48 protein-coding genes and 2 tRNA genes (1 of these 50 running past the window's edge) are annotated in these 57289 nt (G+C 72.6%); 23 read left to right on the top strand and 27 right to left on the bottom strand.

The window, feature by feature from the left end:
- The 4 genes from LNK82_RS18190 to LNK82_RS18175 all read right to left on the bottom strand — a co-directional run.
- Positions 1–990 carry the 5' portion of a cellulase family glycosylhydrolase gene (locus LNK82_RS18190; protein ID WP_230568189.1) on the bottom strand. 414 nt of this gene lie to the left of the window's left edge, so 990 of the gene's 1404 nt are visible here — the first part of the coding sequence; its start codon is at positions 988–990; its stop codon lies beyond the left edge, outside the window.
- A 164-nt stretch (positions 991–1154) separates the two neighbouring features.
- Positions 1155–1763, bottom strand: a complete 609-nt coding sequence (locus LNK82_RS18185) for a DJ-1/PfpI family protein (protein WP_230568188.1) — start codon at positions 1761–1763, stop codon at positions 1155–1157.
- Positions 1760–2416 carry a permease prefix domain 1-containing protein gene (locus LNK82_RS18180; RefSeq protein WP_230568187.1) on the bottom strand — a complete coding sequence of 219 codons (657 nt, stop codon included), beginning with the start codon at positions 2414–2416 and terminating at the stop codon, positions 1760–1762. The genes LNK82_RS18185 and LNK82_RS18180 overlap by 4 nt, the downstream gene beginning before the upstream one ends.
- A complete protein-coding gene (locus LNK82_RS18175; protein ID WP_230568186.1) occupies positions 2413–2754 on the bottom strand; it encodes a PadR family transcriptional regulator in 342 nt (113 codons plus the stop codon). The genes LNK82_RS18180 and LNK82_RS18175 overlap by 4 nt, the downstream gene beginning before the upstream one ends.
- A gap of 87 nt (positions 2755–2841) precedes the next feature.
- Between LNK82_RS18175 and LNK82_RS18170 the strand changes: the two genes are divergently transcribed.
- Both LNK82_RS18170 and LNK82_RS18165 read left to right on the top strand, forming a co-directional pair.
- Entirely contained in the window at positions 2842–3261 is a 420-nt protein-coding gene (locus LNK82_RS18170; RefSeq protein ID WP_230568185.1) for a hypothetical protein, read from the top strand.
- A 1-nt stretch (position 3262) separates the two neighbouring features.
- Entirely contained in the window at positions 3263–3532 is a 270-nt protein-coding gene (locus LNK82_RS18165) for a hypothetical protein (RefSeq protein WP_230568184.1), read from the top strand.
- 51 nt (positions 3533–3583) lie between these two features.
- On the opposite strand, the gene LNK82_RS18160 is transcribed toward LNK82_RS18165, so the two are convergent.
- Positions 3584–4978, bottom strand: coding sequence for an endo-1,4-beta-xylanase (locus LNK82_RS18160; RefSeq protein WP_230568183.1), 1395 nt, complete (start codon positions 4976–4978; stop codon positions 3584–3586).
- Positions 4979–5551: 573 nt separating this feature from the next.
- Positions 5552–6721 carry a 4-hydroxybenzoate 3-monooxygenase gene (locus LNK82_RS18155; RefSeq protein WP_230568182.1) on the bottom strand — a complete coding sequence of 390 codons (1170 nt, stop codon included), beginning with the start codon at positions 6719–6721 and terminating at the stop codon, positions 5552–5554.
- 123 nt (positions 6722–6844) lie between these two features.
- Here LNK82_RS18155 and LNK82_RS18150 point away from each other — a divergent pair, with 123 nt between their 5' ends.
- Positions 6845–7627, top strand: coding sequence for an IclR family transcriptional regulator (locus LNK82_RS18150; protein WP_230568181.1), 783 nt, complete (start codon positions 6845–6847; stop codon positions 7625–7627).
- A gap of 231 nt (positions 7628–7858) precedes the next feature.
- On the opposite strand, the gene LNK82_RS18145 is transcribed toward LNK82_RS18150, so the two are convergent.
- The 5 genes from LNK82_RS18145 to htpG all read right to left on the bottom strand — a co-directional run bounded on the left by LNK82_RS18145 (position 7859) and on the right by htpG (position 13641).
- On the bottom strand, positions 7859–9163 hold the full coding sequence (locus tag LNK82_RS18145; protein ID WP_230568180.1) for an MFS transporter: 1305 nt from the start codon (positions 9161–9163) through the stop codon (positions 7859–7861).
- Between the two features lie 13 nt (positions 9164–9176).
- The gene (locus LNK82_RS18140) at positions 9177–9635 is read right to left on the bottom strand and encodes a MaoC family dehydratase (protein ID WP_230568179.1); all 459 of its coding nucleotides are present in this window, start codon (positions 9633–9635) and stop codon (positions 9177–9179) included.
- Positions 9632–10525, bottom strand: a complete 894-nt coding sequence (locus LNK82_RS18135) for an amidohydrolase family protein (RefSeq protein ID WP_230568178.1) — start codon at positions 10523–10525, stop codon at positions 9632–9634. The genes LNK82_RS18140 and LNK82_RS18135 overlap by 4 nt, the downstream gene beginning before the upstream one ends.
- A gap of 1 nt (position 10526) precedes the next feature.
- The gene (locus LNK82_RS18130) at positions 10527–11438 is read right to left on the bottom strand and encodes an SDR family oxidoreductase (RefSeq protein ID WP_230568177.1); all 912 of its coding nucleotides are present in this window, start codon (positions 11436–11438) and stop codon (positions 10527–10529) included.
- A 382-nt stretch (positions 11439–11820) separates the two neighbouring features.
- On the bottom strand, positions 11821–13641 hold the full coding sequence (gene htpG, locus LNK82_RS18125; protein WP_230568337.1) for a molecular chaperone HtpG: 1821 nt from the start codon (positions 13639–13641) through the stop codon (positions 11821–11823).
- Positions 13642–13829: 188 nt separating this feature from the next.
- Here htpG and LNK82_RS18120 point away from each other — a divergent pair, with 188 nt between their 5' ends.
- The 3 genes from LNK82_RS18120 to LNK82_RS18110 are packed head-to-tail and all read left to right on the top strand — an operon-like array spanning position 13830 to position 18866.
- Positions 13830–15509 carry an RNA ligase family protein gene (locus LNK82_RS18120; RefSeq protein ID WP_230568176.1) on the top strand — a complete coding sequence of 560 codons (1680 nt, stop codon included), beginning with the start codon at positions 13830–13832 and terminating at the stop codon, positions 15507–15509.
- Entirely contained in the window at positions 15509–18244 is a 2736-nt protein-coding gene (locus tag LNK82_RS18115; RefSeq protein ID WP_230568175.1) for an RNA repair domain-containing protein, read from the top strand. Before LNK82_RS18120 ends, LNK82_RS18115 begins: the two co-directional genes overlap by 1 nt.
- A gap of 34 nt (positions 18245–18278) precedes the next feature.
- A complete protein-coding gene (locus LNK82_RS18110) occupies positions 18279–18866 on the top strand; it encodes a nitroreductase family protein (protein ID WP_230568174.1) in 588 nt (195 codons plus the stop codon).
- 51 nt (positions 18867–18917) lie between these two features.
- Here the strand turns inward: LNK82_RS18110 and LNK82_RS18105 are convergent, their stop codons facing one another.
- The 6 genes from LNK82_RS18105 to LNK82_RS18080 all read right to left on the bottom strand — a co-directional run bounded on the left by LNK82_RS18105 (position 18918) and on the right by LNK82_RS18080 (position 24552).
- Positions 18918–19346 (bottom strand): PPOX class F420-dependent oxidoreductase, encoded by a 429-nt coding sequence (locus LNK82_RS18105; RefSeq protein ID WP_230568173.1) that lies wholly within the window; start codon positions 19344–19346, stop codon positions 18918–18920.
- 67 nt (positions 19347–19413) lie between these two features.
- A tRNA-Leu gene (locus tag LNK82_RS18100) sits at positions 19414–19486 on the bottom strand.
- Positions 19487–19490: 4 nt separating this feature from the next.
- Positions 19491–19564, bottom strand: a tRNA-Leu gene (locus LNK82_RS18095).
- Positions 19565–19817: 253 nt separating this feature from the next.
- Positions 19818–21524, bottom strand: coding sequence for an ABC transporter permease subunit (locus LNK82_RS18090; RefSeq protein WP_230568172.1), 1707 nt, complete (start codon positions 21522–21524; stop codon positions 19818–19820).
- Complete coding sequence (locus tag LNK82_RS18085; protein WP_230568171.1) at positions 21521–22993, bottom strand: ABC transporter substrate-binding protein; 1473 nt, start codon at positions 22991–22993, stop codon at positions 21521–21523. The genes LNK82_RS18090 and LNK82_RS18085 overlap by 4 nt, the downstream gene beginning before the upstream one ends.
- Before the next feature lie 125 nt (positions 22994–23118).
- Positions 23119–24552 (bottom strand): carboxypeptidase regulatory-like domain-containing protein, encoded by a 1434-nt coding sequence (locus LNK82_RS18080; RefSeq protein ID WP_230568170.1) that lies wholly within the window; start codon positions 24550–24552, stop codon positions 23119–23121.
- A gap of 81 nt (positions 24553–24633) precedes the next feature.
- On the opposite strand from LNK82_RS18080, the gene LNK82_RS18075 reads away from it, so the two are divergent.
- Positions 24634–25290 (top strand): pentapeptide repeat-containing protein, encoded by a 657-nt coding sequence (locus LNK82_RS18075; RefSeq protein ID WP_230568169.1) that lies wholly within the window; start codon positions 24634–24636, stop codon positions 25288–25290.
- Between the two features lie 2 nt (positions 25291–25292).
- On the opposite strand, the gene LNK82_RS18070 is transcribed toward LNK82_RS18075, so the two are convergent.
- Together LNK82_RS18070 and LNK82_RS18065 are read right to left on the bottom strand one after the other, a co-directional pair.
- Positions 25293–27017, bottom strand: coding sequence for a sensor histidine kinase (locus LNK82_RS18070; RefSeq protein ID WP_230568168.1), 1725 nt, complete (start codon positions 27015–27017; stop codon positions 25293–25295).
- Entirely contained in the window at positions 27014–27679 is a 666-nt protein-coding gene (locus LNK82_RS18065; RefSeq protein WP_230568167.1) for a response regulator, read from the bottom strand. Before LNK82_RS18065 ends, LNK82_RS18070 begins: the two co-directional genes overlap by 4 nt.
- Positions 27680–27758: 79 nt before the next feature.
- Here LNK82_RS18065 and LNK82_RS18060 point away from each other — a divergent pair, with 79 nt between their 5' ends.
- Positions 27759–28559, top strand: a complete 801-nt coding sequence (locus LNK82_RS18060) for a DUF3152 domain-containing protein (RefSeq protein WP_230568166.1) — start codon at positions 27759–27761, stop codon at positions 28557–28559.
- 64 nt (positions 28560–28623) lie between these two features.
- Here the strand turns inward: LNK82_RS18060 and LNK82_RS18055 are convergent, their stop codons facing one another.
- The 3 genes from LNK82_RS18055 to LNK82_RS18045 all read right to left on the bottom strand — a co-directional run bounded on the left by LNK82_RS18055 (position 28624) and on the right by LNK82_RS18045 (position 31845).
- The gene (locus LNK82_RS18055; protein WP_230568165.1) at positions 28624–29991 is read right to left on the bottom strand and encodes a serine hydrolase domain-containing protein; all 1368 of its coding nucleotides are present in this window, start codon (positions 29989–29991) and stop codon (positions 28624–28626) included.
- 97 nt (positions 29992–30088) lie between these two features.
- Positions 30089–30664, bottom strand: a complete 576-nt coding sequence (locus LNK82_RS18050; RefSeq protein ID WP_230568164.1) for an LOG family protein — start codon at positions 30662–30664, stop codon at positions 30089–30091.
- A gap of 461 nt (positions 30665–31125) precedes the next feature.
- Complete coding sequence (locus tag LNK82_RS18045; protein WP_230568163.1) at positions 31126–31845, bottom strand: SDR family NAD(P)-dependent oxidoreductase; 720 nt, start codon at positions 31843–31845, stop codon at positions 31126–31128.
- Between the two features lie 241 nt (positions 31846–32086).
- Here LNK82_RS18045 and LNK82_RS18040 point away from each other — a divergent pair, with 241 nt between their 5' ends.
- Positions 32087–32611 (top strand): allene oxide cyclase barrel-like domain-containing protein, encoded by a 525-nt coding sequence (locus LNK82_RS18040; RefSeq protein WP_230568162.1) that lies wholly within the window; start codon positions 32087–32089, stop codon positions 32609–32611.
- Here LNK82_RS18040 and LNK82_RS18035 read toward each other — a convergent pair.
- Complete coding sequence (locus tag LNK82_RS18035; protein ID WP_230568161.1) at positions 32584–33849, bottom strand: RICIN domain-containing protein; 1266 nt, start codon at positions 33847–33849, stop codon at positions 32584–32586. The genes LNK82_RS18040 and LNK82_RS18035 overlap by 28 nt on opposite strands.
- 146 nt (positions 33850–33995) lie before the next feature.
- Between LNK82_RS18035 and LNK82_RS18030 the strand changes: the two genes are divergently transcribed.
- The 7 genes from LNK82_RS18030 to LNK82_RS18000 all read left to right on the top strand — a co-directional run bounded on the left by LNK82_RS18030 (position 33996) and on the right by LNK82_RS18000 (position 44050).
- Positions 33996–37223, top strand: coding sequence for a glycoside hydrolase family 3 C-terminal domain-containing protein (locus tag LNK82_RS18030; protein WP_230568160.1), 3228 nt, complete (start codon positions 33996–33998; stop codon positions 37221–37223).
- A gap of 343 nt (positions 37224–37566) precedes the next feature.
- Positions 37567–39663 carry a cellulase family glycosylhydrolase gene (locus LNK82_RS18025; RefSeq protein ID WP_230568159.1) on the top strand — a complete coding sequence of 699 codons (2097 nt, stop codon included), beginning with the start codon at positions 37567–37569 and terminating at the stop codon, positions 39661–39663.
- A gap of 107 nt (positions 39664–39770) precedes the next feature.
- Positions 39771–40094, top strand: a complete 324-nt coding sequence (locus tag LNK82_RS18020) for a hypothetical protein (RefSeq protein ID WP_230568158.1) — start codon at positions 39771–39773, stop codon at positions 40092–40094.
- A gap of 94 nt (positions 40095–40188) precedes the next feature.
- Positions 40189–41415 (top strand): cytochrome P450, encoded by a 1227-nt coding sequence (locus LNK82_RS18015; RefSeq protein ID WP_230568157.1) that lies wholly within the window; start codon positions 40189–40191, stop codon positions 41413–41415.
- A 103-nt stretch (positions 41416–41518) separates the two neighbouring features.
- Positions 41519–42991, top strand: a complete 1473-nt coding sequence (locus LNK82_RS18010) for a DHA2 family efflux MFS transporter permease subunit (protein ID WP_230568156.1) — start codon at positions 41519–41521, stop codon at positions 42989–42991.
- Entirely contained in the window at positions 42942–43352 is a 411-nt protein-coding gene (locus tag LNK82_RS18005) for an Imm10 family immunity protein (protein ID WP_230568155.1), read from the top strand. Before LNK82_RS18010 ends, LNK82_RS18005 begins: the two co-directional genes overlap by 50 nt.
- A gap of 131 nt (positions 43353–43483) precedes the next feature.
- The gene (locus LNK82_RS18000) at positions 43484–44050 is read left to right on the top strand and encodes a DinB family protein (RefSeq protein WP_230568154.1); all 567 of its coding nucleotides are present in this window, start codon (positions 43484–43486) and stop codon (positions 44048–44050) included.
- A gap of 4 nt (positions 44051–44054) precedes the next feature.
- Here the strand turns inward: LNK82_RS18000 and LNK82_RS17995 are convergent, their stop codons facing one another.
- A complete protein-coding gene (locus LNK82_RS17995) occupies positions 44055–46436 on the bottom strand; it encodes a glycoside hydrolase family 95 protein (RefSeq protein WP_230568153.1) in 2382 nt (793 codons plus the stop codon).
- Between the two features lie 173 nt (positions 46437–46609).
- On the opposite strand from LNK82_RS17995, the gene LNK82_RS47745 reads away from it, so the two are divergent.
- The 5 genes from LNK82_RS47745 to LNK82_RS17970 all read left to right on the top strand — a co-directional run bounded on the left by LNK82_RS47745 (position 46610) and on the right by LNK82_RS17970 (position 51634).
- On the top strand, positions 46610–47485 hold the full coding sequence (locus tag LNK82_RS47745) for a WD40 repeat domain-containing protein (protein WP_230568152.1): 876 nt from the start codon (positions 46610–46612) through the stop codon (positions 47483–47485).
- Positions 47486–47657: 172 nt separating this feature from the next.
- Positions 47658–48161, top strand: coding sequence for a 2Fe-2S iron-sulfur cluster-binding protein (locus tag LNK82_RS17985; RefSeq protein ID WP_230568151.1), 504 nt, complete (start codon positions 47658–47660; stop codon positions 48159–48161).
- Positions 48158–49147, top strand: coding sequence for an FAD binding domain-containing protein (locus LNK82_RS17980; RefSeq protein ID WP_230568150.1), 990 nt, complete (start codon positions 48158–48160; stop codon positions 49145–49147). The genes LNK82_RS17985 and LNK82_RS17980 overlap by 4 nt, the downstream gene beginning before the upstream one ends.
- Complete coding sequence (locus LNK82_RS17975) at positions 49144–51225, top strand: xanthine dehydrogenase family protein molybdopterin-binding subunit (RefSeq protein ID WP_230568149.1); 2082 nt, start codon at positions 49144–49146, stop codon at positions 51223–51225. The genes LNK82_RS17980 and LNK82_RS17975 overlap by 4 nt, the downstream gene beginning before the upstream one ends.
- 97 nt (positions 51226–51322) lie before the next feature.
- Entirely contained in the window at positions 51323–51634 is a 312-nt protein-coding gene (locus LNK82_RS17970) for a hypothetical protein (protein WP_230568148.1), read from the top strand.
- A gap of 23 nt (positions 51635–51657) precedes the next feature.
- Here LNK82_RS17970 and LNK82_RS17965 read toward each other — a convergent pair whose 3' ends face one another.
- Positions 51658–53355 carry a cholesterol oxidase substrate-binding domain-containing protein gene (locus LNK82_RS17965; RefSeq protein WP_230568147.1) on the bottom strand — a complete coding sequence of 566 codons (1698 nt, stop codon included), beginning with the start codon at positions 53353–53355 and terminating at the stop codon, positions 51658–51660.
- 155 nt (positions 53356–53510) lie between these two features.
- Between LNK82_RS17965 and LNK82_RS17960 the strand changes: the two genes are divergently transcribed.
- Positions 53511–54614: a serine hydrolase domain-containing protein gene (locus tag LNK82_RS17960; protein WP_230568146.1), complete on the top strand. Its 1104-nt coding sequence runs from the start codon at positions 53511–53513 to the stop codon at positions 54612–54614.
- Here LNK82_RS17960 and LNK82_RS17955 read toward each other — a convergent pair.
- Positions 54601–55800 carry a cytochrome P450 family protein gene (locus tag LNK82_RS17955; protein ID WP_230568145.1) on the bottom strand — a complete coding sequence of 400 codons (1200 nt, stop codon included), beginning with the start codon at positions 55798–55800 and terminating at the stop codon, positions 54601–54603. The genes LNK82_RS17960 and LNK82_RS17955 overlap by 14 nt on opposite strands.
- 120 nt (positions 55801–55920) lie before the next feature.
- Between LNK82_RS17955 and LNK82_RS17950 the strand changes: the two genes are divergently transcribed.
- Positions 55921–56544 (top strand): hypothetical protein, encoded by a 624-nt coding sequence (locus LNK82_RS17950; protein WP_230568144.1) that lies wholly within the window; start codon positions 55921–55923, stop codon positions 56542–56544.
- A gap of 13 nt (positions 56545–56557) precedes the next feature.
- On the opposite strand, the gene LNK82_RS17945 is transcribed toward LNK82_RS17950, so the two are convergent.
- Positions 56558–57193, bottom strand: coding sequence for an SMI1/KNR4 family protein (locus tag LNK82_RS17945; RefSeq protein ID WP_230568143.1), 636 nt, complete (start codon positions 57191–57193; stop codon positions 56558–56560).
- Between the last annotated feature and the right edge of the window lie 96 nt (positions 57194–57289).

Below are 57289 nucleotides of genomic sequence, written 5' to 3'. Positions count from 1 at the left end.
CGACCAGGCGCGCGTGCCGACGATGACGACGGCGTCCGGGTCGGCCGCGCGGATCACCGGGATGACCTGCTCGGCGTAGCTCTTGATCGACGCCCAGCTCACGCCGTTCGGCTCGTTCGCGATCTCGTAGATCACGTTCTTCTTGCTCGCGTTGCGCTGCGCGACGGCGGCGAAGAAGGTCTTGGCCCGATCCAGGTTGAAGTTCGGGTCACCGGGGGTGAGGATGTGGAAGTCGATCATCGCGTACATCCCGCGCGCCTCGGCCATGTCGACCAGGCTGTTGACGCGGCTGGTGAACCCGGACGGGTTGGTCTCGTAGCCCTGTTCCTGCACGTACATCGCGATCCGGAACAGGTCGGACTTCCAGTCGGTCGCCAGCGCGTTCAGCGAGTTGTTGTTGTAGCACTTGTCGAACCACTGGATGCCGTGCGTGCTCATGCCGCGCAGCTGGATCGGCCGGTTGTACTGGTTGCACAGGTTGACGCCGCAGACCCGCAGCTGGCCGTTGATCTCGACCGGGGTGCGGCCGACCGGCGGGTTCGTGGTGGTCGTGGTGGTGGTCGTCGTGGTCGACGTGCTGGTGGTCGAACCGGTGCAGGCGACGCCGTTGAGCGCGAACGACGTGGGCGTCGGGTTGCTGCCCGAGTACGAGCCGACGAACCCGAGGTCGGTCGACGCGCCGGTGGACAGCGTCCGGTTCCAGTCGACGTTGGTCGCGGTGGCCGTGGAGCCCGACTGGGTCCACGTGGCGTTCCAGCCCTGGGTGACCCGCTGGGAGCTGTTCGGGAACGCGACCGTCAGCGACCAGCCGCTGATCGGGTCGCCGAGGTTGGTGACCTTGACGCTCGCCTGGAACCCGCCGGACCACTGGCTCGTGACGGCGTAGTCGACCTTGCAGCCCTGGGCGGCGGCCACGGCGGTCGGCAACATCGTCGCCGCTGAGCCGAGGGCGACCGCGCAAGCCGCAAGCACTGCGGTGGAGCGCTTCACTGAGCCCCTCCTCATCTCGGTGTATGTCTGGGAGCGCTCCCAGACCCGCCGGGAACGTACACCCGGATGGGCGCTCACGTACAGAGGCTGTCTCACACAATGACATCTCGGGGTGACGCTCCGTGTCGCCGAAGCACCGCTCGACCACCGCCCGCCGACCGGGATCACGGCCGGAAGAGCGGCTCCCAGCGGTAGTCCATCCGGCGCGCGGTGGCGACGGCGAGGTCGAGCGTGGTCAGCCGGCCGACCAGGTGCAGGGACAGGTCCAGCCCGGCGCTGATGCCCGCGCTCGTGGCCAGGTCGCCGTGGTCGAGGAACCGGACGTCGTCGCGGACGTCCAGGTCCGGCCAACGGTCGCGCAGGTCGGCGACGTCCTCCCAGTGCGTGGTGACCGGTCGGTCGTCCAGCAGGCCGGCGGCGGCCAGCACGAACACGCCCGTGCAGACCGACGCGATCACCTCGGCGTGGCGGCGGGCCCGGCGCAGCCAGGCCGCCACCTCCGGCATCGCCTCGACCTCGTCCACCACCCCGCCGGGCACGAGGACGACGTCGCACGCGGGCGCGTCGGCCAGCGCGACGTCGGGCGCCATCCGCAGGCCGCCCCTGGCGCGCACCGGCCCGCCGCCGGCGACGCCGATCGTGACGACCTCGAACGGCGCGGCCGAACCGCGGCGCACGGCGACGCGGTTGGCCACGGAGAACACCTCGAACGGCCCGCCCGCGTCCAGCACCTCGACCTCGTCGAACAACAACAGCCCGACGCGCCTGGTCATCGCACCCCCTCCACCGCCTGGGCGCACCGACGGCACTCGCGGGCCGATGTGGCGACCACGCCGTGCGCGGCGGTGGCCAGCACGCCGGCGAACGCGGTCAGCGGCCAGTCGGTCGACAACGCCGACGTGACGCCGAGCGCGACGGCGGCGAGCGCCATGCCCACCGCGGCGGCGGACGCCGTCCACGCCACGGCCAGCGGCAGCCGGTGGGGCGTGGGCAGCATGCGGGTGAGCGGACCGGTGGCCACCAGCGCCGTCACGGCGAGCAGGCCCGCGGCGGTGGCCAGCGCGGCCAGGTGCACGGCGAGCGCGCCGAGTCGCCAGTCGCCCGCGGCGGCGTGCACGAGGAGTTGGCACACCACGAGGACCGGCACGGTCACGGCGGCGACGCGGGCCGTGCGGCGGGTCTGGGCGATGGTCAGCTCGCGCTGGAACTCCGGCGCGACCTCGTCCGCCGCGCCGAAGTCGCGCACCGCGCGACGGGCCGCCTGGGCGTGCGGCACGCCACAGCGGGTCTGCGCCTCCACCGCGTCGACCAGGCCGTCGCGCACCTCGCGCAGCATCGCGGCCTTCGCCCGCGCCGGACCGTGCAGGGACGCGGCCAGTTCCTCCAGGTAGTCCTCGACCGGGTCGACGAGCTGCGCGGTGCTCACGTCGCGTGCCTCGTCGACGGGGTCAGGTCGAGCACGGCCCCGATCGTGGCGGCGAAGTCCCGCCACGTCGACCGCGCGTCGGCCAAGCCGCGCCGACCGGCGTCGGTGAGCTCGTAGCAGCGTCGGGGCCGGTCGGACACGGGCTGCCAGCGGCTGCGCAGCAAACCCAGCCGTTCCAGCCGGTTCAACGCCGGGTAGACCGTGCCCGTGCGCAGTTCGAGCGCGCCGCCGCTGCGCCGCTGGACCGCGGTGATGACCGCGTAGCCGTGCAGCGGGCCCGGTTCGAGCACCGCGAGCAGCATCGCGTCCAGGTGCCCGCGCACCGCATCCGCCTTCATGGGTTGGCAGCCTACACACCAACTAGGTAGGTGTGGTACCTATTGGCAGCCGACATATGTTGGCTGTCTACGCACCAAGGAGCCCTGGTGACCAAGCTGCTGCTCTCGGTCCACGTGATCGCCGCGATCCTCGCCGTCGGGCCGATCGCCGTGGCCGCCTCGCTGTTCCCCCGCTTCGCCCGCGAGTCGCCGACCGGCGTCGCCGCCTTCCTGCACCGGACGTGCCGCACGTACACCGTCGTCGGCGTCGCGGTACCGGTCTTCGGCGTCGCCACCGGCGCGAGCCTCGGCGTGCTCGGTGACGCGTGGCTGCTGGTGTCGATCCTGCTGACGGCGGTCGCGGCGGGCCTGCTGGCGTTGGCGATCCTGCCCGCGCAGCGGCGGGTGCTCGACGGCGCGGCCGACGCCGCGAAGAGGCTCGCCATGGCGACCGGTGTGTTCAACCTGCTGTGGGCGGTCGTGGTCGTGCTGATGATCGTGCGCCCCGGCTCGACCACGGGGGCGTGACGTGCGCGCGTTGCGGATCGCGTCCGGTGTGGAACTGCTGTCCCTGGCGGTCCTGCTGGTCAACCTGGTGACCGTGCACGCGAAGCCGGTGACGTCGCTGACGGGCCCGGTGCACGGCACCGCCTACCTCGTCGTCATCGCGGTCACCGCGCTGCTGCCGGGCGTCGACGCCGGCACCCGGTGGCGTTCGGCCGTGCCCGGCGTCGGCGGGCTGCTCGTGCCGCGCCGCATCAGGTCCGCCGGCACACCCGAGGGTCACCGCGAGAGCTGAAAGCCCGGTGCGGTGGCGACGCGGCCACCGCACCGGGCTCTGCCCGCGTGATCAGCTCGCGGCGCAGGTCGGCGTGATGCCCGCCGCCGAACCGGTGCCCTGGAAGCCGAACTCGGTCGACATCCCGGCCGAGAGGCGGCCGTTGTAGCTGACGTTGCGCCACTGTACGGCGCCGGTGGTGCCGCTGCGCTCGGCGTTCCACGAGTTGGTGACGGACGCGCCGGACGGCAGGTTGGTCGTGACCGTCCAGCCGTTGGTGCCCGACGACCCGGCGGTGACCTTCACCGTGGCGACGAAACCACCGTTCCAGGAGTTCAGCGACACCGAAGCGGTGCAGCCACCCGGCACGGAGGTCGTGGTCGTCGTGGTGGTGGTGGTCGTGGTGGTGCCGGTCGTGGTCGTCGTGGTCGACGTGGGCACCGTGGTGCCGCCGCCGTTGAGGGCGTTGAGGGTCGAGGTGTACGCGGCCTTCTTGTTGCCCGAGCCGTCGAACAGCAGCGGGGTCCCCGAAGCACGCCACGAGTCGGTGTCGCGGATGCCCCACACCGTGATGCCCGTGCAGCGCGCGACCGCCAGGCAGGCCTTCACGACGCGCTCGTAGTTCGACGCCTGGGCCGAACCGGAACCCTCGATGTCCAACTCGGTGATCTGCACGTCCACACCCAGCGCCGCGAAGCTCGACAACGTGGTCTGGTAGTTGCTCGGCACCGGGCTCTGGCTGTTGAAGTGCGACTGCAACCCGACGCAGTCGATCGGCACACCGCGCTGCTTGAAGTCCTGCACCAACCGGTACACCGCCTGGGTCTTCGCGTGCGTCCAGTCGTCGGTGTTGTAGTCGTTGTAGCACAGCTTCGCACCCGGATCCGCCGCCCGGGCCGCCCGGAACGCCGCCTCGATCCAGTCATTGCCCGTGCGCTGCAGGTTCGAATCACGACGCGCACCCGAACTACCGTCCTGGAACGCCTCGTTCACCACGTCCCAGGCGTAGATCTTGCCCCGGTAGTACGTGGCCACCTGCGTGACGTGGTTGAGCATCGCGTTGCGCAACGCGGTGCCCGACATGTTCTGCATCCAGCCCGGCTGCTGCGAGTGCCACGCCAGGGCGTGACCGCGCACCCGCATGCCCTGCCCGCGGGCGTGGTTGACGATCCGGTCCGCGTTGGCGTAGCTGAACTGGTTCTGCGACGGCTCCGTCGCGTCCATCTTCATCTCGTTCTCGGCCGTCACCATGTTGAACTCACGGTTCAGGATCCCCATGTACGTGGAGTCGCCCATCCTGCCCGCGGCGACAGCCGTGCCGAAGTAGCGGCCCGACTCGGCCGCGGAGGCGCCGAGCGTGGTCCCGGCGCTGGCCGACGTCGCCAGGAGCACCGTGGCGCCCGCGGTGGCGGTGACCAACGTGGACACGAGTGCCGCTCGCAACACTGACCTCGATGTCAGCTTCATGTTTGCACCTTCTGGGAGCACCTGCGGGTCGGCAGGTGGTGGTTGGTTGCTGGGGCGACCCGGACCGCCAGGGCGGGGTGGTCCGGATCCGCAGACTTGGCGGCGGAGGACCCGGTGCCACGGGATCCCTCCACGCCAACGACGGTTCGGTGAGTCGGTCCTCCAGGGCGTGCGCGGCGCAGGCCGGAACCGTAGGGGGCGGCACCCGACCGCATCCGGCCTGAAACTTTTAGAAGTATTAACCGAAACAGATAGGTCTGGCAAGCACCGGAAATCGACAGCCCTGCGGTCCTAAGCAGATGCCCGTGCTGCAGTCTGCCAGGTCAACGGGCAGCCGAACCCTTCCGAAACGGCTCGCCGCAGCACGAGCGCAAGGACGATAAACCCTGTTGAGATACCATATCCACGGCAGCTGAACCGATACCGGCCGCAGCCGACCGGCACGAGGAGCCAGATTCGGCAACCTTCGAAACTATTCGAAAGAAGATTCGCAACTTTATCGGTCCGTGTGGTCCGATTACCGGCAGTCGGATTACGCCGATCGCACCTGTGCCGGCCCGTTCACGGGCGTTGCTACAACGGCCAGCCCGTGTACGCCTCGGCGAGGTGCGTGGCGGCGGCCGTGCTGGAGGTGACCAGTTCCAGCTCGCCCAGCTGCCGCTTCACGTCGAACGGCGAGCCGGCCGGGTCGGCGTGCAGCATCGACGTCATCCACCACGAGAAGTGCTGCGCCCGCCACACCCGGCGCGACGCGGTCGGGCCGTAGGCGTCCAAGGACTCGGTGGCACCCGTGCCGAAGTAGTCCTCCAACGCGCGGGCGAGCACCACGACGTCCGCCACCGCGAGGTTGAGTCCTTTCGCGCCGGTGGGCGGCACGACGTGCGCGGCGTCCCCCGCCAGGAACAGCCGGCCGTGCCGCATCGGCTCGCACACGTAGCTGCGCATCGGGATCACGCCCCGGTCGAAGATGCGGCCCTCCGCCAGGCTGAACCCGTCGCCCGCGACCCGCGCGTTCAGCTCGGCCCAGATCCGGTCGTCGCTCCAGTCGTCGGCGCGCTCGTCGGGGTCGCACTGGAAGTACATCCGCTGCACCTGCGGCGTCCGCGTGCTGATCAGCGCGAACCCGCGTTCGGAGTGGGCGTAGACGAGCTCCTTCGAGGACGGTGGCGCCTCGGCCAGGATGCCGAACCACCCGAACGGGTAGGCGCGGAAGTAGTCGGTGCGCTCACCGTCGGGGATGGAGCGCCTGCTGACGCCCGACGAGCCGTCGCAGCCGGCGATCACGTCGCAGCGCAGCTCCACCGGCGTGCCGTCGGCGTCGGAGAAGGAGATGACCGGCTCGTCGGACGTGACGCCGTGCAGCGCGACGTCGCTCGCCTCGAACCGGATGTCGGCCCCGGCCGCGAGCCGTGCCGCGATCAGGTCCTTGAGCACTTCGTGCTGGGGGTAGAGCCAGACCGCCCGGCCGGTGAGCCCGGTGAAGTCGATCCGGTGGCCCTGGCCGCCGAACCGCAGCTCGATCCCCTCGTGCCGCGCGCCCTCGGCCAGCGCACGCGCGCCGACACCCATGGCGGTCAGCAGCTCCACCGTGCCCTGCTCCAGCACGCCGGCGCGGATCGTCTGCTCGATCGCCGCACGGCCGCGCGTCTCGACCACCACGGAGTCGATGCCGCGTTCGGCCAGCAAGTGGGACAGCACCAGGCCCGCGGGGCCCGCGCCGACGATTCCGACTCTCGTTCGCATGGGTCAACCCAAGGGCGGCGTGCGGTCGTCCGCCAGGATCGACTTCCACTGGGTGAAAGTCACGGCGATTCCGCGCCGGGCGGGCGGTTACGTTCGGTGTCCGGCGTTCGAAGGAGGACCTGCATGGCGGTCGACCGCGACGCGCCCCGGCGCTCGATGGCCGGGCGGGCGCTGGCGCTGCTCGGCGCGTTCGACGCCGACCACCCCCGGCTCACGCTGACGGAGCTCGCGCGCCGCGCGGACCTGCCGTTGGCGACGGTGCACCGGTTGGCCCGTGAGCTGGTGTCGTGGGGTGCGCTGGAACGTGACGCCGGCGGGTGCTACAGCATCGGCCTGCGCCTGTGGGAGGCCGCGACGCTGGCGCCGGTGGCCGGTCGGCTGCGGGAGGTCGCGCTGCCGTTCATGCAGGACCTCTACGAGGCGACGCGCGAGAACATCCACCTCGCCGTGCACGACGGCTTCGACGCGCTGTACGTGGAGAAGCTCTCCGGCCACCGCTCGGTGCCCATCATCTCCCGGACCGGCGCCCGGCTGCCGCTGCACTCGACCGGCGTCGGCAAGGCCCTGCTCGCCCGCGCCGACCCCGAGTTCGTGCGCCGCTACCTCGAACGGCCGCTGCGGCGCCACACCCGGTACACGATCACCGAACGGGCGCGGCTGGTGCGAGACCTGCGTGTGACGGCGGAACGCGGGTACGCGCTGACCAACGAGGAGATGACGCTGGGCTCGTGCTCGGTCGCCGTCGCCATCCCGGCGGACGGCCACGAGCCGCCCGGCGCGCTGGGCATCGTGGTCCGCTCGGTGCGCACCGACCTGCACCGCCTCGTGCCGGACCTGCGTGCCGCCGCGGACGCGATCGCACGACGGCTCGACGACCTGGCGCACCGCTCGGCTCGCGTGACCTGAGCGTTGGGATCATCGGATGTGGACACTCGCACCGAACTCGAAGACCGCGCTGTTGTCCGGATCGACCTGCCCGATCACCTGACCACGACGGTATCACCACCCTCGGCATCTGGTCCGCGCGTGCCACCGCGCCGTCCCCCTCCACGGGGCCGGAGTCTCGCCCACGTCGGTCAACGCGTACCGATGCCGGTGACACACCGTCACCGGCACCTCGGTACTCACGCGTCGCGGTCAGGGAACGGCGGCCGGTTGCAGGTCGCGCGTGCCGGTTTCCTTCAGAGCCAGCACGCACACGACGGTGAGCACGCAGAACCCGGCGATGGTCGACGAGATGAGCGTCAGGCCCTGTCCCCCGCTCGCCCGCTGGATCTCGGCGAACAGCACCGGCGCGACGCCCGCGCCCAGCCCGGCGACCTGGTAGCCCAAGGACGCGCCCGTGTACCGGTTCTCCGTGCTGAACAGCTCGCTGTACAGAGCCGCGAGCGGCCCGTACATCATCGGGTGGATCACGCCCTGGCCCAGCACCAGCGCGACGATCAGCAGCACCGTGTCACCGCTGTCCACCAACGGGAACAGCACGAACGCGTACACCGCCATCGCGATCGCGCCCGCCACCACGACCGGCCGCCGGCCGAACCGGTCCGACGCCGCCGCGAACCCCAGGATGCCCACGACGGCGCAGGCGGAGGACAGCGTGAGCGCGTTGAGCACGGTCTGGCGCGCGTGACCGGACGCCACGCCGTGCGCCAGGACGAACGTCGTCAACGTCGACTGAGCCACGAATGCCGCCAGCCCGACGCCGATGCCCAGCAGCAGCACGCGCGGGTGGTGGCGCAGCACCTCGACCACCGGCGCCCGCCGCTTGACGCCCGCGTCGAGCACCGCCCGGAACGCCGGCGTCTCCTCGACCCGGTGCCGCACGAACAGCCCGACGCCGAGGAGCACGATGCTGATCAGGAACGGGATCCGCCAGCCCCACTCCAGGAACGCCCGCTCGCCCACCACCGCGGCGGTCGCGGTCAGCGCCAACGTCGACAGCACCATCCCGCACGGCGCGCCGGCGTTGGTGAACCCGGCCCACAGCCCGCGCCTGCGGGTGGCGTGCTCGGCGGACATCAGCACCGCGCCGCCCCACTCGCCGCCGACCGCGATGCCCTGCACGACGCGCAGGGCGACCAGGCCGACCGGCGCGAGCCAACCCACCTGGGCGTAGGTCGGCAGCAGCCCGATGAGGAAGCTCGCCGCCCCCATCAACGTCATGGTCAGCACGAGCATCCGCTTGCGGCCCAACAGGTCGCCGAAGTGTCCGAAGAGGACTCCGCCGAGTGGTCGGGCCAGGTAGCCGGTGGCGAACGTGCCGAAACTCGCGATGGTGGCCACGAGCGGGTCGAGGGAGGAGAAGAAGACCTTGTTGAACACCACGGCGGACGCGGTGGCGTAGAGCAGGAAGTCGTAGTACTCGATCACGCTGCCGACGAAGCTCGACGCGACGGCGCGGCGGAGTTGGACGTTGGGTGCGTTCGGCGTGGTCGACATGGTGGTGGCCCCCTCAGGGGTAGTGCCGGTACACGGCGCGCGCGACGCACGCCGGCTTGTCCGAGCCGTCGATCTCGACGGTGAAGTCCAGCACCAGCTGGACGCCGCCGTCCGCGACCTCGTCCACCGAGACGACGCGGCCGGCGAGCCTGATCTTGTCCCCGACGCGCACCGGGCTGGGGAAGCGCACCTTGTCCAGCCCGTAGTTGACGCTCATCCGGACGCCGTCGACCGCCAGCAGCTCCCCGAACATGGGGATGATCAGCGACAACGTCAGGTAGCCGTGCGCGATGGTCGTGCCGAACGGTCCCGACGCCGCCCGCCGCGGGTCGACGTGGATCCACTGGTGGTCGTCGGCGGCGTCGGCGAAGGTGTCGATCCGGTCCTGGGTGATCTCGCGCCACCCGGTGTGCCCGAGGTCGTGCCCCGCCAGCGCGAGGAGTTCCGCCGGCCCGTTGACGGTGGTGGTCATGTGCGCTCCGAGTCCGTGGTGTCGAGGCCGAGCAACCTGGCCGCGTTGTGCTTGAGGATCTTGGGGCGGACGGCGGGCTTGAGGTCGAGCGCCTCGAAGTCCGCCAGCCAGCGGTCCGGCGTGATCACCGGGTAGTCCGAGCCGAAGAGCACCTTGTCCTGCAAGAGGGAGTCGGCGTAGCGGACGAGCTGCGGCGGGAAGTACTTGGGCGACCACCCGGACAGGTCGATGTGCACGTGCGGCTTGTGCGTGGCCACCGCCAACGCCTCGTCCTGCCACGGGAACGACGGGTGCGCCAGGATGATCCGCAGCTCCGGGAAGTCCACCGCGACGTCGTCCACCAGCATGGGGTTGGAGTACTTCAGGCGGATGCCGCCGCCACCGGGCACGCCCGCGCCGATCCCGGTCTGCCCGGTGTGGAACAGCACGGGCACGCCGAGTTCCTCCATGACCTCGTACAACGGGTACGCCATGGGGTCGTTCGGCGCGAAGCCCTGGAGGCTGGGGTGGAACTTGAAGCCGCGCACGCCGTGCCGCTCGACCAGTCCGCGCACCTCCCGCGCGCCCGCGCGCCCCTTCCACGGGTCGACGCTCCCGAACGGGATCAGCACGTCGGCGTGCTCGGCGCAGTTCTCCGCGACTTCCTCGTTCGGGATCCGCGGGTGGCCGGTGGCGTGCTCGGCGTCGACGGTGAAGACGACCGCCGCCATCCGCCGTTCCCGGTAGTACGCGGCGGTCTCGTCGACGGTTGGTTGGCGGTGGCCGTGCGCGCCGAAGTACTTCGCCGACGCGGCCAGCAGTTCGGGGCTCAACGAGGGGTGGCCCGTCCTCGACACCTCGGCGTGGGTGTGCACGTCGATGGCCACCAGGTCGTCCACGGCGAGGACCACGTCAGGCCTCCGGCGGTTGTGGTGCGGGGATGCCGGAGGTCTCCGGTTCCGCGCCGACGCCGGTCGCCCACGACTCGGCGATGGCGTCCGCGGTCCACCCGCCGTCGGCGAGCGCCACCGCCTTCTCGTGGGGGTGCGCCCAGAGGGAGAGCCGGTCGCCGCCGATGCCGATGGCCTGGCCGGTGATCCGCCGTGCCGCGTCGGAGGCCAGGAAGACGATCAACGACGCGACGTCCTCCACCGTGCCGAGGCCCTCGTCGCGGCGCAGCCAGTCCGGGAACGGCGCGCCGGTGCGCTCGGCCTCCTCGATCACGGGTGCGAACGCCGGGATGGTCCGGGTCATCTCGGTCGCGGCGACCGGCACCACGGCGTTGACCGCGATGTCCGCGCGGGCCAGCTCCAGCGCCCACGTGCGGGCCATGGCGACGATGCCCGCCTTCGCCGCCGCGTAGTTGGTCTGCCCGAAGTTGCCGCGCTGACCGGCGGGCGACGAGATCAGCACCAGGCTGCCGCCCCGACCCTGCTCCCGCAGCCGGATCGCCGCCGCGCGGGCGCAGGTGAACGTGCCGCGCAGGTGCACGTCGACCACCGCGTCGAAGTCGTCGTCGGACATCTTCCACAGCACCCGGTCGCGCAGGATGCCCGCGTTGGCCACCATGACGTCGAGCCCGCCGAACTCCTCGACGGCGGTCGCGACCAGCCGGTCCGCGGTTGCGGTCGGCCCGACCGGTGCGATCACGGGCACCGCGCGCCCGCCGTCGGCCGCGATCGCCTTCACCACCGCGTTCGCCGCTTCGGCGTCCACGTCGTTGACCACGACCGCCGCTCCCGCCCGTGCCAGGGCTTCCGCGTACGCCCGGCCCAGACCACGGCCACTGCCGGTGACCACCGCGACCTTTCCCACCAACTCCATGACGGGAACATACGGCACTTTTGTGACGGCGGTCCAGAGTTTGCCCAACATTGGGACTGCGGTGAGGCCGGCTCGATGCGACTGCTCGGGTTCCGCTCGGTGGGTGGTGGTTGAGGCCCGATCGATGTGCGGTGGTCAAGTCCGGCTCGATTTGACATGGGGCCCTTACGGGCACCCCAGGCAGGCCAAAGCCGGGCAGGCCTGGCGGGAAGAGCGTCCGCCAAGCCTGCCCGGCTTCGACCAGCCTATGGCACCCGAACCCATGTCAAATCGGGCCTCGGTGGGTCGGTTCCGGGTCCGTTGTGGGTGGTTGGGCGAGGTGCCTTGGTGAGGGGTTGTGTCGTGCGGTGGGTGCTGGGCTTCGTTTGGGCTGTTCAGGAGGTCACAGGGACCGCTCCAGGTGGGCCGACATCAGCCGGACGAAGCGGGACGGGTCGGGCAGGTCGCCGCCCTCCGCCAGCAGTGCCATGCCGTGGAGCAGTTCGGCAGACTCGGCTAGCGACGCGTCGTCGGCCCCGCGGTCGGTGAAGGCCTTGTGCAGGCCGGCGACCAGGGCGTGGTCGGGGTTGAGTTCGAGGATCCGCTTGACCGGCGGCAGCTCCTGGCCCATCGCCCGGTACATCTTCTCCAGGGTCGGGGTCAGGTCGTGGGCGTCGCCGACGACGCACGCGGCCGAGGTGGTCAGGCGCGAGGACAGCCGCACCTCCTTGACCTGGTCGGACAGGGTGGTCGTCAGCCAGGCCAGGAAGTCGGCGAAGTCCTTCTGCCGCTCCTGCGCCTGCGCCTTCTCCTCGTCGGTCTCCAGGTCGACCTGGCCCTTGGCGATCGACTGGAACGTCTTGTCCTTGTACCCGGGCACGGCGTCGACCCACATCTCGTCGATCGGGTCGGTGAGGATCAGCACCTCGAAGCCCTTGGCCCGAAGCGCTTCCAGGTGCGGCGAGTTCTCCACCGTGGCCCGCGAGTCGCCGGTCATGTAGTAGACGTGCCGCTGGTCGTCCTTCATCCGCTCGACGTACTGCGCGAGCGTGGTCGGCTTCTCCGGGTCGGCGGTGGAGGCGAAGGAGGCGATGTCGAGGATGGCGTCGCGGTTGTCGGGGTCGGCGAGCAGGCCCTCCTTGACCGCCCCGCCGAACTCGCGCCAGAACGTCTCGTACGACTCGGGCTTGTCGGCCATCATGGCCTTGACGGTCGAGAGCACCTTCTTCACCAGCCGGCGGCGCACCTGCTGGATCTGGCGGTCGTGCTGGAGCAGTTCGCGCGACACGTTGAGCGACAGGTCCTGGGCGTCCACCACGCCCTTGACGAACCGGAGGTACTCCGGCATCAGCTCCTCGCAGTCGTCCATGATGAAGACGCGCTTGACGTAGAGCTGCACGCCCCGCTTGCGCTCGCGCATGAACAGGTCCAGCGGCGCCTGGGACGGGATGAACAGCAGGGCCTGGTACTCGAACACGCCCTCGCCGTGCATCCGGATGGTCTCGAGCGGCTTGTTCCAGTCGTGGCTGACGTGCCGGTAGAACTCGGCGTACTCGTCCTCTGTGACCTCGGAGGCGGACCGCGCCCACAGCGCCTTGCGCGAGTTGATCGTGGTCGGCTCTTCGCCGTCCTCCTTCGCCATCCTGATCGGCCAGGTGATGAAGTCGGCGTACTTCTTGACGATCTCGGTGATCTTCGCGGTCGACGTGTAGTCGGCGAGGTGGTCCTCGGGGTCGGCCGGCTTGAGGTGGAGGGTGACGGAGGTGCCCTGCGGCGCGTCGTCGACGTCCTCGACGGTGTAAGTGCCCTCGCCGGTGGACTCCCACCGGACGCCCTCCGCGCGCGGGTGCCTGGTCAGCAGCGTGACCTTGTCGGCGACCATGAAGGAGGAGTAGAAGCCGATGCCGAACTGGCCGATGAGGTCCTGCGAGGCGGCGGCGTCCTTCGACTCCTTCAGCTTCTGCAGGAACTCGGCCGTGCCGGACTTGGCGATCGTGCCGATGAGCCCGATCACGTCCTCGCGCGTCATGCCGATGCCGTTGTCCCGGATCGTGAGCGTGCGCGCCTCCCGGTCCACCTCGATGGCGACGTGGAGGTCCGACGTGTCCGCGACCAGGTCCTTGTCCCGGAACGTCTCCAGCCTGAGCTTGTCCAGCGCGTCCGAGGCGTTGGACACCAGCTCGCGCAGGAACGTGTCCTTGTTCGAGTAGACCGAGTGGATCATCAGCCGCAGGAGCTGACGCGCCTCCGACTGGAACTCGAGCGTTTCCACGTTCGTCCTTTCTCTTCGACCTTCGTCGAATCGGCATCGTATCCAGTCGCCCCGGCGGACCGGGACACCACCGAAAACCGGTCGATCACCGGGGTCGGCGATCTCTATCGTTCACCCGGAATCCAGTGGTGGGAGGGGTCATGCGCACGCCGTACCCGCGCACGCCGCACCTGCCGTGGTCGCCCGGCGCGTCGGCGGACGACGTGCGGGTCGCCGACCTGGACGCGCTGCGGGGCCGTGAGGTGGTGGTCACCGAGAAGCTCGACGGCGAGAACACCACCCTGTACGCGGACGGGGTGCACGCGCGGTCGCTCGACTCGGCGCACCACCCGTCCCGGTCGTGGGTCAAGGGGCTCCAGGGTCGGATCGGGTCGCGGTTGCCCGGAGGGTGGCGGATCTGCGGCGAGAACGTCTACGCACGTCACTCGATCGGGTACGCGGACCTGGAGAGCTGGTTCTACGGGTTCTCCGTGTGGGACGGCGACCGCTGCCTCGACTGGGACCGGACCGCGCGGTTCCTGCGCGACCTCGGCGTGCCCGTGCCGCCGGTGCTGTGGCGCGGGGTGTTCGACGAGCGGGCGTTGCGCCGACTGCGCGTCGACACGGCGCGGCAGGAGGGGTTCGTGGTGCGGACCGTCGAGGGGTTCGGGCGGGCGGAGTTCGGGCGGCGGGTGGCGAAGTGGGTGCGCGCGCACCACGTGCGGACCGACGCGCACTGGATGGCGGCGCCGGTGGTGGCGAACGGGCTCGGGCCCGGCTCCGTGCTGTGGGACGTGCGGTCCGGCGCGCCGTTCGACCTGTCCGCGCTGTTGGAAGCCGTCGGGCTCCAGGGCGTGCTCGAAGGTGGCGGTGTGGGAGTTGACGTGGAGCCGGTGGCGACGGGGTTGAGCGGCGAAGCCCGGTTGGCGGGTGTGCTGGCGGTGGCGGCGCGTCGGCTCCGGCGCGGGCGGGTGATGTCGTTGTTGGCTGGTCCGGTCGGGGTCGGGGTGGCGCGGCGCGTCGGTGATCTCGTCGGGTTGCACCGGCTGCTGCACGAGCCGTTCCCGGACGAGGCGCGGCGGGCCGGGTTGCTGCGCTTCTCGACCGCGGTGGACCTCGACGTGCTGCACGCCGTGTCGGCCGCCGTCGCGCCCGACGCGGACGCGCGCGACCACGTGGCCTGGTCCGCCCTGCACGCGGAGGACGTCGGGTCGTTCGACCGGCTGCGGTCGGGGCTGCGGGAGCGCTTGGGGCCGGCGGCCGACCGGTGCTGGGCCGAGGCGCGGGACGTGGGCATCCGGGCCGGCCGGGTGCCGGGCGTGGAGGAGGCCCTCGCCGTCACGTGGCGGTGGCGTGCCGGCGGGTTCGGGTCGTTGGTGCACCTGGTGGGGTTGTCGGGCAGCGGCAAGTCGACGTTCGCCGACGGGCTGGCGGCCGGCGTCCGGGTGTCGTTGGACGACCTGCGAGAGGAGGAGGCGGGTGATCGGGCCGACCAGCGGGCCAACGCCCGGGTGCTGCGGGCGGGGCTCGACCGGCTCGACGCCGCGCTGCGCGCGCACCGGACCGTGGTGTGGGACGCGACTTCGCTGGTCGAGCCGCAACGGGCGTTGGTGCACGCGGTCGCGCGGCGGCACGATGCGATGGTGACGCACGCGGTGGTGCTGGTCGACGAACGGGAGGTCGCCCGGCGCAACGCGTCGCGGGCGCACCCCGTGCCGGCCGCCGTGCTCGAAGCGCAGGCCCGCCGGTTCAGCCCGCCCTACCCGTGGCAGGCCCACCGCACCTGGTACGTCGGCGCGGGCGGTGGCGTGGACTCCGCGGACGATTCCGGGGGGTCGTGATGCGCACGAGCGAGCAGGTCTACCACCAGGTCCGCTGGGACCCGCGCTTCGACCCGGCGCGGTTCGTGCTCGGCGTGCAGCAGCGCGGGGCGAGGCCCAAGCGGGTCGCGCTGCCCGCGTTCACGCCGGGCGGTGAGGTGCCGTGGCACCGGGTGCTCTTCGTGGAGGCGGACGGCGAGGTGGTGTGGGACCGGGAGACCGGGCTCGACCGGGTCGGCGAGTCGGCGGCGGGCCGGGTGCGCGCGCCGCGCCGCCTGCGCGCGCCGGTCTTCACCGCGAGCACCCCGCACGCCTGGGACCCGCTGCACGGCTGGACGTCGGCCGGTACCCCCGCGGACACCGCGCGAGCGGTCGCGGACGAGCCGGCCGGTGCTCCCCCGGACAGCCTGCGGGTGCTCACCTGGAACGTCTTGTGGGACCGCTACGACAGCGATCGCATCGACACCGCCGGCCGCCGGCCCCTGCTGTTCGGCGAACTGGCGGCGGCCGACGCGGACGTCATCGCGTTGCAGGAGGTCGAGCCCGACCTGCTCGCCGCGCTCATCGCCCAGCCGTGGGTGCGCGCGGGCTACGCGCTCGACGTCGACCCGACCGGACCGGACGTCGACCGCACCGGGCTGGTGGTGCTGAGCCGGCTGCCCGTGCTGGAGGCCGCCCGGTTCCCGCTCGGCGCGCACAAGGCCGTCGCGGCGATCGTGGTGCGGACCGCCGGCGGGCCGCTCGTCGTCGCGGCCACCCACCTGACCAGCGATCACACCGCGAACGGGCCGGCCAAGCGGCGGGCCCAGCTCGGGCGGGTCGCGGAGGCGTTCGCCGGGGTGGAGGGCGATGTGGTGCTGGTCGGCGACTTCAACGACGGTGGCCGGCGGCCGGCCGCCGCGCTCGGGATGCGCGACGCGTGGCTGGAGGCGCGTGACGACGAGCCGCCGACGTTCGACCCGGTGGTGAACCCGCTGGCGGCGGTGTCCTCGCTGTCCGGCCGCCGGTCGCGGCTGGACCGGGTGTTCGTGCGCGGCGGGTTGCGGTGCGCCGGTGCGGAGCTGGTCGGTGATCGGCCCGTCGACGGCCGGTTCGCCTCGGACCACTACGGGGTGCTGGCGCGGTTGGCGGGCGTGGTGCCGTCCGCCGGCGTGCTCGACTCGCCGCCGACGCCGCGGACCGCCGTGGTGTGGCTGCCGGGGCCGTGGGAGGAGGTCGAGCGGGTGCGGCGGGAGCACGACCGCCGGGCCGACCGGTGGCCGCCGCACGTGACGCTGCTGTTCGGGTTCGTGCCGGAAGCGGACTTCGACCGGGCCGTGCCGCTGCTGGCCGAGGCGGTCGCCGGGGTGCCGCCGTTCCCGGTGCTGGTGGACGGCGTGCGGGAGTTCGGGCCGGGCGTGGTGTGGCTCGACCCGGCCGCGGCGGGCGGCACGCCGTGGACGGTGCTGCACGACGCGGTGCGCCGACCGTTCCCCGCTTGCCGGACCAGGGACGACTTCACCCCGCACCTCACCGTCGGCGGATCGCGGCAGGCGGCCGAGGGGGTCGGCGCGCGGTCGGGCCGGGTGGACGAGGTGGTGGTGCTGTCGAGGCGGGGCGACGGACCCATGCTGCCGCGCGCGGCGGTCGCGCTGGGCACCGGCGAGGTGCGGTGGTTCGAGGAGCCGGCCACCGCGCCGGGGCCGTCGCTGGACGCGGTGGCCGACCGCGTCACGCGCGTTCTGTCGGCCGCGCTGGGCAGTCGGACGTTCGACGACGCGCCGAAGCCACCACCGGCCGCCGGCGCCCGGTCGGCAGCACCGGACGTCGTGCACGTCGTCGGCTCGCGGCGGATGGGGTGTGGGTTGCCCGATGCCGATCTCGACCTGGTCGCCGAGGTCGCGGATCCGACCACCGTGGCCGAACGGGTCGCTGCCGCGTTGCCCGGGGTGGCCGTCCGGCCGGTGGTCGGTGCCCGGTCCCCCGGCTTCCGCCTGGTCGTGGATGGGCTCGGGGTGGACCTCGCGGTGGCCGCGGGTGACGGGGTGGCGTTGAGCGCGGTCGGTGACGCGGAGGCGGTGTTGGCGGCGGTCGGTCGGCGGGGCGAGGACTTCGCGCGGCTGGCACGGGCTGTCAAGGTGTGGGCACGGGCGCGCGGCCTCGATTCGGCACCGTTCGGTGGCGTGCCCGGCCTGGGGTGGTCGGTGCTCGCGGCGCGGACCGTGCGCGAGTGGGACGGGCCGGACCTGCTCGCCGGGTTCTTCGCGACCTGGGCGGCGTGGGACTGGCGTGACCCGATCGGTTTGGTGACCTCGTCCGAACCCACCGGCGCGCCGGTGACGATCATGACGCCGACCGCGCCCGTGCGTTCGTGCACCGAGCAGGTCGGCCCGGGGTTCCGGGACCTGCTGACGGCCGAGCTGTACCGGGCGTGGGAGATCGTGGAGGCCGGTGCTCCCGGGCTGTCCGCGCCGCCCGACGCGCACCGCGCGCACGCCGCGTGGGCGCTGGTCACCGTGCCGCACGAGCTGGTCGGCCCGGTGCGCGGCCGGATGCGGGCGCTGCTCACGGCGTTGGAGGTGGCCGGGACGCCGGACGCGCACGCCTGGCCCCGGCCGGTCGAACGGACGCCGGACGCGGTCCGGTACGCGATCGGGTTGGGCCGGCGCCCCGTGTCTCCCGCCGTGCTGGCCGATGTGGTTGCCTCGTGGCGCAGCGGGCTGCGCGGTGTCGAGGTCGTCCGGGTGGGCAACGGCGACGTGCCGACCCTGCGCTGAGCCGGGGTTCGGCCGAGGAGGAGGCGGGGTTCTCGTGGAGTTCCAGGACGTGGTCCGGCGCAGGCGGATGGTGCGGGAGTTCACCGACGAACCGGTGTCGGACGAGAGCGTGCGGCGGATCATGCGCAACGCGCTGCGCGGTCCGTCGGCCGGGTATTCGCAGGGCCAGGCCTTCCTCGTGCTGCGCGGCGAGGAGACGGCGGCGTTCCACGGGTCGGTCCGGCAGCTGTGGACCCGGGACACGGCCAGGACCGCGCCGGTGGTCGTGGTCGCGTTCGCTGTCAAGGACGCCTACCTGGACCGGTACGCCCAGCCGGACAAGGGGTGGACCGACCGGAGCGAGGACCACTGGCCGGTGCCGTTCTGGTACATCGACACCGGGATGGCCGTGCTGCTGATCCTGCAGACCGCGGTCGACGAGGGGCTCGGCGCGGTGTACTTCGGCATCGCCGAGGAGGACTTCGACCGGCTGCGCGCGGAGTTCGGCGTGCCGGCGAGCCACGTGCCGATCGGCGCGATCGCGATCGGGCACCCCGCGGAGCAGGGCATCTCGGAGGGCGCGTCACCGTGGACCCGCCGACGTCAGCCGTTCGAGGAGGCCGTGCGCTTCGGGCGGTGGTAGCCGGCCGCGCTGCCCGTGCGGTCCACGTGAGCCGCACGGGCAGCGCGCCGGTCAGGACTTCGTGCCGTACACCCGGTCGACCGTGATCGTCACGAGCACCCGGCGGTCGGACACCATGGCCGCCCGGTACTCGTCCCAGTCCGGGTGCTCGCCCGCGGCGCGGCGGTAGTAGTCCACCAGCCCTTCGACCTCCGGACCGTGCGGGTCCGTGCTCGGCCCGGAGATCGTGGCCGTGCCCTCGACCGTGGCCCACTTCCAGCCGTCCTGGCTGGTCACCTCCAGCGCGACCCGCGGGTCGCGACGCAGGTTCGCCACCTTGGCGGTCCCCTCCACGGTCGACACCAGGACGACGCCCGCGTCCCGGTCGTAGGAGGGCATGATCGGGGAGAGCTGGGGACGGCCGTCGGCCTTGATCGTCGCGAGCACGCCGATCTTGCTCTGGGCGAGCAGCGCGTGCGGGTCGAATCCTGTCTCGGTCATGCACGCACCAACCTCCGGGCGACCGCCGCGTATTCCACGTTGCGCCGCACGTTCAGGTGAACATCGGTGCCCCCACCAGGATTCGAACCTGGACTGGTCGCGTTCTGAGCGCGATGCCTCTTCCGTTGGGCTACAGGGGCGTAGTGCGGTTCCGGGGATTCGAACCCCGACTGGACTGGCCCTCAACCAGACGCCTCTACCACTTGGGCTAGAACCGCGAGCGGATCCGCTCCGCGAAACGACGGAGCCGCCCGGATCGGTCTCCCGATGGGCGGCTCCCGCAGGCCTGACGCGATCACGTCACGGCGGGGAGTCCGCACAGCTCGGCAGGAGCAGGAGCTCGTGCTGCCGCAGGTCCGCCATGACTCCCGCCCTTCCGCTGTCGTGTGCGATCAGCTTGCCCCGACCCACCGGGCAGCGCAACGGGTTTATCGCGGAACGCGCACCGACCGTCCACTGAGGACGCGATAGTCACCGCTTCCGCGGCAAGGTCGAGAGCGAGACCGCCAACGTGGCCAGGAGCAGCAGCATCGCCGCCGGGGCGAGGGCCGCCCACGGCGCGCGCTCCAGGTACGGCAGCGACTCGCCCAGCATCAGACCCCACTCCGGTGTCGGCGGCGGTGCGCCGAGCCCGAGGAAGCCCAACGACGCCAGGGCCAGGGCGATACCGGGCAGGCGCAGCACCGCGTGCCGGGCGACCGGGCCCGCCACCGCGGGCAGGACGTGCCGGGTCAGGATCCAGGACGGTCCCGCGCCCAGTGCCCGCAGCGCGGTGACGTGCGTGGCCGCGCGGTTCTCCCGGACCAGGGCCGCCGCGTGGGCGGCCAGCGGTGGCCACGACACCAGGCCGACCGCGATGGACGCGCCGACCGTGCCGGGACCGGCGGTCGCCGCGACCAGGATGCCCGCGATCACGGGCGGCACGGCGTTGGCGGTCTCGGCCGCGCCCTCGGCCAGGCCGGGCAGGAAGCCGACGACCACCGCCACCGCGAACGAGCACGCGCACACCAGCACCGTGACGCCGAGCGTGGCCGCCGCGCCGTGCCCCACCCTGGCCAGCACGTCACGGCCCAGCGCGTCCGCGCCGAACGGGTGGGCCCACCCCGGCGGCGCGAGCCGGGCCGCCGGGTCCACCCGCAGCGGCTCACCCACCAGTCCCCAGCCGACGACGACCGCCGGCACCACCGCGGCGACCACCACGACCACGCGGTGCAGCCGACCGACCGGGGCCGACACGGGCGGCGGAGCGGACAGCGCCGCGTCGCGCAACGCCTGCCCGAGCATCCGCCGCCGGGCACCGGCCACGAGCGCGCCGCCCACCAGCCCGAGCAGCACGAGCGCGAGCACGGACCCTTGTAGCAGCGGCAAGTCCTGCGCCTCCGCCGCGCCCAGCGCGGTCCGGCCGAGGCCCGGCACGGCGAACACCACCTCCACCGCGACCGCTCCCCCGGTCAACCCCACGGCGACCAGCCCGAACTGCGGCAGCACGGCGGGCAGCGCACGACGTGCCGCGGCCCGCCCGATCACCCCCGGCGAGCACCCCCACGACCGCCACAGCACGACCCAGCGCTCCTCGAACACGGCGGGCAGCGCGTCGTCCACCAGCCGTCCCAGGATGCCGCCCGCCGGGAGGCCCAACGCCAACGCGGGCAGCACCAGGTGGTGCGGCCCCTGCCAGCCGTAGGGCGGGAACCAGCCGAACCACACCGACAGCACCACCAGCAGCACCGTGGCCACCAGGAACTCCGGCAACGCGGCGAGCACCGCGGCCGAAGCCCCGGTACGCGCACGTGCCGTCCCCCGGGCGCCGCGCACGATCGTCGACGCCGACAGCGCGCCGGCCAGCACCAGCGCCACGACCAGCGCCGCGCCCATCAGCACCAGCGAGACGCCCAGCGCCGACAGCACGGAGGGCAGCACCTCGCCGCCACCGACCCACGACCGGCCGAGGTCGCCGCGCAGCGCGCCGCCGAGCCAGTCGCCGAACAACGCCACCGGTCCGGCGTCCAGGCCCAGCTCGCGGCGCACCGCGTCCAGCGCCTCCGCCGTCGGCTCCTGCTCGGCGGAACGGGCGCGCAGCACCGACAGCGCCGGGTCGCGCCCGGACAGCCACGGCAGCAGCCCGATCACCGCGACGACCGCGGCGAGCCCGCCGACGCGGGAGACCAGCGCGGTCACCGCAGCCGGGTCGCCGAGGTGATCAGCGTCCGCTCGCGCGGGTCCTTGGCCGAGTCGACCACCGACGTCGCGTCGCCCTGGATCACCCGCTCGTGCAGCATCGGGATCGCCGCGTCGGTCCGCAGCACCGCCGCCTCGGCCGCCAGGATCGCGGCCCGCCGCTGGTCGCCCGCCTCGGTGGCGGCGGCGGCCCGCACCGCCGCGTCCACGTCGGCGTCGCACAACTGGGCGATGTTGAACGAGCCCGCGCAGGTGAAGTCCGACTGCACGTACGCGACGGGGTCGCCCGAGTCCAGCACGGTCGCCCGGGACAGGATGAACGCGTCGAACTTCCCGGCCAGGGCGTCCTCCTCGATGTGCGCGTACTCGCGCACGACCTGCGTCACGGTGAACCCGGCGTCCTGCAACTGCTGTTGCAGCACGGACGCGACCTCGGGCAGCTCGGCCCGGTCGGAGAAGGTGGCCAGGGTGATCGCGACGCCCTTCGGGTCAGCGGCCTTCGTGCGCTCGGCGAGGGGGACGCGTCCGGCGGCGGCCCACGGCAGCGCGGGTCCCAGCAGCCCTTCGGCGACGTCGGCCCGGCTCTCGTAGACGCCCCGGACGATCTCGGCCGCGTCGATCGCCTCCCGTGCGGCGGCGCGCAGGCCCTTGTCCTGGAACGGCCCCGTCTTCGTGTTCAGGTACAGGGTGTTGGTGCGCGGCATCGGCACCTCGGTGATCGTCGCCTGGTCGAGCAACGCCGCCTGCGAGACCGGCACGGCCTCGGCGATGTGCGCCTCACCGCTGCGGATCGCGGCGGCGCGGGCGGTGCCGTCGGGGACGAACGACACGTCGATGCCCTCGGCGGCGGCCTTCGGGCCCCAGTAGCCGTCGTAGCGGTCGAGCGTGGCGGTCGTCGTGCCGTTCACCGCGACCAGCCGGAACGGTCCGGTGCCCGTGCCGACCGGGTCGACCTTGCCGTCCGCGCGGTAGGCGCTCTCCGCCAGGATCGCCAACTGAGGTGACGAGAGCCGTTGGGGCACCAGGGGATCGGGCGTGCCGGTCGTGACGGTGACGGTGTCCCCCGCCGGCTCGGCGGTCAGCTCGACGCCGTCGAGGATGCGTGGCTTGGGCGAGGCCTCGGTGGCGCGGGTCAGCGTGTTGGCGACGGCCGCGGCGGTCAACGCGGTGCCGTCGTGGAAGGTCACGCCGGAGCGGACGGTGAACTCCCACGCCTGCTCGGAGACCCGCCGCCACCCGGTGGCCAGGCCGGGCCGCGCGTTGCCGTCCGCGTCGAGGGTGACCAGGGTTTCCGCGGTGGACCAGCGCGAGAGCTTGAACGCGTCGTCGCTGAACGGGGTCAGCCCCGAACGCGGCGGTTGCAGCATGGCGAGCTTGATCCGCCCGCCGGTCGGTTCCGCGCCGGGGGCGAAGCAGCCGGTCAGCAGCAGGGCACACGCCACGAGGGCGGTGGAGGAGCGGTGGCGCACGGGTCGTCCCAGCGTTCGGTGACAGAGCGCCGTGAACCTAACAAGATGATTATCGTTCCCAATAGAGGATGTGGGCACCGCCACGTGAGGCGGGCGTCGCGGGCCCGCCTCACGTTGTCACGTGGTCAGGCGCGGCTCCTCCGGGCGCGCGTGACCAGGCCGAGGCCGGCGAGGAGCGTCAGCAGGCCGCCCAGCGCGAGCCAGGCGACGTCCGCCCCCGTCGCCGCGAGCGTCGGCTGTCGACCCGGCCCGGCGCCCGGCGGTGCGGGCTCGGACGGGTCGCCGGTCGGTGGCGCGGGATCGGGGTCGGGCTGGTCCGGTCCCGTGGTGACGTAGACGAAGCCGACGTCCTGGTACGGACCGACCCGGACGTGGAAGTCCTGGAACTGCCGGTTGCCGAGGGCCGCGTACGGTCCGACGACGCCGAAGTCGTGCACGCCCGCCGGCACGTCGCGGAACTCGAAGCGGCCCAGGGCATCGGTGATCGCGCGGGCGATCACCGCACCGGTGACCTGGTCCTTCAAGTACACCTTCACGTTCGGCAACGGCGGGCCGGGCCGGGGGCTGAGCGTCGGCGGGCGGCTGGAGAACCCCACTTGGCCGACTACCAGGTCCGCCCTGCCGCCGGGCACCCTCGCGATCGCGCGGGCGAAGACGTACCCGTTGGAGTGCGGTGGGGAGCCGAAGGTGCAGCCGACCACCAGCGCGCCCCTGGCCACGGCCTCGGCGTTGATCGTGACCGGCGCGCTGGTGGTCCAGGTGGAGTTCGCGGGCACGGTGACGCCGGCTCCCACCAGGTCCTCGAAGACGGGCGTCCCGCCGGGCGAATCGCACGCCGCCGTGATCCCCGGGAGCGGGGCGGATCCGCTGTTGGTCAGGACCAGAGTCATGCGGGCGGTGTCACCGAGCCGGTAGCTCGGCCGGTCGAAGTTCGCGGCGGCGGTGAGCACCCGGTCCACCAGGTGCGCGCCGCGGATCACCACGTCCGGATCGTCCACACCGTCCACCTGGACCGGTGGGGCCTGGAACGACCAGTCGAAGGTGTGCACCGTCGTCCGGTACTCGCCGTGCGGCAGGTCGTGGAACGTGAAGCGGCCGGTGGAGTCGGTCACCGCGGAGTACGAGGCGTGGGGCACGCCCCCGGTCGCGCTGAGCTGCACGTCGACCAGGGCCTCGCCCGGGTCCATCGCCACGTTGCCGTTCCGGTCGCCGTAGACGACTCCCGTGTAGTGGCCGCGCTGGACCATGATCGGGACGGTGGACGTGGTGGTGTTGTCGGTGGCCGGTTCGGTCGTGACAGGTTCGGTCGGGTCGGTGGTGGTCGGCTCGGTGGTGGTCGGCTCGGTGGTGGCCGGCTCGGTGGTGGCCGGCTCGGTGGCGGCCGGGTCGGTGGCGGCCGGGTCGGTGGCGGCTGGGTCGGTGGCGGCTGGGTCGGTGGCGGCTGGGTCGGTGGCGGTCGGGTCGGTGGCGGGGCCGGCGAACGCGGGGCCGGTCGAGGCCCCGGCGCACACGACGGCCGCCAGCAGCAGCGCGCCCGTGGATCTTCGTAATCGAGACATCGGTTGCTTCCCTCCTGCACATCCCCCCTTCACCTATCGCCGGAGCACGGCGTTATTCGACAGCCGACTACCATCCCCCGCATGCCGGAACCCCGCACGCTCGCGGACCTGCCGTTCGCCGCCTACCTGGAAGACCACGACGGCGGGCGGCTGGAGTCGGGTGGCGACTACAACGTCGTCCACATCGCCGACCAGGAGTTCGACGAACTCGCCGCCGGCAACGCGCGGTTCAGCGAGTCGGCGCTGTCCGCGGTCCGGTTCACCGAGGGAACACTGCGGCGGTCGCGGTTCAACGACGTGTGGCTGCACGGCGTGCAGGTGATCGGCACCGACCTGGCCGAAAGCGGGTGGCTCGACGCGGAAGTCGTGAACAGCGCGTTCGCCGGGGTGGCGATGTTCGAGGCCGGGCTGAGCCGCGCCACGTTCTTCGGCTGCAAGCTCGTCTCGGTCAACCTGCGCGGCGCCAAGCTGCGCGATGTCGCGTTCGTCAACTGCGTGCTGCGCGACGTGGACTTCACCGAGGCCGAGCTGACCGACGTCACGTTCCCCGGCTCGACGCTCGAAGACCTCCGGTTCGAGGGCGTGGCGCTGAAGAAGGTCGACCTGCGCGACGCCGCCGAGTTGGGCATCCGCAACGGTTTCGCCTCGTTGCGCGGCGCGATGATCACCTCCACCCAGGCGATCGACCTGGCGCCCGCGTTCGCCCAGACGCTCGGCATCACCATCAAGGACAGCTGACCTCAGGGCACGGGCAGGGTGATCCGGAACGTCGCGCCCGAGCCGGGTTCGGCGGCGGCCGTCACCGCGCCGCCGTGCGCCTCGACCAGGTGCCGGGTGATGGCCAGGCCGAGGCCGCTGCCGCCGGTGCTGCGGCTGCGCGACTTGTCGGCCCGCCAGAACCGCTCGAACACGTGCGGCAGGTCGTCCGGCGCGATGCCGACGCCGGTGTCGGCCACCTCGATCACGACGCCGCGGTCGAGCCGGCCCGTGACCGACACCGCGCCGCCGGCCGGTGTGTAGCGGATCGCGTTGGTGACCAGGTTCTCCACCGCCTGCCGCAGCCGCACCGGGTCGGCGACCAGGAACAGCTCCCCCTCGGTCCGCGAGGTGACGGTGACGTCGCCGTTGGCGTGCGCGGCCACCACCTGCTCGATCACGTCGGCCGCGTCGATCGGCTCCGGGTGCAGGCGCAACGTGCCCGCGTCGGCCTGCGCGAGGTCGTGCAGGTCGTCCACGAGCCGTTGCAGCACCAGGGATTCCTCCGCCAGCAACGCCACCAGCCGCTGGTCGGTCGCCGCGACGCCGTCCTGGGCCGCCTCCAGCCACCCGGTGACGTTGCTCAACGGCGTCCGCAGCTCGTGCGCGACGTCGCCGACCATCGCCTGGCGCTGCCGCTCGGTGTCGGCGAGCTTGGCCGACATGGCGTTGAACGACCTGGCCAGCTCGCCGATCTCGCCCTTGGCCGCGCTCACCCGCACCTCCCGGTCGCCCGCGCCCATCCGCTGGGTCGCGGCGGTGAGCGCGCGGATCGGTCGGACCAGGTGGTTGGCCGTCAGCCAGGACGCGAGCCCTGCGAGGGCCAGGATGCCGAGCGCCGTCCACGCGATGCGCGTGACGCCCGCCGTGGACAGGTCGACGGTCTCCGGTCGGGCGCCCGTCGGCTCGGTCAGGAACAGCAGGGCGGCGGGCGCGACGTACGGCGCGAGCTGGTGCCGCCGGGCGGAGGCCAGGCACGCCGCGTCCCCGGGCCTGCTCTCCGGGGTCGGGCGCGACCAGTCGGCGCCGTCCCGCGACAGCCACGGCGTCAAGGCCGCTTTCAGAGCCGCTGCTCCGGGACAGCCCTTGACCAGCTCGTACAGTTCGGCGCCCGCCTTCTGCTCCGTCTCCGTGGCCGCGTACAGCGCGTCCTCCACCGGGCACTCGTCGTACCTGGCGGGCGGCAGGGTGCGCTGCCCGCGCAGCACCGGGCGCCCGCTCGGCTGCACCACCACCGTCCGACCGTCGCACGCGGCGACGGCCTCGGCCCGTTCGCCCAGGTCCGCCCGCTCCTGCGGGGTGAGCTTGAACGGGCCGACCGCGCGCGGGTCGATCTCGTCCACACCGCCGGGCTTGAGCACCGGGTTCACGTTCAGCGGGTCCACGACCACGGTCGGGTTCACCGGCAGCTGCGGCGAGCCCGCGTCACCGGAGTCCGCGATCGGCGTGCGGTCCCACGTGGTCAAGGCTATCCGCCGACCGGTCTCGCGCGCGATCGTGTCCACTGTGGACTGGACGTCGGCCCAGGACGGGTGGTCGGCCGCGTACCCGAGCAGCCGGTCGTAGATCGACGCGTCGGTGGCCAGCGCCTCGCCCTGCTCCTGGCGGATGCTGCCGGTGGTGGCCTGGGTGGCGAGCCAGGCGGTGACCGCGATGGACGAGCCGGCGATCACCAGGGACACCGCGAAGATGCGGAAGAGCAGGCTCATACCAGCTTGTAGCCGATCCCGTAGACGGTCAGGAGCCGACGCGGCCGGCGCGGGTCGTGCTCGATCTTGCGGCGCAGCTTGACCACGTGCACGTCCACGGTCCGCTCGGTGGTGAAGCCGTCCTGGAGCAACTGGCCGCGGGTGAACACCCGGTGCGGCTGGGCGGCCAGCGTCGACAGCAACCGGAACTCGGTCGGGGTCAGCACCACCGGCTCACCGGCCAGCGTCACCTCGTGCCGGATCGGGTCGACCACGATGTCGCCGACCTTGAGCACGGCGGCGTTGGTGACGCGGGCGCGGCCGGCGCGGCGCAGGATCGTGCGGACGCGGGCCACGAGCTGGCGCGGCCGGAACGGCTTGGTCACGTAGTCGTCCGCGCCCAGGTCGAACCCGAGCAGCACGTCGTCCTCCGCCGACCGGGCGGTGAGCAGCACGATCGGCACGTCGGAGTCGGCGCGCAGCACGCGCACCACGTCCAGCCCGTCCACCGCCGGCATCATCACGTCGAGCACCAGCAGGTCCGGGTCGCGGCGGCGCGCCTCGTCGATCGCGGACCGCCCGTCGTGCACGACCACCACCGAGTGCCCGTCGTGCTCCAGGTAGCGGCGGACGAGTTCGGCCTGGTGGGGGTTGTCCTCGGCGACGAGGATGTGGGCGCACACGACCGCAGTATGCCGACCTTCACGGTCATCGAGCAGGACGGCAACAGGTTCTTCACAGTTCGTCCCGATCTTGGGGACCATGAACGTCCGCGTGGTCCTGTTCGCCTGTGGCGTCACCGCCCTGCTGTTGACGTTCGTCCAGTTCGCGGGCGAGCGCACCGCCGCCCAGTCCGCCGTGACGACCACTCACCGGACCACGACCAGCGCCGCGGTCCGGACCACGTCGGTCGCTTCGACTACTACTGCTGTCAGGCGGGTGTACGCGTCCAGCTCGGACCTGCCCGACGGCGGCCCGATCCCGACGGAGGGGCACGGGACGTTCCACGCCGTGCCGGGGTCGTCGCCGGTCGTCGGTGCGGGGGTCGTGCGCACGTACTCGGTGGAGGTCGAGGACGGGGTGGTCTACGACGAGCAGGGGTTCGCCGCGTTCGTGCAGGAGACGCTGTCCGACCCGCGCAGCTGGACCGCGCGCGGTGACGTCGCGTTCCGGCGGGTGACCGGGCCCGCGGCCATCCGGATCCGGTTGACCTCGCAGAACACCGCCCGTGCGGTGTGCGGGTACGAGATCCCGGTCGACGTGTCGTGCCGCAACGGCGGCTTGGTGCACCTCAGCGCGGCGCGGTGGGTGCGCGGGGCGGTCGCGTTCGACGGTGACCTGACCTCCTACCGCCGGTACGTGGTCAACCACGAGGTGGGGCACGCGTTGGGCGAAGGCCACCGGCCGTGCGCGGCGCACGGCGGGGTCGCGCCGGTGATGATGCAGCAGACGTTCAGCACGTCGAACGACGAGGTGGCCGCCATCATCGCGGGTGTGCCGCAGGGCGTGACGATTCCGACGGACGGCAAGGTCTGCCGCCCGAACGGCTGGCCGTTTCCCTGACGGCCGGCCGTTCGGGCGGCCGGCCGTTCGGGCGGCCGGCCGTTCTCCGGGCAGCAGTTCTCCTCTAGAAGCGGGTCGTTCCCGTGCCCTTGGGCGTGGCGCGCAGGCTGAAGTGCAGGTACGGCGAGCCGTCCGGCAGCGTGTAGAACACCACCGGCACCCACGGCTCGTGCTCGTTGCGCCGTGCGGCGAACAGCCCTTCCTCCACCGGCACGAGCACCGCGGTGGTCACCGCGTTGATCGCCGCGAGCTCGCCGATGCTCTCGCCGCGCAGGTGCAGCACACCGTCCTGCTCGGTCACCTCGACGTCGTAGCCCTCGCGCACGTACGAGCCGACGTACCGGGAGACGTCCACCTCGGGCGGTTCGGCGGGCGGCTGGAAGTCCGGCACCGCGACACCGGCCAGCTCGGCCAGCATCTCGGTGAACAGCCGCTGGTAGACCTCGGCGGGCACGCCGCCGTTGGTGAGCAGGGCGATCGCCACGTTCGACTCGGGCACGACCCGCAGGAACGCCTTCTGCCCGACCGTCGCGCCGTCGTGCCCGATCACCGGGCCGCCCGGCCAGTCGTAGACGATCCACCCGAGGCCCCAGCACATGTGGTGCGCCGGGCCCGCGGGCAGCTGCACGAACGGCCGGCGCATCGCGGCCACCTGCTCGGCGGGCAGGACCACCGTGCCGTCCGGGGCCCGGCCGCCGTCCAGGTGCAGCCGGGCGAAGCGGACGACGTCGGCGGCGGTGGCGTTGATCGTCCCGGCCGGGCCGGCGGACCTGGCCAGTCCCCACACGGGTGCGGGCACGGGCTCTTCGCCGGGTTCGCCGAGGTGGCCCAGGGCCGAGCGGAACCGCAGCACGTCCTCGGCCAGGGTCACCGTGCTGTGCGCGCCGATCGGGTCGAGCAGGCGTTCGCGCAGGACGTCGTCCCAGACCTGGCCGGTGAGCACCTCGATGATCCGGCCGAGCACGGTGAACCCGCTGTTGCAGTAGGACATCGTGGCGCCCGGCGGGTGGTTCTGCCCGAGGCCCGCGCACGCCGCGACGTAGGCGGCCACGCAGTCGTCGCCCCGCCCGGTGTCGTGGAAGAAGTCGCCGTCGATGCCGCTGGTGTGCGACAGCAGTTGGCGGGTCGTCACGGTCTTGGTCGCCACGGCGTCGGCCACGGCGAACTCCGGCAGCACGGAGATCACCGGCGCGTCCAGGTCGAGCGCGCCTTCGGCGACCAGCTGCATGATCAAGGTGGCGGTGTAGAGCTTGGTGATCGAGCCGATCTGGAACAGCGAGTCCGTGGTGGCCTCGACGCCGGTGCCGCGGTGCAGCACTCCCGTCGCGCACTCGTGGATCTCGCCGTCGACCAGGACCGCCAGCGAAGCGCCAGGCACCTGGTGCGCCTCGCACAGCTCCGCCAACCGTCGCCCCCAGTGTTTGATGTCCATCGCCCTGCCCCCCGGATGGCGCGAAACTTTGCGAAAACCCTTCGGGTTGAAACTCACACGGTACCGATTTCCCCGTGCCGTGGCAGGGGTTTCGGGGCTATGACAGGGGGTGGTCGTCGGTCCAGGTGTAGTCCGGGGGCCGGTAGTCGCCACACCGGGTGAGGAGCCGGTCGAGATCGTGGTCCACCAGCAGCATGTCCCGGTAGGGCGGCTTGAGGAACCCCTCCTCCACCATGTGGTCGATCATCTTGATCAGGTGCGTGAAGTAGCCGTCGACGTCGAGCAGCGCCACCGGCTTGGTGTGCAGGCCGAGTTGGGCCCACGTCCACACCTCGAACAGCTCTTCCAACGTGCCCGCGCCGCCCGGCAGGGTGAGGAAGGCGTCGGCCAGCTCGGCCATCAACGCCTTGCGCTCGTGCATGGACTCGACGACGTGGAGTTCCGTGAGATTCTCGTGCGCCACTTCCCAGTCGACCAGGCTGCCCGGGATCACCCCGATGACCGACCCGCCCGCCGTCATCGCGCCGTCGGCCAGCGCACCCATCGTCCCGACCCGCCCGCCGCCGTAGACGACTTCGATGCCCCGTTCGGCCAACGTGCGGCCGACTTTCCGAGCCACCTCGACGTGCCTCACCCGTCCGCTGGAGGAACCGCAGAACACGCACACCCGCATGAGCACACGGTAGGTCAGGTGGGGTTGCGGTGGGGTGGTAGCGGGTCCGTTGGGGTGCTGGTGGGTCGGGGTTGCGGATCACTCGACTGGGCGAAGAGTGCAACCTGTGACAACCCAAATCGCATGTCTCACGTTAGCCGGATAAAACGGCCGGCCCGGCGGCGACCACGGGTGGGCCGGTGCGGTTCGGTCGGCTCGGCGGGTCGGTCAGGGCAGCGATGGGTCGGTCGGGCAGCGAGGGGTCGGTTGGACTGTCGTGGGGTCGGTTGGAGGTGTGGCGGGGTCGGTGGGCTGCCATGCGGGTGGTTGGGCGGGTGGGACGTCGGGGCGAGATTGTCGGACGGGCGGCGGTGAGCGGGCGGGCGTGCTTGCGGGCTGTCGCGCGGCACAGCTCGGGGTGGGTGTGGAGCGGGTGTGGAGCGGCGCGGGTGTGGAGCGGCGCGGTGGGGGTGGTGTGGTGGTTAGCGGCCGAGGGCGGCGCCGCCGTTGACGCCGATGACCTGACCGGTCAGGTGGCCGGCTTCCGGTGAGGTCAGGAAGGTCACCGTGGCGGCTACGTCGGCCGGTGTGCCGGTGCGGCCGTTGGCTGGATTGCCGACCAGCTTCTTGCGCCGCTCCTCGGACAGTGTGCCGCCGAAGAACTCGGTCTCCTCGGTGACGCCGGGTGCCACGACGTTGACCGTGATCCCCCGCCCGCCCAGCGCGAAGGCCAGGTCGGCGGTCCACGCTTCGATTGCCGCCTTCGCCGCGCCGTAGCTGCCCGAACCCCGCCGGGCGGCGATGGAGCCGATGGTGACCACCCTGGCGTCGTCGGCCAGGCGTGGCTCCAGGGCGGTCGTCACCAGGACGGCGCTCAGCACGTTCGACTCGAAGTTCGCCAACCAGAGCTCGCGCACGTCCGCCAACCCCTCGGGCGCGGGACGGCGGCGGGCCATGTTGCCGCCCGCGTTGTTCACCAGGACGTTCACCTGTTCGGGCAGTTCGGCCAACGCTGCCCGCACCTGCTCGGGGTCGGCGGCGTCGAACACGACGGCCCGTGCGCCGATCTCGGCCGCGGTGGCGGTCAGGACGTCCTCACGCCTCCCGGTGACCACGACGTCCAGGCCCCGCTTGACCAATTCGGCGGCCACTGCCTTGCCGATACCCGTCCCGCCACCGGTCACGACCGCTGTTCTCGTCATGCCTGGTTCCTATCAGCGGGATTCACCGGGGTCGATCCGCTTCTCGGCGCAATGATTGCCGAGAATGTTCACATTCATGACCCGCTTCACATTCGTGATCAAAACCCACGGTCGAGTGGGGCAATGTCACACGTAGGTGCCCATTTATCAACCGAACGTGGAGTTGACCTGACCACGGCCGCCCTTGCCGAACTACCTTCCGGCAGAACGGTGTGTCACCACGCAACCCGGAGGTGTCGTCGTGCAGGTCAACCCTTGGCTGGTCCTCGCGCTCGCAGGTGGCCTGCTCGCCACCGACCAGGTCCGCACCGGGGAAACGACCCGCGAGGCGACGTTGGAAGTGGTGACGAAACGGACGCTCATGTCGGCGCCGGCCGCGCCCACGGTCGGGCTCGGGTTCGTCACCGGCGGCGAACTGCGCCAAGCCGACGGCGTCACGCGGATCGGGGAGGGTTATTCGCACTGCGCCGCGATCGCGGTGTCGACGGCGGCACCGCCCGAGGTGACCGCGCACTGCACGTCCGTCTTCCGCCTGCCCGACGGCGAGCTGCACCTCTCCGGCCTGCGGAAGTACAAGTCGATCGCGGCGGGTTTCGAGGACACGTCCGTGGCCGTCACGGGCGGCACCGGCGTCTACGCCAACGCGCGCGGCGAGGGCAAGGTGACGCGGAGCGGTTCGCCGGACGTCGGCTACAAGTTCGTCTTCACCGCCGACGGCCCTGGTGCACGGTCGCCTGCTCAGGCCGGGTCGATGTCCCACAGCTGATCGGCCGACGAGGCGACCGGGCGTTGCACGACCGGTGCGCCCGCGTTGCCGGCAACGGACAGCGCCAGCCCGGAATGCGCGAACACCAGCCGGTAGCCCGCGGTCGGGTTGCCGCGCACGCGCACCGTCTGGTTGACGCCGCCGAGCCGCTGGAACTGGATCGCCTGCACGCCGGGCGCCAGGCTCGACTCGGGCAGGTCGATCGCCTTGCCGCTGTGGCTCGCGACCAGCTCCCACCCCTGCGGGTTGGCCTCGAACCGCCACCGCTGGTTCGGCGTCCCCGTGCGCGGCCAGCCGATGATCGGCGCCAGGTCGGCCGTCGAAGCGTCCGTCACGGCCAGTTCCAGCCCGGTGGCGCGGTTGCGCACGGTGTGGTGCGTGCCCATCACGAGACCGTGCTCCGCCGCCGGCAGCGGCACGACGAGGTCGCCGACCCACGCCGGACCGGCCACGTACCGACGGCTCAGCAAACCGTCGTAGAACCCGCCCACCGGTGGGCAGTCCACCGCCCCGTTAGGGCAGATGTCGACGTCGCGCACGGCGTAGGTCCGGAACACGGCCCGCTTGAACGCCGCGTCGGCCGCGTTCAGGTTGGCCGGCTCGTCGCGGATCGTGTAGTCGCGGTAGTAGACGACCTCGGGGTTCGGGGGCACGTCCAGCAACGCGGTCCGCACGAGCCGCGCGGTCGCGACGTGGTCGCGGTGGAAGGAGAAGTCCTCCAGCGGCCGACCGGCCGTGTGCTGACCGTGGAGGTCGGCGGTCGGGTCGGTGGTGCGGACGACGTCCGGCGCGAAGTCCGCGATCACCGCGCGCAGGTAGGCGATCAGCCGGGCACGCCCGGTGGTCTGGGCGGGCGCGTGGTCGAGCGGTCGGCCGGTCAGCGACTGGTCGCGCGCGTACAGCTGCCACAGCCGGTTCGGCGGCGCGGTGGCGTTGTCCGGCAAGCGGTTCTCCAGGATCGAGACGCGCGTGCCCAACGTCCAGAGCGTCGCCGAGAGGTTCGCGCACGAGTACGCGTACGACCTCCACGGCGTGCCGGTCATGCCCGCGGCGTGCGCATAGGCCTCCCGGACGCCGAGTTCCCGTTGCTCCATGTACGTCGGGTACGTGTGGTAGTCCGACGCCACGAGGAATACCGTGCGCACCACCGCCCCGTCACGGAGGTCGTTCACCAGATCGGGGCTCAAGAACAGCAAGTCGTCGTCGTGGTGCGCCACCACGTTCAACACCCTGACCATTGCCCACTTCCCTTCGCTCGTCCCACTGCAGGATGTCGTTCGAATGGCGGTCGGTGTTAGGAATCCCTTGCTCTACCGTGGTTGCGGGGCGCGTCGGCAGCAGCGGGCATGCGCCGACGCGGTTCGCATCGGCGCGAGGGGGCGTCATGCGGTGGAAGGAACGCCGGACCGCGGTTCGCGTCACGGCAGTGCTGATCCTGGTCATGGCGAGCACCGCGAGCACGGCTGCCGAGCGGCAGCCCGCGTGGCGTGACGCGGCCGTTCCGCTGGAGCAGCGGGTGACCATCCTGCTCTCGCAACTGACGCTGGACGAGCAGGCGCGGCTGCTCCTCGGGGTGACGACGCCCGCCGGTGAGCACGCGGTCGGTTACGTGCCCGGCGTGGCGCGGCTGGGGATCCCGCCGCTGCGGCTCACCGACGGCCCGGCCGGCGTCCGCGACGGCCTGCCCGCCACCGCGATGCCCGCGCCGGTGTCGCTGGCCGCCACGTTCGACCGCGCGGTGGCCGCGGAGGCGGGCGGGCTGGTCGGCCGCGAGGTCAAGGCGCGCGGCTACCAGGTGCTGTACTCGCCGATGGTCAACATCGTCCGGGTGCCGCAGGCCGGGCGGAACTTCGAGACCTACGGCGAGGACCCGCACCTGGCGGGGCAACTGGCCGCGAGCTACGTCGCCGGCGTGCAGGGGCAGCGGGTCGCCGCCCAGGTCAAGCACGTCGCGGCGAACAACCAGGAGGAGGGCAGGCTCTGGCTGTCGTCCAATGTGGACGACCGGACGCTGCGGGAGGTCTACCTGCCGGCGTTCGAGACGGCCGTGCGGCAGGGTGGAGCGTGGTCGGCGATGTGCGCCTACAACCGGGTCAACGGATCGTGGGCGTGCGAGAGCTTCCCACTGCTCAACGACGTGATGCGCGACCGCTGGGGCTTCGACGGCGCGGTCGGCTCGGACTACCCGGCCACGCACTCCGGGGTGACGTCGGCGTTGGCGGGGCTGGACCAGGAGTTCGGCGGCTCGACGCACTACGCGGGCCTCGCCGATGCCGTGCGCTCCGGCGCCTTGGCGCGCCCGGCGTTCGAGGACAACGTGCGGCGGGTGCTGCGGCTGATGATGCGCACCGGTCTGCTCGACGGCGACCCGCGCCCGGTGGTAGACCCTGCCGCGCACGCGGCGGTCGCGCGCAGGCAGGCCGCGGCGGGCATGGTGCTGCTGCGCAACGACCGCTCGCTGCTGCCGTTGACCGCCGCGGCCGGGACCGTCGCCGTGTCCGGGTGGTACGCGGGTTTCGCGCACACCGGCGGCAAGGGCAGCTCGCACGTGACGCCGTACCCGGAGCACACCGTGACACCGCTGGACGGTCTGCGCGCACGGGTGGGCGCGGGCCTGACGTACACGCCGGGGTCGCGCCCGTCGCCGTTCGCCGTGCCGCCGGAGTCGTTGTCGGGCCTGCGCGCCGACTACTACGCCAACCGCGACCTCGCCGGCACGCCGGTGGCGTCCACCGCGCCCGCATCGATCGACTTCGACTGGGCGGGCGGGTCGCCCGCGCCGACCGTGCCCGCCGACAACTGGTCGGCCCGCTTCACCGCGACCCTCGCCGTGCCCGCGACCGGCGCCTACGACCTCGCCGTCACCAGCGACGACGGCAGCAGGCTCTACCTCGACGGCGCCCTCGTCGTGGACAACTGGGGCGATCACGCCACGCGGACCAGGTCGACCAGGATCCCGCTGCGGGCGGGCGCCCGGCACCAGGTCCGGGTCGAGTACTACGAGGCGGCGGGTGACGCCGGGCTGCGCTTCGGCTGGTACACGCCGGCCGAAGCCGATCCGGAGCTGCGCCGGGCGGTCGAGGCGGCACGGGCCGCCGACGGCGCCGTGGTGGTGGTCGGCGACGACAGCACCGAGGGCGCCGACCGGCCGTCGATCGACCTGCCCGGCAACCAGGACGCGCTGGTCTCGGCGATCACGGCGGCCAACGCGAACACCGTGGTGGTGCTGGAGACCGGTGGGCCGGTGACCATGCCGTGGCTGCCGGCCGCGCACACCGTGCTGCAGGCCTGGTACCCCGGCGAGCAGGGCGGGCACGCGGTGGCGGACGTGCTGTTCGGCGCGGCGGAGCCCGGCGGGCGGCTGCCGGTGACGTTCCCGACCGGTCTCGACGCGACCCCGATCGCCTCACCCGCGCAGTACCCCGGTGAGGGTGGTGTCGTGCACTACGCGGAACGGCTCCGGGTCGGCTACCGGTGGTACGACGCCACCGGGACGACGCCGCTGTTCCCGTTCGGGCACGGCCTGTCCTACACGACGTTCCGCTACGCGAACCTGGCCGTGGCGCCGGCCGCGGGGCAGGGGGTCTCGGTGTCGTTCGACGTGACCAACACGGGTGGACGGGCGGGTTCGGCGGTGCCGCAGGTGTACGTGGGTTACCCGGACGCGGCCGGTGAGCCGCCGCGGCAGTTGCGCGGGTTCGCCAAGGTCGCGCCGGCCGCCGGCGCCACCACCAGGGTGTCGGTCGAGCTCGACCGGCGCGCCTTCGCGATCTGGGACGAGGCCGGGCGGTCGTTCCGGGTGCCGCCGGGAACGTTCGCGGTCACGGTGGGCGCGTCGTCCCGGGACCTGCGGCTCACCGGGACCGTGACCAGGCAGGCGGAGCGGATCCCCGAGGGCGCCACCGGCCAGGTGGTCAACGCGGGGTCGTGCCTCGACGTGGCCGACGCGAACGACGCACCCGGCACGCCCGTGCAGCTGTGGGCGTGCAACGGCACGGCCGCGCAGCGGTGGACCGTGACGCCGGAGGGCGCGGTGAAGGCGATGGGTCGGTGCCTGGCGCCCGCCGGTGACGCCGTCGTGCTGGCCGACTGCGCCGGTCAGCGCTGGGCGGTGGCGGACGGTGGTCCGCTCGAGTCCGGTGGCCGGTGCCTCGACTCGTCCACCGGCGCGCTGCGGCTCGCGCCGTGCACGGGCGGCGCGGCGCAGACCTGGCAGCCGCCGCGGCCGGCCGACCGGGTGACCGGCATCGCCGGCCAGTGCGTCGACGTGGACGGCGGCAGCACGGTGAGCGGGACGGTGGTCTGGCTGTTCCGGTGCAACGGCACGGGCGCGCAGGACTGGAAGCTCGACGCGGACGGGTCGGTGCGCGCGTTGGGCAAGTGCCTCGACGTGGCCAACGGGGTGCCGCACGCCGGCACGCCGGTGCAGCTGTGGGACTGCAACGGCACGGGGGCGCAGCGGTGGCGCGCGACTCCGGGCGGCGCGCTGGTGAACGCGCTGTCCGACCGGTGCCTGGACGCGCGCGACGGGATGTCGGCCGACTTCACCCGGGTGCAGATCTGGGACTGCAACGGCACCGCCGCGCAAACGTGGGTCCTGCCCCGGCGCTGAGGCCGGGTCGCGCGGGTCCGATGTCGAATTCATTCGACGGATTCGTCGAACGGCGGACGATGCCGCGTCGAATGTTTTCGACTTCCGGCGGCGATTTCGAATTGGTCGGGGATGCCGCCGGAGTCGATTCCCGTCGAAACCCTTGCGTCACCCATCCGTTACCGTCAACATCATGGCGAGGCAGCGCCGGAACACGCCGCCGCGCCCGGTACCACGGTCGTGGCGGTGCGGGTGCGCCGGGCGGTGACCGGCGCACCTGGATTCCCACTGCGGCCGGCTCCACCGCCCGCGCGCGTTTCGGTTCCCACCCCTCCCGCTGCCGCAGGCGATTACGAGGAGCGTCATGGCCGATATGCGAGGCAAGCTGAGAAAAATCCGTTGGCGGGTCGGCCTGCTGGCCACCGGAATGGCCTCGTTGCTCGCGAGCGTGGGTGTTGTCGCGGTGACCGACGCCCAGGCGGCGGCGGGCTGCCGGGTCGTGTACTCGGTGCCGAGCCAGTGGCAGGGCGGCTTCAACGGCAACGTCGACATCACCAACCTGGGCGACCCGATCAGCGGCGGGTGGCGGCTCACGTGGGCGTTCCCGTCCGGCCAGACGGTCACCCAGGCGTGGAACGCCACCGTCACGTCGTCGGGCAGCCAGGTCACCGCGACCAACGTCGGCTACAACGCCAACATCCCGACCGGCGGCTCGGTGGCGTTCGGCTTCAACGGCACGTGGACGGGCTCGAACACGGCGCCGTCGTCGTTCGCGCTCAACGGCGTGACCTGCACCGGTAGCACGACCACGACCACCAGCACGACGACGACCACCACCACCACCACCACCACGACGACCCCGCCGGTGGGCGACGCCATGGCGCGGGTCGCGGAGATGCAGCCGGGCTGGAACCTGGGCAACTCGCTCGACGCCACCGGCGCCGACGAGACGTCGTGGGGCAACCCGCGCATCACCGAGGCGCTGCTGGACAACGTCCGGGCGCAGGGCTTCAAGAGCATCCGCATCCCGGTGACGTGGAGCGCGCACCAGGGTGGCGCGCCGGGTTACACGATCGAGGCGGCCTACTTGGCACGCGTCAAGGAGGTCGTGAACTGGGCGTTGGCGGACGGCTTCTACGTCATGATCAACATCCACCACGACTCGTGGCAGTGGATCAACGCCATGCCGACGGACCGCACGAACGTGCTGGCCCGCTACAACGCGGCGTGGACGCAGATCGCGACCGCGTTCCGGGACACCTCGCCCAAGCTGATGCTGGAGAGCGTCAACGAGCCGCAGTTCGCCAACAGCTCGGGTGACGCGCAGAACGCGCAACTGCTGGACGAGCTCAACAAGTCGTTCCACCGGATCGTGCGCGGCTCGGGCGGCACCAACGCCACCCGCCTGCTCGTCCTGCCGACCCTGCACACGTCGTCGGAGCAGGCGCGGGTGGACGAGCTGGTGGCCACGTTCAACTCCCTCAACGACCCGAACCTGATCGCCACGTTCCACTTCTACGGCTACTGGCCGTTCAGCGTGAACGTCGCGGGTGGCACGAAGTTCGACGCCACCGTGCAGAAGGACCTCACCGACTCGTTCGACCGCGTGGCCAACGCGTTCGTGGCGCGCGGCATCCCGGTCATCCTGGGCGAGTACGGCCTGCTGGGCTTCGACCGGCACACGGGCACCATCCAGCAGGGCGAGAAGCTGAAGTTCTTCGAGTTCCTCGGCCACTACGCCCGCACGAAGAAGATCACCACCATGCTCTGGGACAACGGCCAGCACCTCGGCCGCACGTCGTTCCAGTGGAGCGACCCGGAGCTGGCCGCGCAGATCAAGTCGAGCTGGACGACCAGGTCCGGCACGGCGTCGTCGGACCAGGTGTTCAGCGCCAAGGCCTCGGCGGTCACGGACAAGACGCTGACGCTCAACCTGAACGGCACGTCGTTCGTCGGGCTGCGCCACGGCACCACCGACCTGGTGCGCGGCACGGACTACACCGTCAGCGGCGACCAGCTGACCATCAAGGCGGCGTTGATCACCCGGTTGAGCGGGTCGCGGGCGTACGGCACGAACGCGACGCTGTCGGCCCGGTTCTCGGCGGGCGTGCCGTGGCGGATCAACCTGGTCACCTACGACGCGCCGGTGCTGTCGAACTCGACCGGGACGACGAGCGCATTCGCCGTCCCGACCCAGTTCCGCGGCGACCAGCTGGCCACGATGGAGGCCAAGTACGCCGACGGCAGCAACGCCGGCCCGCACAACTGGACCTCGTACAAGGAGTTCGACGTCACGTTCGCCCCCAACTACACGGCGAACACCACGACGTTGAAGCCGGAGTTCTTCGCCGAGGTCACGGACGGCTCGCGGGTCACGCTGACGTTCCACTACTGGAGCGGCGCCAAGGCGACGTACTACGTCACCAAGTCCGGCACGTCGGTCACGGGCACGACCGCCTGACCGGTCGCGCGGCACGCGCCGGCGGCCCGGAGCACCTCTCGCTCCGGGCCGCCGGTTCGCGTAGTCGTACTCATGCGCGGCGCCCGGCGGTCGGCGAGACTGGCCGCGTGATCGACGTCGAGCAGCGCAGACGACCCGGTGTGGCGTTCGCGGGTTTCCTGGTGCCGTTCGCGCTCCAGGTCGCGGTGGTGGCCGCCTACCGGTCGCGGTACTTCGCGGACGCGGGCTGGCTCGGTGGCGAGTACGCGTACGCGTTCATCGGGGTCGCGATCGGCTCGATCGTGCTGGGGTGCGCGGCCAAGTTCTTCCGGCCGCCGTGGAACTCGGTGGGCACCGGCCTGGTGCTCGGCGGCGTCCTCGGCTTCGTGGTCGTCGTGGTGGTGTTCGCGGTGATCCTCATCGCCCTCTCACGGTGGGGCATGTCCCCCTAGGTTCCCGGTGTCAGAGCCGTGTCAGGACCGTGTCAGCGCCATGTCCGGCCCCTCGGTGATCGTGGTCGCGACAGCCACCACGAGAGGAAGTCCGATGAGTCGAGAGGTTCCCGTCCCGCACGGCCTGCCGATGGAGCGCGATGCGGGCCCCTTCGACCCGCCCAGGCGGATCACCGCGCTGCGCGAGGCCCGCCCGGTCAGCCCGATGGTGTTCCCCGACGGTCACGAGGGCTGGCTCGTCACCGGCTACGACGAGGTCCGCCGGCTCATGGCCGACACCCGCTTCAGCTCGCGCCAGGACCTCGGCGTCATGCACGTGCCGTACGAGACCCCCGGCATCCCGGCGGCCACCGAACCGTCGCCGCAGCTGCCGGGCCTGTTCATCAGCATGGACCCGCCGGACCACACCCGGCTGCGGCGGATGCTCACCGGCGCCTTCACCGTCAAGCGGATGAAGCAGCTCGAAGAGCACATCGCCGACATCGTCGAGCGGCAGCTGGACGAGCTGGCGAGCCTCGCGCCGCCGGTCGACCTGGTCACGGCGTTCGCGCTGCCGGTGCCGTCGCTGGTGATCTGCGAGCTGCTCGGCGTGCCCTACGAGGACCGGGACACCTTCCAGGTCAACTCGGCCAAGTTCCTCGAGAAGGACGTGGTGCTCGAGGAGAAGATGGCCGCGTTCGGCGCGATGAACGCGTTCCTGGCCGAGCTGGTCACGCGCAAGCGCGCCGAGCCCGACGAGGACCTGCTGTCCGACCTGGCCCGCAACGACGACCTGGCCATCGAGGAGCTGACCGGCATCGCGTTCCTGCTGCTGCTCGCGGGCCACGAGACCACCGCCAACATGCTCTCGCTCGGCACCTTCGCCCTGTTGGAGAACCCCGGGCAGCTGGCGGCCCTGCGCGACGACCCGGAGCTGCTGCCCGGCGCCGTCGAGGAGCTCATGCGCTACCTGTCCGTCGCCGACATCTTCTACCGCTACGCGACGGAGGACGTCGAGCTCGGCGGTGAGACGATCACCAAGGGCTCGACCGTCGTCGTCTCGCTGCTGGCCGCCAACCACGACCCCCGGCGCTTCGACGACCCCGGCACCCTGGACGTCCGCCGCCAGGCGCGCGGCCACCTGTCGTTCGGCCACGGCATCCACCAGTGCCTCGGCCAGCAGCTGGCCCGCATCGAGCTGCGCGCCGGTTTCGGCGGCCTGCTGCGCCGGTTCCCGACGCTCGCGCTCGCCATCCCCGCCGACGAGGTGAAGCTCAAGACCGACATGAACATCTACGGCGTGCACGAGCTGCCGGTGACCTGGACGGGGACGACCCGGTAGGGCGGACGGCCGCGCGCGAGGACCGCACCGGCGAAGAAGACTTCCGGGCGGCCGGGCGGCATGCTCGGTGCCGGAGCACCGCGCCGTCCGACAGGAGCTGCCCGTGGCGGAGGACCGGGCCGTGCGGTCGGCACAGCGGTGGGTGCTGGCGCTGGCCTCCGTCGGCTCCTTCATGGTGGTGCTCGACCTGCTGGTCGTCACCACCGCGCTCACCGCGATCCGGCGTGACCTGGACGCGTCCATGGCGGACCTGGAGTGGACCGTCAACGCGTACACGCTGAGCTTCGCCGTCCTGCTGATGACCGGCGCGGCGCTCGGCGACCGGTTCGGCCGCCGACGGTTGTTCGCGGGCGGTCTCGGGTTGTTCTCGCTGGCCTCGGTCGCCTGCGCGCTGGCGCCGTCGGCCGGCGCGCTGATCACCGCGCGCACCGCCCAGGGCGTCGGCGCGGCCATCGTCATGCCGCTCGCGCTCGGCCTGCTCAACGCCACCTTCCCGCCGCAGCGCCGCGGGTGGGCGCTCGGCGTCTACGGCGGCGTCACGGGTTTGGCCGCGCTGCTCGGCCCGGTGATCGGCGGCGTGCTCACCCGGGGCCTGGACTGGGAGTGGATCTTCTGGCTCAACGTGCCGCTCGGCCTCGTGGCCATCCCCCTGGTGCTGACCCGCGTGAAGGAGAGCTTCGGTGCGCGCGTCGCGATCGACCTGCCCGGCCTGCTGCTGTTCAGCGTCGCCGCGGTGGGCCTGGTCTGGGGCCTGGTCCGGGCGCAGGCCGCGGGCTGGGGCAGCGCCGAGGTGGTCGGCGCGATCGTCGGCGGCGCGGTCGTCGCCGTGCTCTTCGTGCTGCGGCAGACCCGTGCCGCCGCGCCGATGCTGCCCGTGCGCCTGTTCCGGTCGCGCGCGTTCGCCGCGGGCAACGTCGTCATCTTCCTCCTCAACGGCTCGCTGACCGGCGCGATCTTCTTCCTCGCCCAGCACCTCCAGGTCGGGCTCGGCCACGATCCGCTGGAGGCGGGGTTGCGCCTGCTCCCGTGGGGCCTGGGGCCGTTCCTGGTCGCGCCGCGCGCCGGGGCCCTCGCCGATCGGCTCGGCGAACGCCCGCTCGTCCTGGCCGGTCTGGTGTCGCAGTCGCTCGGCTTGGCGTGGCTGGCCCTCGTGTCGACCGGCGATTCCCCGTACCTGTCGCTGGTGGGCCCCATGACGCTGGTCGGCACCGGCTACGCCCTGGCCGTCCCGGCGGTGACCAAGGCCGTCATCGGCGCCGGCGCGTCCGGCGACATCGGCAAGGCGTCCGGCGCGTTCAGCACGATGAGGCAACTCGGTGCGGCGTTCGGCGTCGCCATCCTGGCCGCCGTCTTCAGCGCTTCGGGCACGTACGCCTCGGCGGCCTCGTTCACCGACGGCTTCCGGGCGGCCATCGCCGTCGCCGCGGCGCTGACCCTGCTGGGCGTGGTGTTCGGTGCGATGCTCCCGAAGACCGTCCGCACGCCCGCCGAAGCGACCACCGGCGGCGCGCTGGTAGAACGTCGCCATGAGCTACCGGTTCGTCGCCCGCGCGGTCGGTGTGGAGATCGACCCTGACGGCTACTTCATCGAGGCCGGTGTCGCGGAGGGCGGGGACGGCAGCGGCTTCGTCCTCCTCTTCATGTGCGACGGCGAGGAGCCCGACGAGCAGGACGTGTCGCTCGGGCTCGACACCCACTGCCTGGTCACCGCCGACCAGGGCACCGCCTACGGCTGCGTGCGGGAGGCGGTGCTGACCGACGACGTGCTCCGGGTGTCGCTCGACCCCTCGGCGCTCGACGCGCTGGGGCTGGAGGACGCCGAGATCGAGGCGGTCCTCGAAGCACCGGCCGAGGACATCGCCCGGTTCCGCGAGGTGCTCGCCCGTGTCCTGGTGTACGGCCGTGAAGACGCACGGCCGGCGCGCGTCGACGTCTGACGCACCCGGGCTTGCGCATCGGGTGAGGCGTCGGGCACCACGAGCGTGAGCGGTCCCATGCGCGGCCGTCGGGCACGGGATCGGCGTTATCCGGTTGCGCCGGGCGGGCCGGGGCGTCGACCATCGCCCCCATGACGGACGACGGCGCGGTCCTGCCCGAGCGGACGTTCGGGTGGTCCGACATGTGGGCCCGCCCGGAGGACGATCCGCGCGAGGGGGGCGGACCGTACTCCGGCGAGCGCCAGACCCTCGTGCGGCACCTGCGCGACCAGCGGTTGACGGTGGAGCTCAAGTGCGCCGGGCTGGACGCGGAGGGCATGGCGCGACGCTCGGCGCCGCCGTCGGACATGTCGCTGCTCGGGCTCGTGCGACACCTGGCGGAGGTCGAGCAGTACTGGTTCCGGCGGGTGATGGCCGGTGAGGACGTCACACCGCACTACACCTCCGCGACCGTCGCGTTCGGCGAGGCGACGGCCGATCCCGAGGTGGTCGAGGACGCCTGGGCGACCTGGCGGGCCGAGGTCTCCTTCGCCGAGCGGTTCGTGGCCGAAGCCCTGGACCTGGACGTCCTGGGCGACAACGACAAGACCCCGATCCCGCTGCGCGACGTCCTGGTGCACATGATCGAGGAGTACGCCCGGCACAACGGCCACGCCGACCTCCTCCGCGAGCGGATCGACGGCCGGGTCGGCCAGTAGGACGTCACCGGGCGGTGGCCACGTAGCGGTGTCCGGCGCGTGCGGTGAAAGTGACGGACTCGCCGTCCACGCGTGACGGCACCTCCCGGCCGGTTCCCGCGTCGACCAGCCGGTAGCCGGCGCCGAACAGGGTGCTGCGCGCCGTGACGGATCCGTCCCGGCCGGTGGTCAGCGCGATCTCCCGGGCCACGCCGTCGGACCAGCGCACGTCGACCGTGACGTCACCGCGTGCCCGCAGGCCCGCGTACGAACCGTCACGCCACTCCCCCGGCACGGCCGGTAGGACGTGCACGACGCCATCCTGGCTCTGCAGCAGCATTTCCGCCACACCGGACGTCGCGCCGAAGTTGCCGTCGATCTGGAACGGCGGGTGGGTGTCCCAGAGGTTCGCGGTGGTGCTGCCGACCAGCTGCTCGGCCAGCATCGCGTGCGCGTGGTCGCCGTCGAGGAGCCGCGCCCAGAAGTTGATCTTCCAGGCCTTGCTCCACCCGGTGCCGCCGTCGCCGCGCGCGGTCAACGAGGTCCGGGCGGCGGCGGCGAGTTCCGGGGTCGCGAGCGGGCTGATCCCGTTGCCGGGGAACAGCGCGAACAGGTGCGACACGTGCCGGTGCGTGCTGGAGGGGTCGTCCCAGTCCTCCTTCCACTCCTGCAACTGGCCCCACGAGCCGATCCGCGTGCCGGGGTCGAGGCGGTCGAGCGCCTTGCGCACCTCGGCCCCGAACGCGGTGTCACCCACGTCGTCGGCGGCGGAGACGACGTTGGCGAACAGCTGCCGGACGATCTGCTGCGACATCGCCGCGCCCGCCGAGAAGTCGCCGTGCTCGGGCGAGTAGCTGGGCGTGACGACGAGCCTGCCGTCACGCGGGTCGACCTCCAGCCCGTCGAGCCAGAACTCGGCGAGCCCCTTCAGCACGGGGTACGCCCGCTCGCGCAGGAACCGGCGGTCACCGGTGAACAGGTAGTGCTCGTAGTAGTGCTGCGCCAGCCACGCGCCCGCTTCGGGGAACCAGAAGGCGGTCGCCCAGTCGTGCACGCCCGTGAAGCCGAACGGGTTGGTCTCGTTGTTGACGACCCAGCCCCGGCCGCCGTGCAGCTGCCGGGCCGTGACCGCGCCCGGTTCGCGCAGCTCGTCCACGAAGTCGAACAGCGGCCCGGTGGTCTCGGCGAGGTTCGTCGTCTCGGCGGGCCAGTAGTTCATCTGCAGGTTGATGTTCACGTGGTAGTCGGCGCTCCACGGCGGCGTCACCGAGTTGTTCCACACGCCTTGCAGGTTCGCGGGCAGGGAACCGGGCCGTGACGAGGAGATCAGCAGGTAGCGGCCGTACTGGAAGTAGAGGGCTTCCAGCGCGCGCCGGGCCGGCGCGGGCGCGGTGGCGTACCCGCGCAGGAGCTCGTCGGTCGGGACGTCGACCGGCTGCTGACCGAGGTCGAGGCGCACCCGGTCGAACAGCGCGCGGTAGTCGCGCAGGTGGGCGTCGAGGAGCCGGCGCCAGCCCTTCGCCGACGCGGCGTCGACGGTCCGCCGGACGCGGTCGTGCGGGTCCGGGCCCCGGTAGGTCGGGTAGTCCTCGGCGTAGTCGGTGCCCGCGGCGAACACCAGCACCACGCTGTCGGCGCCGGCCACGGTGAGCGAGCCGTCGGCGTTGTCGGTGCGCGTGCCGCCGCGGTTGAGCAGCTGCAGCTGCGATTCGAAGCGCAGGCCGTTGTCGTGCAGGGCGCCGGTGAAGGTGGCGCGACCGCCGTGCGCCGTGCTGCGCTTCGAGCGGTTGTCCGGCGCGGTGATCGAGGCGGTGAACCCGATCCGGCCGGGCCGGTCGGCGGAGAGCCGGGCGACGATCACGCCGTCGGCCGCGGTGGCGAAGTACTCCCGGGTGTGCCGCACGCCGTCCGCCTCGTACGACACCGAGGCGACCGCGCGGGACAGGTCGAGGTCACGCCGGTAGTCCCCGACCTCGGCGGGCGGGTCGGTGAGCGCCAGGGTGAGCTCGCCGAACGGCTGGTACGCGCCGAAGCCGCGCCGCGGTTGGCCCAACGCCGCCGCGACGGTCTCCGGCGCGACCCGGTGATCACGCTCGATCAGCTCACGGACGCCGCCGAGCGCGTCCGGTCGCGGACCGGTCCAGTTGCCGAAGTCGTAGCCCTGCGCGGAGCCGGGGCCGCCGGTCCACAACGTCTTCTCGTTGAGCTGGATCCGCTCGGTCGCCACGGTGCCGAACACACCGCCGCCGAGTGCGCCGCTGCCGATGGGCAACGACTCGCGCTCCCAGTCGGCGGCGGGCTCGTCGTACCAGAGCGTGAGCGCCCGTTGGTCCACCCCGGCCACCGCCTCATCCGTCTCGGGGACGGCGACGCCGAACGCCAGCCCCACCGCAACGACCGCTGCCACACTGCTGCGTGCCCGTTCCATACGTCCTCCACGACCGACGGCGGCACCCGCGGGCGGCGGTCGCGGTTGGAGGCGACGATAACAAGACATCCGAGCTGTCGGAACCCTCCGGTGGAACGAGCCTGACATACCGTAGTGCGGCGGCACCGATTACTACGCCCAGTGACGTCGAGGTGAATCGCACCGACAAGACATCGGATGGCTCTCCGGCCGGTTATGACGCGTTCCTGTCCTACAGCCAAGCCGCGGACGGCCGCCTCGCGCCCACGATCCAGCGCGGCCTGCACCGGGTGGCCACGAGGTTGCGGCGGATCGGGGTGGGTGCGCTCGCCCTGCTGCTGGCCGTGGCCGTGGTGCTGGGCGGGGTGGCGACGTGGCTGCGGCAGCAGACGGTGGAGCAGCGCGACCAGGCGTTGTCGCGGGAGCTCGCGGCCCGCAGCGAGGCGATCGGTGACAGCGACCCCGAGCTGGCCCGGCTCCTCAGCCTGGCCGCGACGCGCGTCAGCCCCGCCGCCGAGGCCCACGCGTCCATGCTCATCGCCGCCGCACGCCCCGGTGTCGGCACGATCGCCACCGGCGACGCCCCGGTGGACTCGCTCGCCTTCAGCCCGGACGGCTCGCTGCCGGCCACCACCGGCCCGCGAGGACAGGTCCGGCTGTGGGACCTCGCGTCCCGGCGGTCGACCGGCGAGCTCGACGCCGACGCGCAGCGGGCGGTGGCCTTCAGCCCCGCCGGCAGGACCCTCGTCACGGCGGGCGACGACGGCGCGGTCCGGCTGTGGGACGCGGCGACGCGCGGCCGGGTCGGCGAGCTGGCCGCGCACACCGGGCCCGTGTACGCGGCGGCGTTCAGCCCGGACGGCGGGTTGCCGGCGACCGGCAGCTCGGACGGGTCGGTGCGGTTGTGGGACGTGGCCACGCGCAAGCAGGTCAGCGACCCGCACCTGCGGCACCACGGGCCGGTCAGGTCGGTCGCCTTCGACCCCGACGGGACGACGCTGGCCAGTGGCGGCGAGGACCACGCGGTCCGACTGTGGGAGGTCGGCTAGGCACGGGACGTCGAGGCGTCGCTGTGCGCCTCGGTGCACCGCTCGCTCACCCCGGAGGAGTGGGCGCGCCACGTGCCCGACCTGCCCCACCGGGGGCTGTGCCGCTAACCGGTGGATTGACCGGCGGGCACGCGGGAAGCCCAGGGGGACGCCGAATCGGAGGAGCCGGGCCGTGGACGGTGAGATCGGGCTGCGCGTGGACGGGCGGCGCAGGCGGTTGCGCGTGGACACCAGGACGACGTTGCTGGACGCGTTGCGCGACGGCATCGGGGCGAACGCGCCCAAGAAGGGCTGCGACCACGGCCAGTGCGGCGCCTGCACCGTGCTGCTGGACGGCCGCCGCGCGATCACCTGCCTGACGTTCGCGGTGGCGCATGACGGGGCGGAGATCACCACGGCCGAAGGGCTCGCGGACGGCGAGCGGCTGCACCCGGTGCAGGAGGCGTTCCTCGAGCGGGACGCGCTCCAGTGCGGCTTCTGCACGCCGGGGCAGGTGTGCTCGGCGGTCGGGGTGCTGGACGAGGTGGCGGCCGGCCACCCGAGCGCGGTCACCGGCGACCTGACCGGGCCGGTGGAGCTGACCGACGACGAGATCCGCGAGCGGATGAGCGGGAACCTCTGCCGGTGCGGCGCGTACGTGAACATCGTGGACGCGGTGCGGGACGGTGCGCGGTGATGCCGTTCGACTACCGACGCGCGCCCGACGCGGAGGGCGCGGTCGCCGCCGCGACCGGGTGGGCCGAGGTCGCGTTCCTCGCCGGCGGGACCAACCTGGTCGACCACATGAAGCTCGGCCTCGCCGCGCCCGAGATCCTGGTCGACATCAGCCGGCTGCCGCTGGACACCGTGGACGAGCTGCCGGACGGCGGGCTGCGGATCGGCGCGACCGTGCGCAACGCCGACCTGGCCGCGCACCCGGTGGTCCGGCGGGACTACCCGCTGCTGGCGCGGGCGCTGCTGTCGGGCGCGTCCGGGCAGATCCGGAACCTGGCCACGACCGGCGGGAACCTGCTCCAGCGGACCCGGTGCGTGTACTTCCAGGACCTGACCACGCCGTGCAACAAGCGCGAGCCCGGCACGGGGTGCTCGGCGATCGGCGGGTACACCCGGCACCACGCCATCCTGGGCGCGTCCGCGCACTGCGTGGCCACGCACCCGTCGGACATGGCGGTGGCGATGGCGGCGCTCGACGCGCAGGTGGCCGTGCTCGGCACCGCGGGACGGCGGGTGGTCCCGCTGGTCGAGCTGCACCGGTTGCCCGGCGACGAGCCGCACCGCGACACCGTGCTGGCGCCGTCGGACCTGATCACGTCGGTCGACCTGCCGCCGCTGCCGCCGGGCACGCGGTCGCTGTACCGGAAGGTGCGCGACCGGGCGTCGTTCGCGTTCGCGCTGGTGTCCGTCGCGGCCGTGCTGCGGGTCGAGGACGGCGTGGTGCGCGACGTGCGCATCGGGCTCGGCGGTGTCGCGCACAAGCCGTGGCGGGCCCGGCGGGCGGAGGACCTGGTGCTCGGCTCGCCGGCCGACGAGGAGGTGTTCCGGCGGGCGGTCGACGCGGAGCTCGCGGGCGCCGCCCCGTTGGCGGGCAACGGTTTCAAGGTGCCGCTGACCCGCAACCTGGTGGTGTCCGCGCTGCGCGAGCTGAGCCGGGAGGGACGATGACGGACCTGCTGCGCACCCGCGTGCTCGGCCGGTCGCCGCGGCGGGTGGACGGTCCGGCCAAGGTCACCGGCGTCGCGCGGTACGCGGGCGACCAGCACGTGGTGGACCCCGCGTACGCGCACCTGGTGCAGGCCGAGGCCGCCCGCGGTGTGCTGACCGACGTGGACGTCCGCGCGGCGCTGGCCGTGGACGGCGTGCTGGCCGTGCTGACGCCGGACAACGCGCCGCGCCTGGCGTCCACAGAGGACGCCGAGCTGGCCGCGTTCCAGTCGCACGACGTGGCGTTCCGCGGTCAGGTCGTCGCGGCGGTGATCGCGCGGACCCGGGAGATCGCGCGGGAGGCGGCGGCGCTCGTCCGCGTCCGGATCGACGAGCAGCCGCACGACGTGCGGCTCAGCGCCGACCGCGACGACCTGTACGCGCCGGAGAAGGTGAACACCGGCGCGGAGACCGACACCGCGCGGGGCGACGTCGCGACGGCCCTCGCCCACTCGCCGTTCACGCTCGACCAGACCTACACCACCGCCTGGTACAACAACAACCCGATGGAGCCGCACACCACCACGGCCCTGTGGCTGGACGGCGACCTGGCGCTGTACGAGTCCACGCAGGGCGTGCACACCACGCGTGCGGCGATGGCGGAGGTCTTCGGGCTCGCACCCGAGCGGGTGCACGTGATCGCGCCGCACGTCGGCGGCGGCTTCGGGTCCAAGGGCACGCCGCACGTGCACTCGGTCATCGCCGCCATGGCCGCGCGGGAGCTGCCCGGCACGCCCGTCAAGCTCGCGCTCACCCGGCCGCAGATGTTCTCCCTCGCCGGCTACCGGACGCCCACGGTCCAGCGGGTCCGGCTGGGTTGCGACGCGGACGGGCGGCTGGCCGCCGTCGCGGTCGACGCCGTCTCCCAGACCTCCCGGATCAAGGAGTTCGCCGAGCAGACCGCCGTGCCCAGCCGCATGATGTACGCCGCGCCGAACCGCGCCACGACCCACCGGCTCGCCGCGCTGGACGTCCCGGTGCCGTCGTGGATGCGCGCCCCCGGCGAGTGCCCCGGCATGTTCGGGCCCGAGGTGGCGGTGGACGAACTGGCGAACGCCTGCGGCGTCGACCCGGTGGAGTTCCGCGTGCGCAACGAGCCCGACGTGGAACCGGAGTCTGGCAAGCCGTTCTCCAGCCGCAACCTGGTCGCCTGCCTGCGCGAGGGCGCCCGCCGGTTCGGCTGGCGGCACCGCGACCCGACGCCGCGCGCCCGTGCGGAGTCGGGGTGGTTGATCGGCACGGGGGTCGCGGCGTCGACCTACCCGGTCAACCGGACGCCGGGGTCGGCCGCCACGATCCGCTGCACGGGCCCGCGGCGCTACCTGGTCCGGATCGGCGCGGCCGACCTCGGCACCGGCACGTGGACGTCGCTCGCGCAGATCGCGGCCGACGCGCTCGGCGTGGACTTCGCCGACGTGGAGCTGCGGATCGGCGACACGGCCTCGCCCAAGGCGTCGGTGGCGGGCGGCTCGTCCGGCATCACGTCCTGGGGCTCGACCGTGGTCGCGGCGGCCGAGGCGTTCCGCGAGCAGTTCGGCGACGACCCGGCCGAAGGCGACGAGGCCGGCGCGGAGATGCCCGAGGACGACGCGGGCGACCGGTACGCGATGCACGCGTTCGGCGCGCAGTTCGCCGAGGTGCGGGTGCACGTCGACACCGGCGAGGTGCGCGTGCCCAGGCTGCTCGGCGTGTTCGCGGTCGGCCGCGTGGTCAACCCGCGCCTGGCCCGGTCGCAGCTCGTCGGCGGCATGACCATGGGCCTGTCCATGGCGCTGCACGAGCACAGCGTGCCGGACCCGCGGTTCGGGCACGTGGTCAACCACGACCTCGCCGAGTACCACATCGCCACCAACGCCGACGTGCCGCGGGTGGAGGCCCACTGGGTCGACGAGCACGACCCGCACACCAACCCCATGGGCACCAAGGGCGTCGGCGAGATCGGCATCGTCGGCACCGCCGCCGCCATCGCGAACGCGGCGCACCACGCGACCGGCGTCCGCGTCCGCGACCTGCCGTTGACGCTCGACCACTTCCTCTGACGCCTCCGAACGGTGACGAGTTGGTCCGTTCGGGTCTCGCCGGCCACGCCGCGTAGTGCCTACCGTGCGAACTTCCCTTCACTCGGAGGCTCACCGGATGGCAGCGAAGCACGTCGTCGGAACGATCATGAAGCACGACCACCGCAAGGTCGCCGTCCTCGAGTCCGGTCTGACCCTGGACGGCGCGGACGCCGTGAGGATCGCCCGGATCGACTCGACCAGGCCCAAGCCGGCCGACCGCGCCAAGGCCGTCGAGGTGGAGACCTCGATCGGCGTCTACTGGGTCCGGCTCGACCACGTGAGAGTCGTCAAGGCCGCGGACGTGGTCCACACCTGGACCTTCACCGGGAAGCTCAACCGCGAGCAGCTGAACCTCGTGCGCAAGGAACTGGACAAGGTCTCCAAGTAAGGGGGCCCAGGAAGTAAGGAGGTTCAGGGCAGCAGCACGTCCAGGAACGGGTTGCTGAACACCCGGTGCGGGTCGTGGGCGTGGAGGGTGGCCAGGGCCGCGTCCCAACTCGGGTCCGGGCCCTGCCGGTAGCTGTCCGGCACGGTGGACGTCAGCACGGTGTGGTCGGCCCAGGCCGCCTCGTCCGTGTAGGCCCAGCCCTTGGACCACTCGGCGCGGGTCGTCGCGTACGCGCCCGTGTAGTTGGTGAAGAAGAACTGCTCCAGCTCGCGGTAGAACGCCGCCGCGCCGGGCGCGGTCGGGAACGTCAGCACGTCGAACCACACCGCGACGTCCCACTCGGGGTGGTCCGCGCGTGGCCGCACGGCCGACAGCGCCGGCTTGCGCGCGCCGGGCACGCCCACGTGCGCCGGGTCGTCCAGGCCGCCCACGCGGATCTCCACCTGCCCGGTGACCGGGAACAGCCCCCGTGCCTTGTAGGAGTGCAGGAGTTCTTCGTAGAACGCGGCGAAGTCGCTGACCACGCGCTGGACCTCGGCCCGGCTGGTCAGGACCGCGTACCCGTTCGCGGTCTCGCGCAGGGTGGTCGGCTTGACGTAGAGCAGCAGGTTCTTCGACGCGCCCCACAGGTCCGAGGTGAGCGTGGCGGTCAGCCCGGTGGCCGCGGTCGTGTACTGCAACTGGCCGAACGTCGGCGTGAGCGCCCACGCGCCGGTGATGAGCAGGTCGGCGAGGTCGGAGACGGGCTTGGGCACGTTGTCGGAGAACACGTAGTTGTACGGCGTGACGACGTGGCGCGAGGTCGGCGGCTTGGTCGGCGCGACGCTCCACGTCTTGAGCCACGGGCGGTCGGTGAAGGCGAACCAGATCGCCTCCACCCGGCCGGCCTGGTCGAGGAAGCTCGCGAACGTGCGGGTCGCACCGCTGCCCGGCGGCGCGAACAGCTCGCCGGTGGGGATGTCGACCCGGCTGACGCAGCGCAGGTTCTGGTTCGCGCCCACGCGGAGGGTGACCTCGGTCAGGAACGCGCGGCCCACGTGGGTCAGCAGCGCGGCGCACTCGGGCTCGTCGCGCTGGAACGTGCGCAACCGGTACTCGCCGCCGTCCCACACGACGGCCGTCAGCGACATGATCATGTTGCTGAGCGAGCCGTAGGTGTGGCCCGGCGGCAGGGTCTCGCCGACGGCCGGGACGGACGTGCCGTGGCCGTTGATCGCGAGCACGCCGCCGACGGTCAGGTCGCCCGGCGCGGGCGTGTTGGTCACGCCGAGGCCCGCGTCCTCCAGGAACGCCAGCAGGTCGTCCATCGACGCGCCGGTCTGCACGCGCACCGCGTTCGGCAGCGCGGTCATGGCCTTGAGGTGCCGGGTCGTGTCGACCAGCACGACGCGGTCCGCGCCGGTGGTGCCCGCGGTGACGGTGAGCGGCGCCCACCCGTGCCGGAAACCCCGTGCCCGCAGGGTGAAACCCTGGCCGTGCGCCCAGTTCGCGAGCAGCGCCACCTCGGCCGGGGTGCGCGGCGCGCACGTCCACAGGTCGTCGGTGCGGATCTCGCCCGCCCAGTTCTGGTACGCCTGCCGGTACAGGTCGATCCCCGCCGGGAACGCGGGCGGCGGGTCGCCCGCGACCTCGCCCGCGGACAGGACGCCGACCGGCAACCACGCGACGGCCGCGGCTCCGAGGAAGCGGCGGCGGGACAGGGCATCGCCCAAGTGGCTCATGGACCGACCCTAAGTGCGCTGCTGACGCCTTGCGCGTCGCGGCGGGGAGGTTGGGCCGAACAGGGCAGCGGGACCGTCTCGGTTGGGGTGGATCATCGCGCGGGAGAGCAACAAAGCGGTCGCCGGGCGCGGGCGGGTGGCGCTACGTTCCGGCGGTGGCGGAGATCCATGGCACGTGCGACGACCGGTTCGGCAGGGTGCGCGACACCTTCGCGGCGTCGCTGGACGAGGACGACGTCGGCGCGTCGGTCGCGGTGTACGTGGACGGCGAGCCGGTGGTCGACCTGTGGGGCGGTCACGTCGACGCGGCGCGCACCACGCCGTGGGAACGCGACACGATCGTCAACGTCTGGTCCACCACCAAGACGATGGTGGCGCTGTGCGCGTTGATGCTCGCCGACCGGGGCGTGATCGACCTGGACGCGCCGGTCGCCGAGTACTGGCCGGAGTTCGCCGCGGCGGGCAAGGGCGGCGTGCGCGTGCGGCACGTGCTCGGCTACACCGCCGGCCTGCCGACGTGGACCGAGCCGATCACCGTGCCCGACCTGTTCGACTGGGAGGACGCGACGGCACGGCTGGCCGCGCAGCCCGCCCGGTGGGCGCCGGGCGCGGTCGGCTGCTACCACCCGTTGACGCAGGGGTTCCTGATCGGCGAGGTGATCCGCCGGGTCACCGGCCGGGGCCTCGGCGCGTTCTTCGCCGAGGAGGTGGCCGGACCCCTCGGCGCCGACTTCCACATCGGCCTGCCCGCCGAGCACGACCACCGCGTCGCACCGGTGATCCCGCCACCGGGCACGTCCGACTTCGCGGCGCCGGGACTGGACGGCGAGGAGCCCAACCCGGTCATCGTGGCGCAGGACGCCAACACCACCGCGTGGCGCCGTGCCGAGATCCCGTCCGCGGGCGGGCACGGCAACGCGCGCTCGGTCGGCCTGGTGCAGTCGGTGCTGGCGTGCGGCGGCGCGGTCGGCGGCGTGCGGCTGCTGTCGGAGGCCGGGTGCCGCCGGGTGCTGGAGGAGCAGTTCCGGGGCGTGGACCACTACCTGGACGTACCGATCCGGTACGGCCTCGGCTACCGGGTCGAGGGGCGGACGTGTTCCTGGGGCGGGTGGGGCGGTTCCGTCGTGGTGGTCGACCTGGACACCCGGCTGACCGTGGCGTACGCGATGAACCAGATGCTCCAGCAGGGCACGATGGGCGACAACCGCGGCCTCGGCATCGTGCTGGCCGCCTACGGCGGGCTCGCTACCTCAGCCTGACCGGCAGGGTCGCGTGGCCGTTGGAGATGAACGAGTGGACGGGCTCCAGCTCGTCGGCGGGCACGGCGAGCGCGAGGTCCGGGAAGCGGCCGAACAACGCCGGCAACGCCACCTCGGCCTCGATGCGGGCCAACGGCGCACCCAGGCAGTGGTGGACGCCGTGGCCGAACGACAGGTGCGTCTTGTCCGCCCGCGTGAGGTCGAACCGCCCGGCCGTGTCGCCGTGGACCTCCGGGTCGCGCCCGGCGGCGGCGTAGCCCGCGAGGATCGCCTCGCCCTGCCGGATCGTCACGCCGGCCAGCTCGATGTCCTCGACGGCGTAGCGCAGCGGCAGGTTCGCCACCGGGGCCTGCCACCGCAGCGTCTCCTCGATCACGTCGCCCCAGGCGCGTTCGCCGGAGAGGACCAGGCGGAGCTGGTCGGGGTGGGTGAGCAGCGCGGTGATGGCCTGGTCGAGGAGGTTGACGGTGGTCTCGTGGCCGGCGGCGATCATCAGGATGAGGGTGTCGACGAGTTCCTCCTCGGTCAGCCCGGCGTCGCCCTCGTCGCGGGCGGCGATCAGGCCGCTGGTCAGGTCGTCGCCCGGCGCCGCCCGCTTGGCGGCGACCACGTCGTCCAGGATCTCGTAGAGCCGGACCTGGTTGGCCATCGCCTCCTCGGGCGTCGTCGTGGTGGCGAACAGGCTGTCCACGATCAGGCGCAGCTCGGGGCGGGCGTCGTCGGGCACGCCCATCAGCCGGCAGATGACCTCGATCGGCAGCGGGTAGGCGAACCCGGCGCGCACGTCGACCACGTCCGGTCCGGCGGCGAGCCGGTCGATCAGGTCGGCCGCGATCCGCTCTACCTGCGGGCGCAGCGCCTCGGTCCGACGGGCCGTGAACCCCTTGGAGATCAGCAGCCGCAGCCTGCGGTGCTCCGCGCCGTAGGCGGTGAACATGTTGTGCGCCGTGACCCAGAGGTACAGCGGCCAGTCCTGCGGAATGCCCGCGAGGGCGGGCCAGTGGCGGCGGGCGTCCTTGGAAACGCGCGGATCGGCGAGCAGGCCGCGCAGCAGGCCGAGGTCGCCGACCGACCACGCCTGCACCCCGCCCGGGAGCGCGACCCGGGTCGCCGGTCCGCGGGAGCGCAACTCCGCCGCCTCGCCCTGGATGTCACGGCCGGCCGGGTCGAGCACGTAGGTCTCCATGCACTCATCGCTACCGCATGATCACTACCCGTACAAGGCGCTGTGCGGGTTGTGCAGCGGATGTGTCCCGCCGGGCAACGGGTTTCACGCGTTCGCCGCACGTGCCCCTAGGTTCGGCGCATGGCACTGGTGTGGCTTCCCCTGGACGACCGGACGGTCGACGGGGTCGTGGCGTTGGCGGGCTCGTCGTGGGCGCGGGCGGGGTTGGACGACGCGTGGGTGGCGGCGGGGTGGCCGTTGCCCGAGGGGCGGTCGGTGGCCGACGAGGTCTACGGCGCGGCCGAGTACCGGTTCGACCTGGACGACCACCGCCGGGTCAGCGTGGCGATGCGGTTCGACCCGGACGAGGTGATCGGCTTCTTCCACGCGTTCGCCACCTACCTCGACGAGCACGACCCCGACGACCAGGACGTGCGCGACCTCGTGTCCGCGTGCGGCGCGCCGTGGTCGGCCGACGCGCTCGCGACGCGCGCCGAGTTCGACGCGCGGCACGCCGAGGCCGTGGCGCGGCTGACCGACCGCCTCGGCGAGCCGCACGTCGTCGGCGCGCACGACGACGAGTGGCACCACGCGGTCTGGCGAATGGGCGACTGCCTGGTGGTCCTCGCCCAGGGCGAGAACTTCGACATGTACGGCATGGCCGACGACGCGTGCCTGTGGCTGGTGCGGCACGAGCCCGACCAGCCGGTGCCGACGGGCGACGCCCTGTACGCGTTCCTGTGCGGCGACACCGCGCCCGCCTGACGTCGGTGGCTCGTCAGGCGCGGAACGGTTGCCAGGTCAGGCGGCCTTCCTCGACGTGCGCGAGCTGGGCGGACGCGCGGAAGTGCCGGGCGCGCGCCCGTTCCGCGTAGGCCTCACGCGCTTTTGTGCCGCGGGTCACCGCGTTCGCGATGTCGGAGAGCAAATCGGCGACATCGGTCCACCACGGGCCGGTCTGGCAGCCGTCATCGGCGCTCCAGTGCTGCACGCAGCCGTGCCACCGGCCGGGGCGCAGGTCGACGAACAGGTGGTCGCCCGTGCCGTCGGCCGCGATCGGGACGAACACGTCGAGGAACGCCCCGGCGCGGTCTCCCGCCTCGTCGGACCCCGAGGCCCGGTGCGACGTGGCGGTGCCCGGCGTCACGAGGAGTCGGCGGGTTTCCAGCGCGCCGCGCGCGGAGTGCGGTTCGTAGAACGGCGGGAACAACGCGCCGTCGCCGTCGGGCAGCCCCGTGCCGCCGCAGAGCCGCCACCACGTGACGAGGTCGTCCGGCAGCGGGACGGGGACGTCCTCGACCAGTGCCTGGAGGTCCACCTCGGAGGCCGTGGCCAACGCTGTCGCGGTGACCGGTGCGCGGGTGCGCAACCAGGTGGTGATGCGCTGCCACGATTCCCCGACCGCTTCCGGCATGGTCGACATCCTGCCGCACACGGCGGTGGGGGGGGGGGGGGGGGGGGGCGGGCGCCCGCGCGCGGCGGGGGGGGGGCGGGGGGGGGGGGCGGGGGG

The sequence above is a fragment of the Saccharothrix luteola genome, from assembly GCF_020859565.1.
GTDB classification, from domain to species: Bacteria; Actinomycetota; Actinomycetes; order Mycobacteriales; family Pseudonocardiaceae; genus Actinosynnema; species Actinosynnema luteola.
The sequence above is the reverse complement of the archived record's forward strand: the minus strand, read 5'-3'. Positions and strand labels throughout refer to the sequence as shown.

What these genes read in the sequence shown, in the direction of transcription:
- LNK82_RS17945 (WP_230568143.1), bottom strand. Translation starts at nt 57,193, where the DNA reads ATGCCGGAAGCGGTCGGGGAATCGTGGCAGCGCATCACCACCTGGTTG.
- LNK82_RS18080 (WP_230568170.1), bottom strand. Translation starts at nt 24,552, where the DNA reads ATGTCTCGATTACGAAGATCCACGGGCGCGCTGCTGCTGGCGGCCGTC.
- LNK82_RS17955 (WP_230568145.1), bottom strand. Translation starts at nt 55,800, where the DNA reads ATGGAGACCTACGTGCTCGACCCGGCCGGCCGTGACATCCAGGGCGAG.
- LNK82_RS18115 (WP_230568175.1), top strand. Translation starts at nt 15,509, where the DNA reads ATGCGCACGAGCGAGCAGGTCTACCACCAGGTCCGCTGGGACCCGCGC.
- LNK82_RS18175 (WP_230568186.1), bottom strand. Translation starts at nt 2,754, where the DNA reads ATGAAGGCGGATGCGGTGCGCGGGCACCTGGACGCGATGCTGCTCGCG.
- LNK82_RS18150 (WP_230568181.1), top strand. Translation starts at nt 6,845, where the DNA reads ATGGCGGTCGACCGCGACGCGCCCCGGCGCTCGATGGCCGGGCGGGCG.
- LNK82_RS18025 (WP_230568159.1), top strand. Translation starts at nt 37,567, where the DNA reads ATGGCCGATATGCGAGGCAAGCTGAGAAAAATCCGTTGGCGGGTCGGC.
- LNK82_RS18015 (WP_230568157.1), top strand. Translation starts at nt 40,189, where the DNA reads ATGAGTCGAGAGGTTCCCGTCCCGCACGGCCTGCCGATGGAGCGCGAT.
- LNK82_RS17950 (WP_230568144.1), top strand. Translation starts at nt 55,921, where the DNA reads ATGGCACTGGTGTGGCTTCCCCTGGACGACCGGACGGTCGACGGGGTC.
- LNK82_RS18030 (WP_230568160.1), top strand. Translation starts at nt 33,996, where the DNA reads ATGCGGTGGAAGGAACGCCGGACCGCGGTTCGCGTCACGGCAGTGCTG.
- htpG (WP_230568337.1), bottom strand. Translation starts at nt 13,641, where the DNA reads ATGATCCACTCGGTCTACTCGAACAAGGACACGTTCCTGCGCGAGCTG.
- LNK82_RS18075 (WP_230568169.1), top strand. Translation starts at nt 24,634, where the DNA reads ATGCCGGAACCCCGCACGCTCGCGGACCTGCCGTTCGCCGCCTACCTG.
- LNK82_RS18105 (WP_230568173.1), bottom strand. Translation starts at nt 19,346, where the DNA reads ATGACCGAGACAGGATTCGACCCGCACGCGCTGCTCGCCCAGAGCAAG.
- LNK82_RS18070 (WP_230568168.1), bottom strand. Translation starts at nt 27,017, where the DNA reads ATGAGCCTGCTCTTCCGCATCTTCGCGGTGTCCCTGGTGATCGCCGGC.
- LNK82_RS18045 (WP_230568163.1), bottom strand. Translation starts at nt 31,845, where the DNA reads ATGACGAGAACAGCGGTCGTGACCGGTGGCGGGACGGGTATCGGCAAG.
- LNK82_RS18050 (WP_230568164.1), bottom strand. Translation starts at nt 30,664, where the DNA reads ATGCGGGTGTGCGTGTTCTGCGGTTCCTCCAGCGGACGGGTGAGGCAC.
- LNK82_RS18035 (WP_230568161.1), bottom strand. Translation starts at nt 33,849, where the DNA reads ATGGTCAGGGTGTTGAACGTGGTGGCGCACCACGACGACGACTTGCTG.
- LNK82_RS18130 (WP_230568177.1), bottom strand. Translation starts at nt 11,438, where the DNA reads ATGGAGTTGGTGGGAAAGGTCGCGGTGGTCACCGGCAGTGGCCGTGGT.
- LNK82_RS18060 (WP_230568166.1), top strand. Translation starts at nt 27,759, where the DNA reads ATGAACGTCCGCGTGGTCCTGTTCGCCTGTGGCGTCACCGCCCTGCTG.
- LNK82_RS18185 (WP_230568188.1), bottom strand. Translation starts at nt 1,763, where the DNA reads ATGACCAGGCGCGTCGGGCTGTTGTTGTTCGACGAGGTCGAGGTGCTG.
- LNK82_RS17965 (WP_230568147.1), bottom strand. Translation starts at nt 53,355, where the DNA reads ATGAGCCACTTGGGCGATGCCCTGTCCCGCCGCCGCTTCCTCGGAGCC.
- LNK82_RS18120 (WP_230568176.1), top strand. Translation starts at nt 13,830, where the DNA reads ATGCGCACGCCGTACCCGCGCACGCCGCACCTGCCGTGGTCGCCCGGC.
- LNK82_RS18160 (WP_230568183.1), bottom strand. Translation starts at nt 4,978, where the DNA reads ATGAAGCTGACATCGAGGTCAGTGTTGCGAGCGGCACTCGTGTCCACG.
- LNK82_RS18000 (WP_230568154.1), top strand. Translation starts at nt 43,484, where the DNA reads ATGACGGACGACGGCGCGGTCCTGCCCGAGCGGACGTTCGGGTGGTCC.
- LNK82_RS18140 (WP_230568179.1), bottom strand. Translation starts at nt 9,635, where the DNA reads ATGACCACCACCGTCAACGGGCCGGCGGAACTCCTCGCGCTGGCGGGG.
- LNK82_RS18055 (WP_230568165.1), bottom strand. Translation starts at nt 29,991, where the DNA reads ATGGACATCAAACACTGGGGGCGACGGTTGGCGGAGCTGTGCGAGGCG.
- LNK82_RS18155 (WP_230568182.1), bottom strand. Translation starts at nt 6,721, where the DNA reads ATGCGAACGAGAGTCGGAATCGTCGGCGCGGGCCCCGCGGGCCTGGTG.
- LNK82_RS18145 (WP_230568180.1), bottom strand. Translation starts at nt 9,163, where the DNA reads ATGTCGACCACGCCGAACGCACCCAACGTCCAACTCCGCCGCGCCGTC.
- LNK82_RS17970 (WP_230568148.1), top strand. Translation starts at nt 51,323, where the DNA reads ATGGCAGCGAAGCACGTCGTCGGAACGATCATGAAGCACGACCACCGC.
- LNK82_RS17975 (WP_230568149.1), top strand. Translation starts at nt 49,144, where the DNA reads ATGACGGACCTGCTGCGCACCCGCGTGCTCGGCCGGTCGCCGCGGCGG.
- LNK82_RS18005 (WP_230568155.1), top strand. Translation starts at nt 42,942, where the DNA reads ATGAGCTACCGGTTCGTCGCCCGCGCGGTCGGTGTGGAGATCGACCCT.